This window comes from Nocardioides sp. (assembly GCF_035697785.1).
GTDB lineage: Bacteria > Actinomycetota > Actinomycetes > Propionibacteriales > Nocardioidaceae > Nocardioides_B.
In genome coordinates, this window is the sequence record NZ_DASSCL010000013.1 from 1 (window position 1) to 52,607 (window position 52,607).

At 69.6% G+C, this 52,607-nt stretch carries 45 protein-coding genes, 3 tRNA genes and 1 pseudogene; 27 read left to right on the forward strand and 22 right to left on the reverse strand.

Features of this window, described 5'->3' with window-relative positions; genetic code table 11:
* The 3 genes from VFH10_RS02055 (at position 1) to VFH10_RS02065 (ending at position 289) form a co-directional block, all read left to right on the forward strand.
* Positions 1-73, forward strand: a tRNA-Gly gene (locus tag VFH10_RS02055).
* A gap of 27 nt (positions 74-100) precedes the next feature.
* A tRNA-Cys gene (locus tag VFH10_RS02060) sits at positions 101-171 on the forward strand.
* Positions 172-214: 43 nt separating this feature from the next.
* A tRNA-Val gene (locus tag VFH10_RS02065) sits at positions 215-289 on the forward strand.
* A 337-nt stretch (positions 290-626) separates the two neighbouring features.
* Here the strand turns inward: VFH10_RS02065 and VFH10_RS02070 are convergent.
* The 3 genes from VFH10_RS02070 to VFH10_RS02080 all read right to left on the reverse strand — a co-directional run bounded on the left by VFH10_RS02070 (position 627) and on the right by VFH10_RS02080 (position 4,852).
* Positions 627-1,574 carry a YhjD/YihY/BrkB family envelope integrity protein gene (locus VFH10_RS02070; protein ID WP_325125434.1) on the reverse strand — a complete coding sequence of 316 codons (948 nt, stop codon included), beginning with the start codon at positions 1,572-1,574 and terminating at the stop codon, positions 627-629.
* Between the two features lie 337 nt (positions 1,575-1,911).
* Complete coding sequence (locus VFH10_RS02075; protein ID WP_325125436.1) at positions 1,912-2,370, reverse strand: DUF6325 family protein; 459 nt, start codon at positions 2,368-2,370, stop codon at positions 1,912-1,914.
* Between the two features lie 115 nt (positions 2,371-2,485).
* Positions 2,486-4,852, reverse strand: a complete 2,367-nt coding sequence (locus tag VFH10_RS02080) for an arylsulfatase (RefSeq protein WP_325125438.1) — start codon at positions 4,850-4,852, stop codon at positions 2,486-2,488.
* 245 nt (positions 4,853-5,097) lie between these two features.
* Here VFH10_RS02080 and VFH10_RS02085 point away from each other — a divergent pair, with 245 nt between their 5' ends.
* On the forward strand, positions 5,098-7,344 hold the full coding sequence (locus VFH10_RS02085; RefSeq protein WP_325125440.1) for a LuxR C-terminal-related transcriptional regulator: 2,247 nt from the start codon (positions 5,098-5,100) through the stop codon (positions 7,342-7,344).
* Positions 7,345-7,386: 42 nt separating this feature from the next.
* On the opposite strand, the gene VFH10_RS02090 is transcribed toward VFH10_RS02085, so the two are convergent.
* A complete protein-coding gene (locus tag VFH10_RS02090) occupies positions 7,387-7,737 on the reverse strand; it encodes a carboxymuconolactone decarboxylase family protein (RefSeq protein WP_325125442.1) in 351 nt (116 codons plus the stop codon).
* Between the two features lie 171 nt (positions 7,738-7,908).
* Between VFH10_RS02090 and VFH10_RS02095 the strand changes: the two genes are divergently transcribed.
* The 10 genes from VFH10_RS02095 to VFH10_RS02140 all read left to right on the forward strand — a co-directional run bounded on the left by VFH10_RS02095 (position 7,909) and on the right by VFH10_RS02140 (position 19,203).
* Entirely contained in the window at positions 7,909-8,094 is a 186-nt protein-coding gene (locus VFH10_RS02095; protein WP_325125444.1) for a hypothetical protein, read from the forward strand.
* A gap of 89 nt (positions 8,095-8,183) precedes the next feature.
* Positions 8,184-9,392: a cation:proton antiporter gene (locus VFH10_RS02100; RefSeq protein WP_325125445.1), complete on the forward strand. Its 1,209-nt coding sequence runs from the start codon at positions 8,184-8,186 to the stop codon at positions 9,390-9,392.
* 212 nt (positions 9,393-9,604) lie between these two features.
* Positions 9,605-10,945, forward strand: coding sequence for a hypothetical protein (locus VFH10_RS02105; protein ID WP_325125447.1), 1,341 nt, complete (start codon positions 9,605-9,607; stop codon positions 10,943-10,945).
* A gap of 197 nt (positions 10,946-11,142) precedes the next feature.
* Positions 11,143-12,483: a dipeptidase gene (locus VFH10_RS02110; protein ID WP_325125449.1), complete on the forward strand. Its 1,341-nt coding sequence runs from the start codon at positions 11,143-11,145 to the stop codon at positions 12,481-12,483.
* Positions 12,484-12,662: 179 nt separating this feature from the next.
* Positions 12,663-13,868 (forward strand): peptidoglycan-binding domain-containing protein, encoded by a 1,206-nt coding sequence (locus tag VFH10_RS02115; RefSeq protein WP_325125451.1) that lies wholly within the window; start codon positions 12,663-12,665, stop codon positions 13,866-13,868.
* 107 nt (positions 13,869-13,975) lie between these two features.
* Positions 13,976-15,244, forward strand: a complete 1,269-nt coding sequence (locus tag VFH10_RS02120; protein WP_325125453.1) for an extracellular solute-binding protein — start codon at positions 13,976-13,978, stop codon at positions 15,242-15,244.
* A complete protein-coding gene (locus VFH10_RS02125) occupies positions 15,241-16,197 on the forward strand; it encodes a sugar ABC transporter permease (protein ID WP_325125455.1) in 957 nt (318 codons plus the stop codon). Before VFH10_RS02120 ends, VFH10_RS02125 begins: the two co-directional genes overlap by 4 nt.
* On the forward strand, positions 16,197-17,030 hold the full coding sequence (locus VFH10_RS02130; RefSeq protein ID WP_325125456.1) for a carbohydrate ABC transporter permease: 834 nt from the start codon (positions 16,197-16,199) through the stop codon (positions 17,028-17,030). Before VFH10_RS02125 ends, VFH10_RS02130 begins: the two co-directional genes overlap by 1 nt.
* 4 nt (positions 17,031-17,034) lie before the next feature.
* Complete coding sequence (locus VFH10_RS02135) at positions 17,035-18,255, forward strand: sn-glycerol-3-phosphate ABC transporter ATP-binding protein UgpC (protein ID WP_325125458.1); 1,221 nt, start codon at positions 17,035-17,037, stop codon at positions 18,253-18,255.
* 120 nt (positions 18,256-18,375) lie between these two features.
* On the forward strand, positions 18,376-19,203 hold the full coding sequence (locus tag VFH10_RS02140; RefSeq protein WP_325125460.1) for a hypothetical protein: 828 nt from the start codon (positions 18,376-18,378) through the stop codon (positions 19,201-19,203).
* Between the two features lie 399 nt (positions 19,204-19,602).
* Here the strand turns inward: VFH10_RS02140 and VFH10_RS02145 are convergent, their stop codons facing one another.
* A complete protein-coding gene (locus tag VFH10_RS02145; RefSeq protein WP_325125462.1) occupies positions 19,603-20,313 on the reverse strand; it encodes a thermonuclease family protein in 711 nt (236 codons plus the stop codon).
* A gap of 184 nt (positions 20,314-20,497) precedes the next feature.
* Here VFH10_RS02145 and VFH10_RS02150 point away from each other — a divergent pair, with 184 nt between their 5' ends.
* Positions 20,498-21,478, forward strand: coding sequence for a formylglycine-generating enzyme family protein (locus VFH10_RS02150; RefSeq protein WP_325125463.1), 981 nt, complete (start codon positions 20,498-20,500; stop codon positions 21,476-21,478).
* Positions 21,479-21,548: 70 nt separating this feature from the next.
* On the opposite strand, the gene VFH10_RS02155 is transcribed toward VFH10_RS02150, so the two are convergent.
* The 3 genes from VFH10_RS02155 to VFH10_RS02165 all read right to left on the reverse strand — a co-directional run bounded on the left by VFH10_RS02155 (position 21,549) and on the right by VFH10_RS02165 (position 26,153).
* Positions 21,549-22,658, reverse strand: a complete 1,110-nt coding sequence (locus VFH10_RS02155) for a hypothetical protein (RefSeq protein WP_325125466.1) — start codon at positions 22,656-22,658, stop codon at positions 21,549-21,551.
* Between the two features lie 15 nt (positions 22,659-22,673).
* Positions 22,674-24,875: a multicopper oxidase family protein gene (locus VFH10_RS02160; protein ID WP_325125467.1), complete on the reverse strand. Its 2,202-nt coding sequence runs from the start codon at positions 24,873-24,875 to the stop codon at positions 22,674-22,676.
* Between the two features lie 303 nt (positions 24,876-25,178).
* Positions 25,179-26,153 carry an NAD-dependent epimerase/dehydratase family protein gene (locus tag VFH10_RS02165; RefSeq protein WP_325125469.1) on the reverse strand — a complete coding sequence of 325 codons (975 nt, stop codon included), beginning with the start codon at positions 26,151-26,153 and terminating at the stop codon, positions 25,179-25,181.
* A gap of 144 nt (positions 26,154-26,297) precedes the next feature.
* Between VFH10_RS02165 and VFH10_RS02170 the strand changes: the two genes are divergently transcribed.
* A complete protein-coding gene (locus VFH10_RS02170) occupies positions 26,298-26,939 on the forward strand; it encodes a hypothetical protein (protein WP_325125472.1) in 642 nt (213 codons plus the stop codon).
* Between the two features lie 10 nt (positions 26,940-26,949).
* Here VFH10_RS02170 and VFH10_RS02175 read toward each other — a convergent pair whose 3' ends face one another.
* The 5 genes from VFH10_RS02175 to VFH10_RS02195 form a co-directional block, all read right to left on the reverse strand.
* Positions 26,950-28,041, reverse strand: a complete 1,092-nt coding sequence (locus VFH10_RS02175) for a potassium channel family protein (RefSeq protein WP_325125474.1) — start codon at positions 28,039-28,041, stop codon at positions 26,950-26,952.
* 40 nt (positions 28,042-28,081) lie between these two features.
* Positions 28,082-28,444, reverse strand: coding sequence for a hypothetical protein (locus VFH10_RS02180; RefSeq protein ID WP_325125476.1), 363 nt, complete (start codon positions 28,442-28,444; stop codon positions 28,082-28,084).
* A gap of 34 nt (positions 28,445-28,478) precedes the next feature.
* A complete protein-coding gene (locus VFH10_RS02185) occupies positions 28,479-29,009 on the reverse strand; it encodes an N-acetyltransferase (RefSeq protein WP_325125478.1) in 531 nt (176 codons plus the stop codon).
* Entirely contained in the window at positions 29,006-30,076 is a 1,071-nt protein-coding gene (gene rsgA / locus VFH10_RS02190) for a ribosome small subunit-dependent GTPase A (RefSeq protein WP_325125480.1), read from the reverse strand. The genes VFH10_RS02185 and rsgA overlap by 4 nt, the downstream gene beginning before the upstream one ends.
* 63 nt (positions 30,077-30,139) lie before the next feature.
* The gene (locus VFH10_RS02195) at positions 30,140-31,225 is read right to left on the reverse strand and encodes a YihY/virulence factor BrkB family protein (protein WP_325125482.1); all 1,086 of its coding nucleotides are present in this window, start codon (positions 31,223-31,225) and stop codon (positions 30,140-30,142) included.
* Positions 31,226-31,241: 16 nt separating this feature from the next.
* On the opposite strand from VFH10_RS02195, the gene VFH10_RS02200 reads away from it, so the two are divergent.
* The gene (locus VFH10_RS02200; protein WP_325125484.1) at positions 31,242-32,879 is read left to right on the forward strand and encodes an acyl-CoA dehydrogenase family protein; all 1,638 of its coding nucleotides are present in this window, start codon (positions 31,242-31,244) and stop codon (positions 32,877-32,879) included.
* A gap of 53 nt (positions 32,880-32,932) precedes the next feature.
* Here the strand turns inward: VFH10_RS02200 and VFH10_RS02205 are convergent, their stop codons facing one another.
* A complete protein-coding gene (locus tag VFH10_RS02205; protein ID WP_325125486.1) occupies positions 32,933-34,417 on the reverse strand; it encodes a glycine hydroxymethyltransferase in 1,485 nt (494 codons plus the stop codon).
* A 343-nt stretch (positions 34,418-34,760) separates the two neighbouring features.
* Between VFH10_RS02205 and VFH10_RS02210 the strand changes: the two genes are divergently transcribed.
* From VFH10_RS02210 to lpdA, 5 genes are all read left to right on the forward strand, one after another.
* Positions 34,761-36,497 carry a nitrite/sulfite reductase gene (locus VFH10_RS02210; protein WP_325125488.1) on the forward strand — a complete coding sequence of 579 codons (1,737 nt, stop codon included), beginning with the start codon at positions 34,761-34,763 and terminating at the stop codon, positions 36,495-36,497.
* Positions 36,498-36,534: 37 nt separating this feature from the next.
* Positions 36,535-36,717: a hypothetical protein gene (locus VFH10_RS02215; RefSeq protein ID WP_325125490.1), complete on the forward strand. Its 183-nt coding sequence runs from the start codon at positions 36,535-36,537 to the stop codon at positions 36,715-36,717.
* Positions 36,714-37,460 (forward strand): phosphoadenylyl-sulfate reductase, encoded by a 747-nt coding sequence (locus tag VFH10_RS02220; protein ID WP_325125492.1) that lies wholly within the window; start codon positions 36,714-36,716, stop codon positions 37,458-37,460. The genes VFH10_RS02215 and VFH10_RS02220 overlap by 4 nt, the downstream gene beginning before the upstream one ends.
* Before the next feature lie 88 nt (positions 37,461-37,548).
* Complete coding sequence (locus VFH10_RS02225; protein ID WP_325125493.1) at positions 37,549-38,292, forward strand: sirohydrochlorin chelatase; 744 nt, start codon at positions 37,549-37,551, stop codon at positions 38,290-38,292.
* Between the two features lie 126 nt (positions 38,293-38,418).
* Positions 38,419-39,819, forward strand: coding sequence for a dihydrolipoyl dehydrogenase (gene lpdA, locus VFH10_RS02230; protein ID WP_325125495.1), 1,401 nt, complete (start codon positions 38,419-38,421; stop codon positions 39,817-39,819).
* A gap of 123 nt (positions 39,820-39,942) precedes the next feature.
* Here lpdA and VFH10_RS02235 read toward each other — a convergent pair whose 3' ends face one another.
* From VFH10_RS02235 to zapE, 4 genes are read right to left on the reverse strand one after another with little or no spacing between them, the layout of a single operon-like run.
* Entirely contained in the window at positions 39,943-40,326 is a 384-nt protein-coding gene (locus VFH10_RS02235) for a DUF3037 domain-containing protein (RefSeq protein WP_325125497.1), read from the reverse strand.
* A complete protein-coding gene (locus VFH10_RS02240; RefSeq protein ID WP_325125499.1) occupies positions 40,323-41,135 on the reverse strand; it encodes a HipA family kinase in 813 nt (270 codons plus the stop codon). Before VFH10_RS02240 ends, VFH10_RS02235 begins: the two co-directional genes overlap by 4 nt.
* A gap of 16 nt (positions 41,136-41,151) precedes the next feature.
* Entirely contained in the window at positions 41,152-41,991 is an 840-nt protein-coding gene (locus VFH10_RS02245) for a PPK2 family polyphosphate kinase (protein WP_325125501.1), read from the reverse strand.
* Positions 41,992-42,012: 21 nt separating this feature from the next.
* On the reverse strand, positions 42,013-43,041 hold the full coding sequence (gene zapE / locus VFH10_RS02250) for a cell division protein ZapE (protein WP_325125503.1): 1,029 nt from the start codon (positions 43,039-43,041) through the stop codon (positions 42,013-42,015).
* Between the two features lie 22 nt (positions 43,042-43,063).
* On the opposite strand from zapE, the gene VFH10_RS02255 reads away from it, so the two are divergent.
* Together VFH10_RS02255 and VFH10_RS02260 are read left to right on the forward strand one after the other, a co-directional pair.
* A complete protein-coding gene (locus VFH10_RS02255) occupies positions 43,064-44,158 on the forward strand; it encodes an ATP-dependent DNA ligase (protein ID WP_325125505.1) in 1,095 nt (364 codons plus the stop codon).
* Positions 44,159-44,167: 9 nt separating this feature from the next.
* A complete protein-coding gene (locus VFH10_RS02260; RefSeq protein WP_325125507.1) occupies positions 44,168-44,707 on the forward strand; it encodes a hypothetical protein in 540 nt (179 codons plus the stop codon).
* Between the two features lie 17 nt (positions 44,708-44,724).
* On the opposite strand, the gene VFH10_RS02265 is transcribed toward VFH10_RS02260, so the two are convergent.
* Positions 44,725-45,243 carry a DUF664 domain-containing protein gene (locus VFH10_RS02265; RefSeq protein WP_325125509.1) on the reverse strand — a complete coding sequence of 173 codons (519 nt, stop codon included), beginning with the start codon at positions 45,241-45,243 and terminating at the stop codon, positions 44,725-44,727.
* A 208-nt stretch (positions 45,244-45,451) separates the two neighbouring features.
* Here VFH10_RS02265 and VFH10_RS02270 point away from each other — a divergent pair, with 208 nt between their 5' ends.
* A complete protein-coding gene (locus VFH10_RS02270) occupies positions 45,452-47,839 on the forward strand; it encodes an immune inhibitor A domain-containing protein (RefSeq protein WP_325125510.1) in 2,388 nt (795 codons plus the stop codon).
* Between the two features lie 72 nt (positions 47,840-47,911).
* On the opposite strand, the gene VFH10_RS02275 is transcribed toward VFH10_RS02270, so the two are convergent.
* Positions 47,912-48,997: a DNA polymerase domain-containing protein gene (locus tag VFH10_RS02275; protein ID WP_325125513.1), complete on the reverse strand. Its 1,086-nt coding sequence runs from the start codon at positions 48,995-48,997 to the stop codon at positions 47,912-47,914.
* Between the two features lie 75 nt (positions 48,998-49,072).
* On the opposite strand from VFH10_RS02275, the gene msrB reads away from it, so the two are divergent.
* Together msrB and malQ are read left to right on the forward strand one after the other, a co-directional pair.
* Complete coding sequence (msrB, locus tag VFH10_RS02280) at positions 49,073-49,486, forward strand: peptide-methionine (R)-S-oxide reductase MsrB (RefSeq protein WP_325125516.1); 414 nt, start codon at positions 49,073-49,075, stop codon at positions 49,484-49,486.
* Between the two features lie 34 nt (positions 49,487-49,520).
* Positions 49,521-51,632 (forward strand): 4-alpha-glucanotransferase, encoded by a 2,112-nt coding sequence (gene malQ, locus VFH10_RS02285; RefSeq protein ID WP_325125518.1) that lies wholly within the window; start codon positions 49,521-49,523, stop codon positions 51,630-51,632.
* On the opposite strand, the gene hemQ is transcribed toward malQ, so the two are convergent.
* Together hemQ and VFH10_RS02295 are read right to left on the reverse strand one after the other, a co-directional pair.
* Positions 51,616-52,335: a hydrogen peroxide-dependent heme synthase gene (gene hemQ / locus VFH10_RS02290; protein WP_325125520.1), complete on the reverse strand. Its 720-nt coding sequence runs from the start codon at positions 52,333-52,335 to the stop codon at positions 51,616-51,618. The genes malQ and hemQ overlap by 17 nt on opposite strands.
* 4 nt (positions 52,336-52,339) lie before the next feature.
* Positions 52,340-52,607 (reverse strand): annotated as a pseudogene (locus VFH10_RS02295) (protoporphyrinogen oxidase); the annotation flags it as partial.

Below are 52,607 nucleotides of genomic sequence, written 5' to 3' on the forward strand. Positions count from 1 at the left end.
GCGGACGTAGCTCAGTTGGTAGAGCGCAACCTTGCCAAGGTTGAGGTCGCGAGTTCGAGCCTCGTCGTCCGCTCGGAGAAGGGTCGCAGGTCCCCTCCTTGGTGGAGTGGCCGAGAGGCGAGGCAACGGACTGCAAATCCGTCTACACGGGTTCAAATCCCGTCTCCACCTCGATTGCTCATTACCCGCGGAGTGTGGGAACTTGGGCCGTCACGGGCGATTGGCGCAGTGGTAGCGCGCTTCCTTGACACGGAAGAGGTCACTGGTTCAAACCCAGTATCGCCCACCATCAAGACCCGCAGGTCAGCACAACAAAGGAGCCCCCCAGCCAACAGGCGGAGGGGCTCTTCTCACGTCGCCGTCGGCTTACCTGTCGACTTATCCCTCGTCCGGTGACCCTTTCCGGTCCCGCGGGCAACTCGAACAGCGTCTCCATGACAGAAGTGTCCTCGGTGAGGACGGGCCGCAACTGCTTCGGGTAGACCAATTCGCCGGCGTGCCGCTCGAGGCCATGGCGCGGGTGGTCGGACACAGCAGCACGAAGGTGACCGCCTGGCTCGCTGTCGGTCCGTGTTGTGATCTCCTGACCGAGTACTTCGGGATTTGTGCGGAACGATCGCTGCGAGCTAGATCAGAGCGGACCGGCGATCGTAGAGCGAGGCGTTCATGGTCGCTCCGCCGATCACGAGTCGCCCGAGGAGGTAGAGCCAGAACAGCATGGTGCCGACGACACCGATGGCGCCATAGGTCTCGGTTGCACTGTCCAATTTTGGGGCGAGGAACAATGTCGTGAACAGATAGAACGCATGTACTCCGACCGCGACGACCAACGCACCTGGGAGTAGCCCGCGCAAGCCCGATCCGCGGTGCGGAAGCCACTGCGATGCGACGAGCCACAAGGCAAACGGGACAGCCACCGAGGCCAGCGTCGTGATCGCGCCGAGGATCTGGCTCTCGGACCGCACCCACCTCACGAGTGCCATCGACGCTCCGAAGGCCAGCATCGAGCCCGTGAATCCCAGCGACGCCGATAGCGGCTTGCGGATCGGAGTCGGAGGAATCCCCCATACGGTGGCGTGGACAAGCACCAGCGCCTTCCCTCCCGAATAGCCCGTCCATAGCACCAGCCACCCACCCACGAGCAGCAGCCACCACCGAGCGTGCTGTGACTGCTGCGAGACGTCGCTCATGATTGCAGCAATCACTGGGCCGACGCCCAGATCAAGAAGCACCTGTTCCGCGCGTTCGCCGTCCGCAAACCCCAGCGCACCAGTGGTGACCAGGGAGAATGAGAGGAGCCAGAAGAACAGCCGGTAGGCAACACCCCCAGCGAGCACGCTGGCCGCTACGCGCTTGTCGCGATGCGCAAGCCTGAACCCAACGTCTACTGATGGGTGCGTCTCGCGGGCCGCCATCGCCCAACTGGTAGCGCCGTCCGACATTGCCTTCGACCAGGCGAAAAGCCGCGCGCCGACCCCTGGCCGCGCGGCCGGGGTGGTGGCGAGGTGCTCGTGCGGACTCTCCCCGAGTGGCCCCGATCCGTCACGGGGGATCCGCGGCCTGCGGTCGTCCACCCGACGAGTGTGGCAGCCGCCACAGGTGGTCCGGCTCACCTACGTCGGGCGAGACTCACGGCTCTCCTGGACCAGTGACCCCCACCGTGCGCCGAAGCCAGCAAGCCCCTAACGACCGCGACGGATGAGTTGAAGCCGAGGCAGGAGGTCCGAGCATCGCTAGGCATCTGGCTAGATTCGCCGGCGACGGCGCCCGGGGGTGACGGCGGCAGCCACGACGGCGGTCTTCGCGACCGGTGATGGACCGGGTGTGACGGCCTTTGCGACGACTGCGGTCTTGGCCACCGGGTGGCCGATGACGCCGACGCGTCCCACGCGCGCTGCCCTGAGAGGCATATCAGTCTCCTTCGTTCGCAGTGTCGTCATCGGACTCGATTGAGGCGATGATCGCCTGGATGGGAATCCGGCCGTCGGCGATGAGCTGTCCACCCGAGCGCCGAGCAGCGGATGCGAACGGTGCCGCCCAGAGGTTTTCCCAGATGAGGACTCCGGCGGTGCTTCCGGGATCCATGGCGGCGGCGAGGTGGTCGACGTCGCTCGCGGCCAACAGCTCGGCCAGTTCGGTCTCGATCTGCTGGAGCGGGCCGAGGTCGGGGACGTCGGAGAGTTCCATGGCGTCGACCGAGCCGTCCTCGTCCTTGGTCAGGATCAGTACGTCGATCACCCTTATGGTTCCGGAGTCGACCAAGGCGACGAGTTCTTTCGCCATTTCGCCGGTGAAGTTGCGTGCTCCCGCGGGGAACTCGACGACGATGTAGTCGACGGGGCCTAGCTGGTCTAGCGATGTGTCTGTCATCGCTCGTTCTGCCTTCCTGTTGGAGGTCGGCCCGCTCATGGGTGAGGGGCCGTCAGACCGTTGATTTGGCTGGTGAGCTGCCGCCTGATGCATCAGGTTTGCGGACCCAGTCCGTCTACTGGCGGGCCATGGCGATGCGAAGCCGTTCCTCGGGGTCGATGAAGTGGTCGTTGTCGTCGTCGCCAAGGTCGATCTGCACCCACGTGATCCGGCCGGTGAACAGGCTGGTCGCTGGGGTGTAGTCGGGGGTGACGGTGGTTCCGGACTCGTAACCGATGTCGGTAGTCTCATCGGCGGAAAAGACCATGGGCTGGGTGATCCCCACGCGGCCGGCGGCGACGTTGTCGCCGTCGTAATAGAGGGTGACGTCGCCTCCCTGGGCCAGTCCCCCGCCGTCGTAAGCGAACTCCATTCGCACCTGGTGGGTGCCTTCGGGGATCGGCGCCTCAGCCTCGGTGGCGAACTCGTGGATGCCGAGGACGTTGTAGACGAACTTGGCCCGTCCGTCCTTTGCGTACAACGCCCACCCGCCGAACCGGCCGCCCTGGGCGATGATCACCCCGTCGACCCCACCGTCCGGGATCTCGACCTCAGCGGTCACGGAGAACGACTTGTTCTTGACGCTCAATACGCTGTTCTCCGAAAGGCGTCCCATCCCGGCGAAGAACTGCTGGGAGCTCCCGTGGATCAGGGTTGGGCGTCCGGCACTTTCGGCCACTGCCCGTTCCATGCTCCGGTCGTCCAGGGGCAACACGTTGTACTTGGTTGCCTCGATCAGCCAGAGCCGCTGCAGCTCGGCCAACTTCTCGGGGTTGTCGGCCGCCAGGTTGCGAGCCTGGCTGTAGTCGCTGCTCCCGTCGTAGAGCTCCCACACGTCGTCGTCAAACGCTGGCAGGACGCCACCGACCATGACCCAGGGTGTCTTGTGCTTGGTGACCGCGCTCCAGCCCTGGTGGTAGATGCCACGGTTGGCAAACATCTCGAAGTACTGGAGGTCGTGGCGCTCCGGGGCGTCGCTCTCGTTGAAGCTGTACAGCATGCTGGTGCCCTCCATCGGCGACTGCAGCACACCGTTGACCATTGTCGGCTCGGGCAGCCCGGCCGCCTCCAGGATGGTCGGTGCCAGGTCGATGACGTGCGTGAACTGGGAGCGCAGGCCGCCGGGCTGCTCGATCCCGTTCGGCCAGTGCACGATGGTCCCGTTTCGCGTGCCGCCCCAGTGGGAGGCCACCTGCTTGGTCCACTGGAACGGGGTGTCGTTCGCCCAGGCCCACCCGACCGAGTAGTGGTTGTAGGAGTCGGGCCCGCCGAAGGAATCCATCTTGCTGAGCATGAACTCGGGGGTCTCGAGTGCGGCCATGCCGTTGAAGTTGGCCAGCTCGTTAAAGGCGCCGTTCATCGTGCCCTCGGCAGAGGCGCCGTTGTCGCCAATGATGTAGTAGACGATCGTGTCGTCGAGGACGTCCAGGTCGGCAAGGGTGTCGATCAGACGGCCGACGTGGTGGTCGGTGTGCTCGAGGAACCCGGCGTAGACCTCCATCTGCCGGGCCAGCACCGGCTTGAGCTCCTGGGGCATGTCGTCCCAGGCGGGGATCTCTTCGTGCCGCGCGGTCAGCTCGGCGTCCTCCGGGATGACCCCCAGTTCCTTTTGCCGGGCGAAGGTGCGTTCGCGCAGGGCGTCCCATCCGTCGTCGAACTCGCCGTGGTAGCGGTCGGCCCACTCCTTTGGGACGTGGTGGGGGGCGTGGGTGGCACCGGGGGCGAAGTAGATGAAGAACGGCTTGTCGGGCATCAGCGCCTTCTGTTGACGAACCCAGTTGATGGCGTGGTCGGTGAGGTCCTCGGTCAGGTGGTAGCCCTCCTCGGCTGTGGCCGGTGGCTCGATGGGCGTGGTGCCGCTGTAGAGCGCGGGGTCCCACTGGTTGTTCTCGCCGCCGATGAAGCCGTAGAACGTCTCGAACCCGCCGCCACCCGAGGGCCACGCATCAAACGGGCCCATCGGGGATGACTGCCAGACCGGCACCTCGTGGCACTTGCCGAACTGGGCGGTCGAGTACCCGTTGAGCTTCAGCGTGGTCGCCAGGGGCGCCTTGGTGTTCGGCCGCACCGAGTTGTTGCCGGGTGACGATGTCGCGAGCTCGGTGATGCTCCCCATGCCGACCGAGTGGTGGTTACGGCCGGTGAGCAGCGCCTGCCGCGTCGGAGCGCAGAGTGCGGTGGTATGGAACCGGTTGTACCGCAGCCCAGCCGTCGCCAGCCGATCCGCCGTGGGTGTCCGGCACGGACCGCCGAACGCCGACGAGGCCCCGAAGCCGACGTCGTCCAGCAGCACAATCAGAACGTTCGGTGCCCCGGGAGGCGGAAGCAACGGCTCGATCGGCGGGAACGAGGTGTTCAGATCCTTGGCGTCGTACGTCGTCAGACCCGTCGCCGGGCGGTCAGGGATCGGCAGGATCGATCGCGCATGCCGGTCGGAACTCATACTGTCCTCCTGTTGATTGTTGGTTCACGACCAAGCGCAGCCGTACGACGCTCCTGATCGCCCGCTCGCTGCCCGCGACTCGGCTGGCCGATCCGCTCCGGAGCGAACGTATGGCCCCCAGCGGTTGCCGGTCATCGCGTAGATCGCGTGAAACCCAACGTCCATCGCCTGCCCCGCCGCGCCCGGGCGGGCCAGCGAGTGGGTGACGGTTGAGCCAGCCGGTGATTGATCCGTACGCTCAGACCGTGACCGACGATCTGCGTCACCCAACGCCGGCCAGGTTGGAGGTCGATCGGCTTCTTCTCGCCGCCAAGCTCTCGATTCCGCAGCCTCGCCGGGGTTCGGTGAGTCGCGCCGGGCTCATCGAGGCGGCCAAAGCGAGCGGTTGCCGTGTCGTCGGGATCACCGCTCCCGCGGGCTACGGAAAGTCGACTCTGCTGTCTCAATGGGCGCTAGCCGAGGATCGTCGTGTCGCCTGGGTGTCTCTCAACGGCTTCGACGACGACCCCGCAGGCCTGCTCACCTTGCTGGCCTCCGCCTACGCGCGCGTCTCGCCGGGCAACGACGACCTGGTCGCCGACATGGGGGGTCCGGGCGTGTCCGCGTTGGGACGCTCCGCTCCGCTCCTCGCCGCGGTGCTCAGCACAAGCAAAGCCCCATTCGTGATCATGTTGGACGACCTCCACGAACTCCGGTCACCGGCTTGTCACGATGTGCTGGGGGTCGTGATCTCGGGGATCCCTCGAGGGTCTCAACTCGCGGCAGCGAGTCGCTCAGAGCAACCCCACGTCGCGCGGCTACGAGCGGCTGATGACGCGTGGGAGCTCGGGGCTAGCGACCTAGCCTTGGGCGTGGAGGCGGCCGAGCAGATCTTCGCGCAAGCACACGTCAGCATCTCGCGCGGTGCGGCGGCCGCCGTCACGGAGCGGACTGAAGGGTGGCCGGCCGGCCTCCACCTCGCGGCCATGATCGCCCGAGCCAGCACCGACCATGATCTGACGGTTTCTGGTGACGATCGCTTCGTGGCCGACTACCTCTACCGTGAGTCCCTGAGCCAGCTCCCCGAGAGCACGCAGCGATTTCTACGACGCACCGCGGTGCTCGATCAACTCTGTGCGCCACTTTGCGACGCCCTCCTCGAAGATGTGAGCAGCCAAGATCGCCTCCGCGAGCTCGAGAGCTCAAACTCGTTCCTGATCCAGCTGGATCGTCGGCGAGAGTGGTACCGCTACCACGCATTGTTCCGAGAGTTCCTGCTCGGCGAGCTTCATCGCGCCGAGCCCGGCCTCATCATGAAGCTGCATCTGCGGGCCGCCGACTGGTATGAGGCAAACGGATCTCCCGCGCTTGCCCTCGAGCATCTGCTGACCACCACCACACAGCGAGACCGATGCGTCCAGCTGGTGACGCAACTCGCAATACCGACCTACAAGGCCGGCCACATGTCAACCGTGCAACGGTGGCTGACGGCGCTTGGTGATCCAGCGATCGAAGATTTCCCCCCGCTGGCCGTGCTTGCAGGCTGGTCCGCGGCGCTGACCGGCCAGACCGTCGAGGCGCAGCGATGGGCCGCGCTCCTCGACGTCGCTTCGTCTGATCCGGTGCCCGTGGAGGGCACGTCGTTTGACTCTGCGCGGAGAATGTTGCGGGCCGTCATGTGTGCCGCCGGTCCCGAGCAGATGATGAGCGAGACGAGCATCGCGATGGCCCAGGAACCGCCCTGGAGCCCGTGGCGCGATACCGCGCTCTACTTGCACGCCGAAGCGCATCTGCTCGCTGGGAACGTGGAACGGGCGTGTGTCCTGTTTGCGGAGGCCTCCTCGGTCGCAGCCACCAACTCCAACGCCGATTGTCTGGTGCTCAGCGAATCCGAGCTCGCACTAGTGGCGATGGATCATGGGCGATGGGACGAGGCGGCCTGGCGTCTCGAACGTGCCCTTGCCGTTGTCGATGAGCATCGAATGCACGACTACGCCACCAGCGTCCTCGTTGTCGCCGTGGCGGCGCGGCACGCAGTGCACCGTGGAGATCTGGAGGGGGCGGACCGCCTGATCGCGCGGGCGATGCGGGCACGTCCGTCTTGCACGTTCGTGCTGCCATTCATCGCGGTAGGTGCCCGCCTACAGCTCGCCAAGGTGCACCTGGCAAGGGGGGACGTCTCGGCCGCTCGTCACCTCCTGCGGGAGATCGACGACATCCTGCTCCATCGACCAGATCTTGGCGCCCTTGTCGAGGAGGTCTCCGCGCTGCGTGGCCTCCTCACCTCGAGCACGCAGGGTGGACGCGGTGGCGCGCCGCCGCTGACCGCTGCAGAGCTCCGGCTACTGCCGTACCTCCAGACGCATCTGACGTTGGCCGAAATCGGAGAGCGGCTGTTCGTCTCACGCAACACCGTGGGTTCGGAAGTCACCTCGATCTATCGGAAACTGGGCGTCTCCTCACGCACTGAGGCGGTGGGGCAGGCGACGGCGATCGGGCTGCTCGGCGGGTAGCCAGGGCTCGCCGTCCGGCGTTTCCCCGAGCTCCTGGATGGCCTACCCGAACTGATCCAAAGCCTCGTCGGAGTAGCCCAAGGCCAGCGCGAGCTTCGGGGCAGCCGCGACGACACACGGGATCCCGACGACGGGGACGACCCCGACCAACACGTCGACCATCTCCTCTGCACTTGCGCCGGAATCGAACGCGGCATCGGCCTGAGCTCCGTAGGACGAGACGGCGCCACCGACCGCGGCCAAGGCTGCCAGCCGGACCAGTGCGAGCGTCCTGGGATCCAGCGCACCGTGGGGCTGCGGGTCGTCCTCGTCGTCCGCTTCGGCGCGGAAGAGGTCATCGAGAACCCGTTGGTCGTTGATGGCAAGACGGCGCAAGATTTCTGTGTGGTCCAAGGCGCACCCATCCTTCCGTGCCGATGACAGCCGACGACACCACCACGACGCGGAGTGGCACGCCAGACGCGTTCCCGGGATCTCTACTCAACACACTGAGCGTCGAGGCAGGGACGCGCATCACGCACATCACGTGATTGGCCGCACCGACGTCAACTTCACGTGTTCTATGTGACGACACCCCCGGCTCCCGGCGCGATGATCGCCTGCAGCCGTGATCCCTTTTACGGCAGGAAACATGGAGGTTTCGGCAATGACCGAGCAACCAGCAACCCGTTCTGGGCGATGACGATCATCGCGCTGAACATCTTCGTCATCTGGACGCTGGCGGTCCACGGACGCGAGACCACGGCCTGACCCATCGGCACGCCCAGTCTGGTCGAGCCGGCGAGGCTCCGTCACCGAACTTGGCGTACAGGTCCCAAGTGTGATCGGAGACAAGACGGATGGACGTTCTCGCGCTGACGCTGGTCCTGGCCACCATCCTCGGCTGGTGCCTGCTCGCCGGCCGTCTACAGCGCGCCGGACTGACCGCTCCGATCGTTTTCGTCGCCGCCGGCTTTGTGCTCGCAGAGGGGCTGGAGATCCTGGACCTCGCTCTCGAACCGCACCTGGTCAAGGTGATCGCCGAGGTGACCCTGGTGTGGGTGCTGTTCGCCGATGCGTCACGGGTTCGACCGAGCCAGTTCCGGCGCGACCTCGGCCTGTACGGGCGGCTGCTCGGGGTCGGGCTGCCGTTGACGGTAGCGCTGGGAACGGCAGCCGCGCTGGTGGTGCTCGACGTCGACCTGTGGGCGGCTCTGCTGATCGGTGCCGCGCTCGCGCCGACCGACGCCGCCCTCGGCGCTACCGTGATGTCCGACCCTGCTGTTCCTGGCAAGGTTCGCCGCGCCCTCAACGTCGAAAGCGGGCTCAACGACGGCATCGCCACGCCCATCGTGTTGGTGGCGATCGCCGGGGTCGCCGCGAACGAAGGGATCGCCGGCGTCGAGAGCCCGAGCCGAGCTGTTCTCTCGCTGGTGGTAGGGGTGCTGGCCGGTGCCGCCGTCGGCGGGGCCGGCGGCGCGGCCACCCGCCTGGCCCGCCGTCGAGGCTGGCTCTCCGAGGAACTCTCCGGTCCTGCCGTCCTCGCCCTGGCGCTGCTCGCCTACACCGGGGCCCTGCTCGTCGACGGCAACGGATTCGTTGCCGCCTTCGCCGGCGGCCTGGTCTTCGGCGCGGTCGCGGGGCGCGGTGGCGAAAAGGAGGTGTACTTCGTGGAGCAGTCAGGCTCCATGGCCTCGATGATCAGCTGGCTGATCTTTGGCGCGCTGGCTGTTCCGGTGATCGGCGACTCTTGGACTCCGCGGCTGCTGGTGTACGCCGTCCTCAGTCTCACTGTGGTTCGGATGCTGCCTGTGGCGCTCGCCCTGGCTGGCGCCGGCTTCGACCGGTTCGCGGTGGCGTTTGTCGGCTGGTTCGGGCCCCGCGGCCTCGCCTCGGTGATCTTCGCGCTGCTGGCCATGGAAGACCTCCACGATGCAGGCAAGGACCTCGTCGCGGTGATCGCCTTCACCGTCCTGCTCAGCGTCATCGCGCATGGCTTCAGCGGCGGCCCGCTCGCAAAACAGTTCAAGGGATCACCAAACCGCAGCACGACACCCACTGAAGCCTGAGTGCTAGGGCGGTGCAACCGGAAGGCCCACAGGAACGGTCCCTCCCGGAGCGGACGGTTCGGATCGCGCATCGGCCTGCGTCAGAGTGCCGGTAGGCCCCTCGCCTTGTCGCGCTGCATTTCACGCGAACAACGTGATTCGACACCGGCGCTTTGGCGCTTGGCTGGGCTCCACCAGCCAGTCGATGAGGGTCGCGTCCAGAGGAGTTGAGCATGCCCGAAGAAGAACCCGCTGGGCCCAGCGACGCGCAGCCCACCGTGTCCCTCGGAGCCCCCGGGCCGGCCGCGACTCCCGGCCCTTCGCAATCGACGGTCCTGGAACGTCCTTCGAGGGCAAGATCGATCGCCGCGGTCATCTGCGTCGTGCTGGCGGGTCTGCTCACCACGCCGGCAGCTGTGGCGTATTGGGGGCAGCGCACCCTCAACGACACCCAGAGGTACGTCGACACCGTCGAGCCGCTGGTCAACTCGCCCGAGGTACAGGACGTGATCGCCACCAAGGTCACGGACGCGATCGAGCAGCAAGTCGACATCGAGGCGCTCGTCAACGACGTGTTCGCCGGGGTGATCACCGACAGGCCAAGGCTTGAGCAGCTGGTCGGACCCCTGTCGGCGGCGATCAATGGCCTTATCGACCGCGAAGTGCGCGCCTTCGTCGCCTCGGATGAGTTCGCCGACCTCTGGACCCGCGTAAACACCCGGGCCCAGCAGGCCCTCCAGCGCGTGCTGAAGGGTGAGTCGCAGGGCGCCGTCTCGCTCCAGGGCGACCAGGTCGTCCTCGACGTCGACGAGGTCATCAACCAGGTCAAGGAGCGACTGGTCGCACGTGGCCTCACGCTCGTGCAGAACGCGCCCGTTCCGGAGACCGACCGACAGATCGTGCTGATGGAAGCTCCCCAGGTGAAGCAGCTGCGCACGATCTACGCGTTCGGCAATCCGGTGGCGCGGTGGCTGCTCCCGATCGTCGGGCTGCTCTACCTGGTCGCCTTCGGGCTGGCTCGCCGCCGCCCGCGAATGACGGTGGCGATCGGGGCGCTCCTGGCGGCCAACGCATTGCTGGTAGCCCTGACGTTGTCGATCGGGCGCCAGCTGTTCGTCGACCAGCTCGCGGGCACGGCCTTCGCAGCGGCCGGCCGGGTCTTCTTCGACACTCTGCTTGCCTATCTCGAGCGTGGACAGCGGGTGCTCCTCGGGCTTGGCCTGGTCCTGGTTGTCGCCGGCTGGTTCGCCGGGTCGAACAGGTCCGGCACCGCCGTACGCACCAGCCTGACCGGCGGCCTGGAGGACACAGGTACACGGCTGGCCGACGGCCAGGTCGGTGGAGCCGGCCGCTGGGTGGCGGCCAATGTCGGGTGGTTGCGGGCAACCGTTGGCGTGCTCGGTGCCGTGGTTCTGATCTGGGGCAACACCGTGTCCCTGTCGCGGTTGTGGTGGTCGCTGGCGTTGGTGCTCGTCCTCCTGGCTCTGGTCCAGGTCCTGGTCGGCGCTGGCCGTGCCGCTGCGGCAGACGGTGTGACGCGTCCGAAGGAAGCCGCAGCACGCGTCGTGGGTTAGCGAGGACCCGCAGGTCAGCACAGCAACGGAACCCTTCAGCCAAAGGCGGAGGGGCTCTTCTCATGCCCCTGGTGCATCTAATGGGGCGCACCGCCAGGAACACGAACGCCCGCCACTGGCGCCGCGACGGGTGCCGGACCGTAGCGCCCTGATCGACAGCGTCGACGGCCGACCCGGCCCGATCTAGGGTGCGAAGCGTGAAGCCTGACCCGGCCACGCTCCGCGCCCACCTGCAAGCTGTGCTCCCCTCGGTCCGCGCTGACCTGGAAGCACTGGTAAGGATTCCCAGCGTCAGCCTGCTGCCCGAGCACGCCGAGGACGTGAGACGGTCCGCGACCGCGGTCGCCGACCTGTTCGCCCGGGAGGGGTTCGACGTGCGTCTCGTGGCGATCCACGACGCCGCTCCCGCGGTGCTCGCCAGCAGACCTGCCCCCGCGGGCCGTCCCACCGTGTTGCTGTACGCCCACCACGACGTCCAGCCGGCCGGGGCCGAGGACGACTGGGACAGCCCCCCGTTCATCCCGACCGAGCGCCAGGGCCGTCTGTACGGCCGCGGCGCGGCCGACGACAAGGCGGGGATCGCCGCCCACCTGGCGGCGATCCGCGCCCACGGCGACCAGCTTCCTGTTGGCGTGACCGTGTTCATCGAGGGCGAGGAGGAATCCGGGTCGGAGACGCTGGGCCAGCTGCTCGAGCGGCATCACGATGACCTGCGCGCCGACGTGATCGTGATCGCCGACAGCACCAACTGGGCTGTCGGCGCACCCGCGCTCACCACGTCGCTGCGCGGCGTGTTCGACTTCTACGTCGAGGTCCGCACTCTCGACCATGCGCTGCACTCAGGGATGTGGGGTGGCATCGCACCCGATGCTCTGATGGTGCTCACCCGGCTCCTGGCCAGCCTGCACGACGACCGCGGCAACGTCGCCGTCGACGGTCTGATCCGCGGACCGGCACCGGACGTGGCGTACGACGAGACCCGCCTCAGGCGCGACGGAGGCATCCTCGACGGCGTCGACCTGATCGGGGACGGGTCGACAGTCGAGCGACTGTGGACCCGGCCGGCCCTGACCGTGATCGGGCTGGACGCTGTCCGCACCGCCGAGGCGAGCAACACTCTCGCCCCGTCCGCCAAGGCGATGATCTCGGTGAGGCTGGCCCCCGGCGACGACCCCGAGCAGGCGTTCGCCGCCGTACGTGAGCACCTGGCGCGGCAGGTGCCGTGGGGCGCTCAGCTGACGATCAGCCCCGGGTACCCGCCCGGCCGCCCGGTGCAGATCGACCCGACCGGTCCCGCGTTCGACGCCGCCCGTGCCGCATTCAGCGAGGCCTGGGACGGCACCGACCTCCTGTTCGTCGGCACCGGCGGCTCCATCCCGATCGTCGACGACTTCGCCCGTGCGTTTCCCGACGCCGCCCTTCTCGTCACCGGCGTGGAGGATCCCGACACCCGCGCACACAGTCCCAACGAGGGACTTCACCTGGCCGAGTGGGAAAAGGTCTGCCTCGCCGAAACCCTGCTGCTGCACTACCTGTGACCGGTCTGTCGCGCGACAAACAGGGACAGACCCGGAGGAGCGGCCGCGGGCGTCCAAGTCCTCACCCTCGCCGGGCGATGCCGAAGCCCGGGAGCGCGAATATGTTCGTCCGCGGAGCATTCGTCGCAATCTGGTCGGGACCACACCGCGAAGAAGCACCGTGCGCGAGGAGGGTCCACGTGCTGGGAGACGCACGACGACGCCACGTTCTCCAGGACAGGGTGCCTGCCGGACTGGTGTCGGCCGGTGCCGCGCTGATACTCGCGCTGGCGGGGTGCGGCAGCGAAGGGGACGACAGCGGCGCGCTCGCGGTGGCCGAGGCCCGTGTCTCGGCGAAGGAGAAGGACCTCGCCGAGGCCAAGTCGGACCTAGCGGACAAGTCGGCGCAGTTCTGCCAGGCGAGCCAGACCTACATCAGGGCTCTGGACCGCTACGGCGACGTGCTCAGCGAGACCACCACGACCGTCGGCGACGTCGAGGATGCCGGCTCCGAGCTGGAGCAGCCTCGGGAGGACACCATGGACGGCGCCGAAGAGGCCGTCGCGGCGCAGCAGGTGGTGGTCGACGCGAAGGCGGAGCTGGCCGAGGCCGAGGCGGCGCTCGCGGCGGCGAAGCAGCCCGGTTCGGCGGTCCCGAGCACGCCGGCGGGCACGAGCAGCCCGAGAGCGCTGGCACCGGCGGCCACGGTCAGCAGGGTCCAGCGGGCCGAGACGGAGTTCAACGCTGTCACGGAAGGGTTCACCGATGAGACCCCGTTGTCGCAGGCCTCGCAGCAGTTCAACGCCGCCGCCGTGGCCCTGGAGATCTCCTGGCTGCGGCTGTTCGCGGACGCCGGCTGCCTCACCGACGAACAACGGGTGCAGGCCGAGGCGGCGATGCGCGACTACACAATGACCCTGCAGCAGTCGTTGCTCGACGCCGGCTACTACGACGACGAGGTCGACGGCGTGTACGGCCCGGCAACGGTCGACGCCGTCGAGGCTCTGCAGCGTGCCCACGGTCTGCCGGTCACGGGCACGGTGGACAACGCGTCCGCCGCCGCTCTCGAGCGCGACCTGGCAGCCAAGGGCGGGGCCACTGAACAGGAAGCGGCGGCGTCGACCGCCGCAGTGCAGCAGACGCTCAAACTCGCCGGATTCTGGGATGGCCCGGTGGATGGAGAGTGGACCGAGGCGCTCACCGGGGCTCTGAAGGACTTCCAGACCGAACTCGGCGTCGAACCGACGGGTGCCGTGGACGCGGCGACCATCGCTGCAGTCGAGCGAGCGATCGCCGAAACCGAGCAGGAAGCTTCTGCGCCCCCGACCAACGCCTCCCCCACGGCCTCGCCCGCACCGAGACAGAGCCCGACCAGCCCACCCACGCCGAGCCGATCCTCCCCTTGACAGGTGGGCTGTCGAGGGCCGCTCGCTCGAACTCGTCCGAACGGGGTGATCCCACCCGCCGGCAGGTGTGGGCTAGATGTGACCTAGGCCATTTGAGCGGAGGGCGCATGGATCGGGTAAGCCGCGGCCTCGCCGTGTGCGTGGCACTGGTGACGGCCTCGGGGCTGCTGGCCGCCTGCTCTGGCGGCGCCGGTTCCGAGGACACCCTGACCTGGTACATCAACCCCGATGCCGGAGGGCAGGCCAAGGTCGCGGAGAACTGCAGCACCGACGACTACACGATCGAGGTGCAGGTCCTGCCTCAGAGTGCCAGCGAGCAGCGCATCCAGCTCTCGCGGCGACTCGCGGCGGAGGACCCCGAGATCGACATCATGAGCATCGACCCGCCCTACACCGCGGAGTTCGCGAACGCCGGGTTCCTGGCACCGATCCCCGACGAGCTGCAGACCAAGCTGGAGCAACAGTCCTTCAAGGGCGCGGTGGACGCGGCCACGTGGGACGGCCAGCTGGTCGTGGCGCCGTTCTGGTCCAACACCCAGGTCCTCTGGTACCGCAAGTCGTTCGCCGAGAAGGCGGGCCTCGACATGAACCAGCCGGTCACCTGGGCCCAGATCATCGACGCTGCCGCGAGCAACGACGGCAGGGTCGCCGTCCAGGCGAACAAGTACGAGGGCTATGTCGTGTGGATCAACGCGCTGATCGCCGGCGCCGGCGGCGCGATCGCCACCAACACGGAGAAGGGCGTCGACCTCACCCTCGAGATCGACTCCCCCGCGGGTGAGACCGCCGCGCAGATCATCGAGGAGCTGGCGGGCTCCTCCGCCGCACCCCCGGATCTCTCGGTCTCGAACGAGGGCACGGCGGGCGGCACCTTCGGGTCGCCCCAGGGCGCGTTCATGGTCAACTGGACCTACATCTGGACGAACTACGACGCCACCCAACCCGAGGTGAAGGACGACCTCGGCTTCGCTCTGTACCCAGAGTCCACCGAGGGCGAGGGCGCGCGACCCCCGTACGGCGGCATCGGCGTCGGCGTGAGCGCGTACTCCGATCACGTCGACGAGGCGATGCAGGCGATCGATTGCATCACCTCACCCGACAACCAGGGCGTGAACGCCGAGCTCACCGGCAATATGCCGGCCAGCTCTGCCGGCTACGACTACCCGGCGTTGGCCGACATCTATCCGCAACCGCTGCTCGACCTGTTCCAGCAGAGCCTCGATGTGGCCGCCCCACGAACGGTCACGCCCTACTGGAGCGACATCTCGGGTGCCATTCAGGCCACCTGGCACCCGACGGACGCCGTCAGCAGCCAGACCCCGCCCGACTCGCAACGGTTCGTCGAGGACGTGCTTCACGGAGGGAGCCTGCTGTGAGCACCGTGACCGCCACCGCCGGGGCAAAGCGCGCTCGGAAGAACGACACCCCCCATCGCAGCGACCGAGCGCATGCCGAGAACAGGCTCGGCCAGCGCCTGGTCGCACCCGCCGTGATCGTGATGCTGGCCGTCACGGCGTGGCCCATGATCCAGGCTCTCTACCTCTCGACATTCCGGTACCGACTCACATCGCCGGACGACAAGGAGTTCATCGGCCTCAGCAACTACGGGACCGTGCTGACCGACCAGCTGTTCTGGCAAGACACGTGGAACACCGTGCTGATCATGGTGGTGACGGTCGCGGTGGAGCTGGTGATCGGCTTCGCGTTCGCGATGGTGATGCACCGCATCGTGTTCGCCCGCGGGGTCGTCCGTACGTCGATCCTGATTCCCTACGGCATCATCACCGTGGTCTCGGCGTACGCCTGGCAGTTCACGTTCAGCCTCAACAACGGCTGGGTGAACACGTGGTTCGCCTGGCTGCCCTGGCTCGAGGCGGACACCAACTGGTTCGGCAGTCACTGGCCGGCGATGTTCGCGATCATGGTCTCGGAGATCTGGAAGACGACACCGTTCATGGCGCTGCTCCTGCTCGCGGGGCTGGCCCAGATCTCGGAGGACATGCTCGAGGCCGCGAAGGTTGACGGCGCTACCTGGTGGCAGCGGCTCTGGAAGGTGATCCTCCCGAACATGAAGGCCGCGATCATGGTTGCGGTGCTTTTCAGAGCGCTCGATGCCTTCCGCATCTTCGACAACATCTACGTCATGACACGGGGAGCACAGGACACCGAGTCCTCGTCGTTCCTGACCTACCGACAGGTGATCGAGCAGATGCAGCTCGGACTCGGGTCCGCGCTCTCGGTGCTGCTGTTCCTGTCCGTGCTGTTCCTGGCCTTCCTGATCGTCAGGCTGTTCAAGGTCGACCTGGCACAGGCGAGGGGCGAGGGCTGATGAACGAGACACGGACGAAGTTCGGCACCTGGGTGGGCTTCCTGCTGATCCTCTTGTGGTGCCTTCTGCCGGTCGTCTGGATCATCTCGCTGTCCTTCAAGGGGCCGACGGAGACCGCCGCGGGCAGCCCACAGTTCCTGCCCAAGGAGCCGACGCTCCAGAACTACCGGGACATCATCGACAACCCCGACTTCGTCGACTCACTCATCAACTCGTTCGGCATCGCGGCGATCTCGACCTTCCTGTCCGTGATTCTGGCGACGCTCGCGGCGTACGCGATCGCACGTCTCGAATTCAAGGGCAAGCGGTTGGTGCTGTCGCTCGCGCTGGCGATCGCGATGTTCCCCGTGGTCGCGCTTGTGGGACCACTGTTCGACCTCTGGCGAACGCTCGGCCTCTTCAACACCTGGCCGGGCCTGATCATCCCGTACATGTCGTTCACGTTGCCGCTGGCGATCTGGACGTTGTCGGCGTTCTTCCGTGAGATCCCGTGGGAGATGGAGCAGGCCGCCCAGGTCGACGGCGCGACCTCGTGGCAGGCGTTCCGCAAGGTGATCGTGCCGCTCGCGGCGCCCGGGGTCTTCACCGCGGCGATCCTGACGTTCTTCTTCGCCTGGAACGAGTTCGTGCTTGCGCTCTCGCTGACATCGACCACTGCGGCGCGCACGGTTCCTGCGCAGCTGTCCTACTTCGTCGGGCCCGACCCGTTCAATCCGCCGTACGGACAGCTGGCCACGGCTTCCGTGGTGGTCACCGTCCCGATCATCCTCATCGTCCTGCTGTTCCAGCGAAAGATCGTCGCCGGACTCACGTCCGGCGCTGTGAAGGGGTGACCTGATGGCTGCCATCGATATCAAGAACATCGTCAAGGAGTACGGCGACGGGTTCGCGGCGGTGAACGACGTGAGCATCGACGTGCAGGACGGCGAGTTCATGATCCTGGTCGGACCGTCGGGCTGCGGGAAGTCCACCCTTCTGCGGATGATCGTCGGGCTCGAGGACATCACGTCGGGCGAGATGAGGATCGGCGACAAGCTGGTCAACGACCTCGCGCCGCGGGAGCGCAACCTCGCGATGGTCTTCCAGAACTACGCGCTCTACCCGCACCTGACCGTCTACGAGAACATCGCCTTTCCCCTGCGGCTGGCCCGCGCCTCCGACGAAGAGATCGACAGGAAGGTCCGTGCAGCGTCGAAGACCCTGGAGCTCGACGAGCACCTGGACCGCAAGCCGGGCAACCTCTCCGGCGGTCAGCGTCAGCGCGTGGCGATGGGCCGCGCGATCGTGCGCGAGGCCGATGCCTTCCTCTTCGACGAGCCGCTCTCGAACCTCGATGCCAAGCTCCGCGGGCAGATGCGTACCGAGATCACGCGGCTGCAGAAACGGCTCGGCATCACAACGGTCTACGTCACCCACGACCAGACCGAGGCGATGACGCTGGGCCACCGCGTCGCGGTCCTCAAGCGCGGCGTGCTGCAACAGCTCGCCACGCCGCGCGAGCTCTACGAGAACCCGGGCAACCTCTTCGTGGCCGGCTTCATCGGCTCGCCGCCGATGAACTTCCTGCCCGCCACGGTCGAGGGCACCTCCGTGAAACTGCCGTTCGGCACCGTGACCCTGCCGCCCGAGCGGGCGGAAAAGGCCGCCGGCAAGGGGCTGCTGATGGCCGGCATCCGCCCAGAGCACTTCGAGGACGCCTCGGTGCGGGCCGACCACGGCACCGGCTCGACGTTCCGGGCGCAGGTCGAGGTCGTCGAGTGGCTGGGCAACGAGACCTACGCCTACATCCCGTTCGAGGCGCCGCCCGAGGTCGAGGCGCAGCTGCGTCAGCTCGAGCACGACCTGGATGGAGAGTCCATGCACACCCAGCTGGTCGTCTCCCTCGACGGCAGCAGCCGGATTCGCGAGGGCGAGGAGGCCGAGATCTGGGTGGACGGGACGAAGATCCATCTCTTCGAACCAAGCACCGGCGAGAACCTCACCGTCGACCATGCCCACGCCGGCCGGATTCCCGCGTTGGGGAACGAGGCCGCGGAGCAGCCGAGCGCCGTGGGCTAGCGGCCCCGGTTCCTCCTGTGCTCAACCGGCACACGGGGGCGCCGGGTCGCGCGCTCGAGGTGAGGAACCTGCGACGCCCGTCGCCCCCTCAGTCGCCCCCGTCAGACAAGGAGGTGCGCCATGCTTCCGGTCGGCGCGGCCCGGGGCACTTGCGTCGCCTCGGCTCTCCTGGTGATGCTGCTGCTCGTCTCCTGTGGCGGTGCTGACGGGGGCAGCGGCGACCGACCCACGATCGCTCCCACTCGGACGCCGACCGTCACGCTTCCCAGCCCCGAGCCGCCCAGCCCCACCCGCTCCCCCGACCGGACCGAGCGCCCGGAGCTGCCCAGCCCCAGCCGCTCCCCCGAACGCACCGAGAGCCCGGACGAGCCCGCCGCCCAACCGAGCTCGGCGCCTCGGGCGCCGGAGCCCGCCCCGGAGACACCCACCCCAACGATCCGGGAGACGGAGGAGCCTGCCGAGGGACCTGCCGACGAGGCTGTCGGGGAGCCGGCGGCAGACGAGGGCGCCCCGACGTGGGTCTGGTGGTTGCTGGCTGCCCTCGTCGCCGGCGCCGTCGCCGTCCCGCTGGTGGTGCGGGCGCGGCGTCGTCGCACCTGGCGGCAGGCGGTGGTCGAGCAGGCGGGTGAGCTCGCATGGTTCGCGCGTGAGCTCTTGCCCGGGTTGCGGCGGACCGGTTCCCGCGAGCAGGTGGCCGGCGGCTGGGCCGTGGGTCGGGGACGCGTAGCCGCCGCCGAGGATCGGCTGACGGTGCTCGAGTCGACGGCCCCCGACGAGGCCGGCCGCCAGCGGGCGCGGTCGCTCCGGGACGCCTCGCGGCAGGCGCGGGCACACATGGAACGGCTCACCGGTCCCGTGCCGCAAGACACGTGGGCACTGGACCTGGACGCGATCATCGCCGACCTCGAGCGGGCGTTGCGGACGGCCACAGTCTCTGCACCCGAATGAGGCGAGGTAGACGACCCCCACGACGCCTGATGCTCGGTCGAGCAGCTAGTGGCGACTGGCTTCCTCGGCTCGGCTCATCCCGGCGGCGGCGTGCCCGGCCACGGCGCCCAGGATCGCCCCGCCGGCGGAGGTGGCAGCGAGCAGGCCGCCACCCACAGCCGCGAACGGGAAGAGTGCGACGACGAGCCCGGTGGCCAGACCCGCACCGCCACCCAGAACGCCACCGACACGGGTCGGGCGGAAGGCCTCATCCGCGTCGGGCGATCCGAGCTGGCCCGTGGAGATATGCGACGCGATGGCTTACCACCAGGAACAGGTCCTCCTGAGGGCTTCAGCTCATCCCCGGACACCAGTGCCCCGCTCGGCGTGCGAGCGGGGCACTGTCATTCGCCGAACGGTTCAGCAAGCGCTCCACATGCCTCGACGGGCGGCCTTGGCCACCTGGGCCGCCTTGCGATAGCTCGCCGTCCGGTTGAACGGGTTGTGGTCGTAGACGTAGACCGTCGCGTGGCCCAGGAACACCTGCTGGCGGTTCACGTCCTTGCCGCCCTTGTGCACGTATCGCAGCAGCCGGCCGTAGCGGTCCTTGTCGTCCTGACTGACGTCCGAGAGCAGGGTCACCCGGGTGTTCGGCGGCAGGATCCTCTTCAGCGACTCGGATGCCTCGGGTCCGCCGCACTCGGTGCCGCCGTAGACCTCAGGCGTGTCGATGCCGACCAGGCGGACGTCCTTCTTCGCGCCGGTCGACAGTCGCACCTCGACCGTGTCGCCGTCGATCACGCGGATGACGCGGGCGGACTGCCTGGTCTGCTGCTTCGCCTTGCTTCTTTCCTTGGGCAGGGTGGCCGGCTGCTCGCCACCCGCGGACCTCTCGTACAGGCACGGGCACGGGTTGGACTCGCAGGCGAGGCCGTCGCCCTCGGCGTCGAGCAGGTGCGGGTCCGAGCGGGGTCCGCCGTGGTTGAGGAAGAACAGCTGGGCGGCGCGCTGCGTCGGGAAGTCCGCGCAGTCACGGTCGTAGGCCTGCGCCGGTGCGGTGCCCAGCATGGTGAGCAGGCCGGTGATGAGCGCCAGGACAGGCGCGGCGAAGAGGGCGCGTGAACGCGTCATGGTGTGGTTCCCCCAGGGTGTCGATGGTGTGGCTTCGTCGCGGAGAGGCTAGGTAGGCAAGCGCTCTCCTTGGTGCAGAACGCGCGACCACTCACGAGAAGCAACCAAACGGTCAGCCCTGATGGTCCGCTCGGGCTAGCAGGGACTGCCTACCGCAAGCTGCGCGCATGGTTTGCTTTGGGACATGCCTTCGAGCTCGTCCCCTGGCCGCGCCACGTCCGGTGCGCCGAAGGGCATGAGATGGGTGCCCGGCGGCTCGTTCCTGATGGGCTCCGAAGGCTTCTATCCCGAGGAGCAGCCGGTGCATCGCGCAGCGGCGGACGGTTTCTGGATGGACGAGCACCCGGTGACGGTCGCCGAGTTCCAGAGGTTTGTGGACGCGACCGGGCATGTCACGACGGCCGAGCGTGCGCCCGAGGCGGTGGACTTCCCCGAGGCGTCCCCGGACCAGCTCGTGCCCGGCTCCCTCGTCTTCCGGCAGCCCGGCCGTCCCGTCCCGCTGCACGACTTCCGGGCGTGGTGGGCCTGGGAGCCCGGGGCTCAGTGGCGTCACCCCGAGGGACCGGACAGCAGCACGGACGGACGTGAGCTGCACCCCGTGACGCACGTGTCGCACGCGGACGCGCGGGCGTACGCCGCCTGGGCCGCCAAGGCACTGCCCACCGAGGTCGAGTGGGAGCTGGCCGCCCGCGGTGGGCTGGAGGGCGCCGTCTTCGCCTGGGGCGACGAGTTCGCGCCGGACGGCCAGATGATGGCCAACACCTGGCAGGGGGACTTCCCGCTCCACAACGAGACGCTGGACGGCTACGAGCGCACCTCACCTGTGGGGGAGTTCCCACCCAACGGCTACGGGTTGTACGACGTCGCCGGCAACGTGTGGGAGTGGACCGACACGCCGTACACGCCCGACCACCGAGCCGCCGCGGGACGGGCCGAGGCACCCCGCTCGGCCGGGGGGCGGGCGGCCTCCTGCTGCGGGCCGCAGCGCGAGCACGTACCGCGCCCCGTTGATCTCGATGTGGCAGCGGACACCCGGGTGATCAAGGGCGGGTCGCACTTGTGCGCGCCCAACTACTGCCTGCGCTACCGGCCGGCCGCGCGCCAGTCGCAGACGGTCGACACGTCCACCAGCCACCTCGGGATGCGCTGCGTCGTCCGACCCTGAACTTGACCAAGATTTGCGTGCAACTCCCAAGTAAAACCGGCTACGGTCGGAGACGACGTCCCCGTCCGCCCTACCGCTCCCCTTGCGCAACGGCTTCGGACGGGGACGTCGTCTTGTGGGGGGCCAGCTGGTGTTCGGAGCCCGGGCCGCCGTACAGGCCGAGGCCGCTGCCGAGGCCGATCACCGTCACGGCTGCCATCGCCAACGCGGTCACCCAGCCCGTGTGCGCCGACGCGGCGCCACGTCGAGCCGCCCCGGATCGGAGCAACGCCAGGGCGCCCAGCAGAGTGACGAGCTCGAGCACTCCGCCGGCGACATCGGCGAGCGCGTAGCTCCGCATTGCCCCTGAGAGCGCGAGCGGCACGGCCGACGCAACAACCGCGGTCACCCAGGCGAGCCGCCCGGGGCGGTTGACGACCCGATCCACGGCGAACAGCTGCACGACGGCCAGCAGGACGAAGGCCAGCCCGGCGGCGGGCTCCTCCAGCACCTGCCGCGGCACGACCGCGGCGTGCACGACGGCACTGCCGACCAGCCCGGTCGCGACCAGGATCCGCAGGTCGTCGAAGCCACTGCGCCGGCGACTAGGTCGTCCGGTGGTCCGCTCGACCGGGAGTCGGCCACCCATGAACGCCAGGGCCCAGCCGACGAAGACGATGTTGGAGGCGAGCAGGATCCCGCTCCCGTACGCGACGGACTTCGCCTGCAGGACGAGAGTGGCGTCGCGCTGCCCCTCGAGGCACTCGCCCACGCACCGCCCGCCCATGGTGCCCATGCGGTCGAGGCCGGCGAGCTGGAGCTCGTAGTCGAACCACGAGCTGACCGCCAGCTCGGCCACCCCGACCAGCGTCACGGCCGCCACGACCAGCACCGCCCCGACGACGAGGGACCGTCCCCGCAGCGCAGCGCCGTACCTCCTCCGGGCCAGGGTCAGGGCGGCGAGCACGGCGAGCGTGAACAGCGGCACCAGCAGCGTGGACTCGCGCAGCCAGGCGGAGAAGGGCCCGGAGGTCCGCTCGATGGACCCGACCGCCTCGCGAAGCGACGTGGTCCAGAAGCCGTCGGTGTAGGCCAGCAGTACGCCGAGGGACAGGACGGTCGGCCATGGAACGGACGCGCGAGTGGCCGTCGCCGAGGCAGGAGAGGCCACCGGTGAGCCGACGTGGACCTGGATGGTCATCGCAGTCACCCCCGGTCAGGGAGTGATCTCCCAGCCGAACATCATGGCGTGGTCCTCGTGCGCAAGGTTGTGGCAGTGCGCCACGTAGGGACCGACGAAGTCCCGGAACCCGCGGTACACGACCACCGACTCACCTGGATCGAGTGCGACCAGGTCCTCACGCGACATGTCGTCTGGGTGGCCGCGGTCGGCGCCACGGGACACGTCCCTGCCGTTGCGCATGACGGTGCGGTGCTCCTCCATGTGCAGGTGGAACGGGTGCACCCAGCCGCCCCCTCCGTTCTTGAGCTCCCAGAGGTTGAAGCTGCCCTTCTTCTGCTGCGCGAGCGGCGACCGGCCGGACGGGTTCTTCAACGAGGTGGCCACGGTCGTGGGGTGGAACTCGACGCCGTTGATCAGCCACTCGACCTCACCGCCGACACTGCCGCGCTTGACCTCGAAGATCAGCCGGTTGTTCATCATGCTCTGCCAGTTGCTCGGCAGCGGGGGCAGCGGACGCAGCGGCGTGGTCGGCGACGGAAGCACGCTGTCGTCCGGCGCGGTGTCGCCGATGACGAACTTCAGCACCGGGACCTTGTACCTCGGGTCGGGCGAGAAGCGCGACGAGTTGTCCCACATCCGGCCGTCGGGCATCTTCATCACGTTGGTCAGGTAGACGACGTCGCCCTTCGTGGTCGGCGTGCCGTCCTGGTACTTGGTGAAGTCGATGATCACCTCACGGCGCTTCGCCGGCCACAGCTCGAACGAGTCGCGGGTGATCGGGAACGGCAGCAACCCGCCGTCCGAGGCGATCTGCGTGAACCTCATGCACTGCTGGCCGTCCTCGATCCGGTACTGGCCGTCGAGCTCGTCCCCGCCGTACCCGAGCGACACGGCCGACCTCGGTCCCTTCGTCGAGGACATCAGCTTGAACTCGTAGATCCGGGCGACGGACGCGTCGAGGAAGCGGAAGCGGTACTTGCGCCGCTTGACCTCCATGACCGGGTACGCCGTCCCGTTGACCGTGAAGATGTCGCCGACGAACCCGTGGTTGGGGAAGTGCTTGAAGAACGTCTTGCCCCACCACTCCGGGTGTGTCTTCGGGTTCTTGGCCGCCGGGTACTCCCCCATCCCGTCGTGGATGTCCTTGTGCACGGTCACGCCGTCGTCGAGCCGGGTGTCGTAGAAGGCCAGCGGGATGTCGTAGGCGACGTCGAACGCGCCGTCCGAGCGGTTGGTGCGCACGCCCGGCAGCCGCAGCCCCTGCCGCTCGTCGCCCATGTCCATCCCGTTCTTCGGGTCGTAGATCGGGTACAGGCCGACCATGCCCTTGTAGACGTTGGCGCCGGTGTGGTCCATCCGGTGGTCGTGGAACCAGAAGAAGCTCTGCTTCTCGGAGTCGTCCCCGCCCGCCGGCCAGTTGAGGTAGAGGTTGTCGACGGACTGCCCGGGCTTGTAGCCGAAGCTCTTCGGGCCGTAGAGCGCGGAGTAGTGCGGGTTGCCATCGCTCTCGGGCGCCGTGTGCCCGTTGTGCAGGTGGGTGAGGAACGACCAGTCGGGAGCACCGAAGTCCTGACGGTCCAGACCGAGCGGATTCTCGTCCAGCCGGTTGATGAACCGGATGAGCACGGGCCTGCCGTACTCGGCGTTGATCATCGGGCCGGGGAACGTGCCGTTGAAGCCGTAGATGGTGCTGAGCGGCAGCGTGCGCTTCGTCCCGGCCGCGACCTGCCTGCCGGACGCGTCGAACGACACCGTGGGTCGGCCGTTGTGGTCGATCGGTAGCACCTGCGAGGTGGTGAACGAGTGCCCCCGGACGAGCAGGTCGAGCTCGTAGACGATCGGGTCCGGGTAGCCGATCTCGCTGGTCCAGATCTGGTGCCGGTCGTTGTGCAGGGAGTTCTGCCGGCCGTCTCCCGGGCCGGGCGGGTCCGTCCAGGTCAGGAAGTCGCTGGTCGGACACGGCGCCAGTGCCGTCGGGACGTTCAGCTGGTCCTTGAACGGCGTCAGGATCAACGGGCTGGTCGGGTACTCCTCGATGTAGAACAGCAGGTCCCCGAGCCCCATCGACGCGGCCCCGAAGGCCCCGTCCGGCGACAGCAGTCCGTTGCGGGCCAGATACGGCCCGCCGATCCCGCCGGCCGCGCTGAGCGCGACCCCGGTGGCGCTCACCGCCCCGACTCGTAGAAGCGTGCGCCGGGTAGGACCCGCCTCCTGGATGTTTTCGTGCTCTGACATGTGCCCCTCCTCCCCTGGGCGGAGCACCAGCCAGCCCGGAACCCCACCCTCCCCGGAACCCAGCCGGACGAGGCGCTGCCCCTACGCGTCGCACCGACCCACTGAGCGGCGACAGCCTGCCGCACCGGCCTTGGGAAAAGATTGGAAGTGGAAGGCGGCTGTCCCAGCTGCCCGGTCGATGGGTGTTTGACCGTCGCCGGACAGGTCACATACCTGCCGACAGGGAATCCGTAGCCCAAGTGACCCCGGAGCAGCCGGGTGCGGGAGTTCGGCTCTGCGCGTACGACGGCGAGGCGGGGCGCCTCACTGCCCACGGAGCAGCTGCTGCTCCTGCTCCTCGGTCACCCCGGTCCCCTCGGGCATCGACACGGTCCTCGTCCAGACGAGCGTGTCGCGGACGGTCTCCGAAAGAGCCCTGGGCGCCAGACCGGTGTCGAACGCCCGCCTCGGGTCGACCGCCATGATCCAGACGTCCGGGTCGTCCGCGCCCCACAACGGGAAGGCCCCTGGGTCGATGCCGGCCCGGGCGACCTCGTCGGCCTCCACCCAAGTGATCGCGGTGCCCGCCGGGGCCACGGCGCCGGCGATCGTCTCGATCTGCTCGCGCCAGGTGAACGGCGGTGCCGGGCTGGCCGCGTGGAACGCCCCCGACCGGCCGTCCTCGAGCAGCCGGACCATCCACGCCGCCATGTCACGCGCGTCGATGACCTGCGCAGGGGCGTCCGGCGGACCTGGTACGACGACGGTGCCGCCCCGGGCCAGCCGGTCCACCCACCACGGGAACCGCCACGTGTAGTCGTGCGGCCCGACCACGTAGGACGGCCTCACGAGCAGCGTCGTGGGGCCGTGCCGCTCCACCGCCGCTCGCTCGCAGAGCACCTTCAAGCCGCCGTAGGTCTCGGCGGTGACCTCCTCGGTCGAGGGGTCGGCCAGCTCGAGCAGCCGGGCGTCCTCGTCGATGCCGGGGCCCTCGGGGGCGGCGTACACCGAGACACTCGACACGAGCAGGTGGTGACCGCCGCGTCCGCCGAGCACCTCGGCGAGCGCGTGCACCTGCCCGGGTACGTACGCGCAGGTGTCGACGGTCGCGTCCCAGGTCCCGTCGGCGAGGGTGGAGAGGTCGGTGTTTCGGTCCCCGATCCGGTGCTCCAGCTCGGGGAACAGGTCGGTGCCGGTTCGCCCGCGGTGGAACAGGGTCACCTCGTGCCCACGAGCCACCGCCTGCTCCACGACATGCCGTCCGACGAACCGGGTGCCACCGATCACGAGGATGCGCATCCGGTCACCGTAGTAGTACCCGGTCACAGGATGGCTACCGGTCGAGTAGCCCAGATGTCTCCCGCGACTACCTCCCCGGTTCCACCCGGGTGGTCTTGACCGGAAAGGCTCGGAAGTCGCCTCACCGGTACTTACGTTGAACAGGTGCGACCAGATCTCATCGTGCTCTCGGCGGCCGCTCTCGTGGTCGGAGTGATGTGCCTCGTCTTCGGGACCGCCGTGAACCCCACCGGGGACGGCATGGGCATGGCCGCGACGGTGCGGCTCGCGAGCGAGCAGCCGGGACGGTGGCTGGCGATGTCCGTGCTGTACTTCTGCGCCTCCATCGGACTGACCTGCGGGATGCCGGCCGTGCTCTCCCTGTTCCGGGAGCGGGCGCACCGGCTCGGCCTGGTGTCCGTGGCCGTCCTTTCCGTCGGCGCCATCGGTACCAGCGGCTTCGCGATGTTGCTGGTCTTCATCAAGGCACTCGCACAGGAGAACGCGCTCAACGCCGGCAGTCTCGAGGCGGCCGCCTCCGACGCCGCCGTGACGACGTTCCTCTGGGGCTGGGCGGGCGGCTTCTACCTCGGCGCCCTGCTCGTCGCACTCGCGTTGCTGGTCTCCCGCGCGACGTCGCCGTGGGTGCCGGTCCTCCTGATGGTGTTCGTCTTCCTGCTCCCGGCCGCCGAGGTCACGGGCCAGGCCGGTCAGGTCATCAGCATGATGGCGCTGGCCCTGGCGTTCACCGGCATCGCGACCGCCGCAGTTGGCCAGAGCCAGGTCCCCGAGCCCGTCGCCCCGTGATCCGAGGCCGTCACCCCTCGTCGGAGGACGAGTCCTCTCCGTGTGTGCCCGGCCGGGGTGCCCATGGCAGCTCCTGTGCCGGACGTACGACGATCAACCGGTCGCCGCGGACCAGCTGGGTGACCGCGGGGTCGAAGTAGCGGTGCACCCGGCCGTCGCGGACCACCGCGATCACCTGGTCGGGCAGGCTCTGCGGCTGCTTGCCCACCTCGGGCACGAGCAGGTCGCGCTCGGCCACCTCCAGGCCCTCGCCGTAGGTGAGCAGGTCCTCCATCACCGAGCCGAGGGTCGGGCTCAGCGTGGACAGGCCGAGCAGTCGGCCAACGGCATCGGAGGAAGTGACCACCGAGTCGGCGCCGCTCTGCCGCACCAGCTCGATGTTGTCCTGCTCGCGGACCGCGGCCACGACGTAGGCGTCGGGGTTGAGCTGCCGCACGTTGAGCGTCGACAGCACGGTCGAGTCGTCGCGGTCGGTGGTGATGATCACCTGTGACGCGCGGGCCACGCCGGCGCGCCGGAGCACCTCCCGCCGGGTGGCGTCCCCCGTGACCACGGCGAGCCCGTCGGCGTGCGCTTCGCCGAGTGCGGTCGACGAGGGGTCGACGACGACGATCGACTCCTTGTCGAGCCCGTTGTTGACCAACGTGTCGACGGCGCTGCGGCCCTTGGTGCCGTAGCCGATCACGACGACGTGCTCGTCCATCTTCTTCCTCCATCGGGCCACCCGGAGCAGTTCGCGGCCCTGGGTGGCGAGGACCTCGATGGTGGTGCCGATCAGCAGGACCAGGAACGCGATGCGCAACGGCGTCACGAGGAAGGCGTTGATGAGACGTGCCCGGTCGGACACGGGCGCGATGTCGCCGTACCCGGTCGTGCTGAGGGTGACGGTCGTGTAGTAGATCGAGTCGACCAGGTCGACGCCGTAGAGCGGCGGGTCGTTCGCGTCGCGGTAGCCGGAGCGGTCGAAGTAGACCAGCGCCACCGTGAAGCCGAGCAGGGCGATCGCGAGGATCAGCCGACGACTCAGCTCCCACACCGGCGAGCGGACGATCGCGGGGAGCCGGACGCGGCCGCGGGCGTCGTCGTTCAGCTCGTCAGGCACGGGGAGAATCTACGGCAACGGCCCTCTGATCCAGCGCACGTCAGCGGAGTACGTCGCCGTAGATCACGGTCGCCGGGCTCTGCCCCTCCGGCCCGCTGGCGTCGCTGCCGCTGGTGCTCACCGAGACGAAGCGGAACTCGTCACCCTCCCGGGGCACCTGGTCGGAGCCCTGGGTGCGCCGCCAGGTCCCGCACAGCACCCCGTCGACGACCGTCCCCTCCTGCCCCTCGATGCCGTCCCCGGTCAGGCAGAGCCGGCTGGTGTCCCGGTCGTAGCTGGCCACGACCGCGGTGGTGCGGGTCGCGATGTCCGGTCCGGCGACGACCCCGAGAAGGTAGCCACCCAGCACGCAGATCGCAGCCGCGGCGAGCGCGACCGGCGTGGGGAGGTTGACGTTGGCCATGCGGACAAAATACGCGGCCGCCGTCCGCCGGGCCCTACGGGCGAAGCCCGACGCAGTCGTGCCGCCAGAACACGTCGGGGTACACCAGGGCTCCGGTGACTGCCTCGTCGTACGACGGGAGCCGTACCGCCTGGAAGGCGGCCTCCGGGATGCGCACCGACGGGGCGGTGAACCCCCAGTCGGACGCGGGGTGCCACCCGAGCCGGCGGTAGTAGCCGGGATCGCCCTCCAGGAAGACCAGCGGCTCGTCGCGCCCCTGGAGCAGCGCCAGGCTGTCGTGCACGAGCGTGGTCCCCACGCCGTGCCGCTGGTGGTCCGGCCGCACCGACAACGGGCTCAGCACGAGCACCTCGACGACCCGGTCCGGCGCGTCGACCCAGGCCCGGGTGTAGCTGACGTGGCCGAGGATCTCGCCGTCCTGCTCGGCCACGAACGAGAGCCCGAGCCACGCGACCGAGGTGCGGAGCGCGTCGAGCAGCCGTGGCACCTGGGCGCCGCCGAACGCGGCCTCGACCACCTCGTGGACGACGGGGACGTCGGCTGAGGTCTCCGGCCGGACCCTCACTCGCGCTCCTGCCGCTTGTGCTGCCGGTCCTGCTCGTACTGCCGGCTGCGGCGCACCTGCTCGGCCTTCTTGGTCCGGTCCCGCGTCTCGCGCCGAAGGCTCATCAGCGCCGCCTCACGCTGCAGCTGCCGCCAGCTCTCCCAGCGGCGCAGCGGCAGCGACCCGTCCTCGAGCGCGGCCTTGACCGCGCAGCCGGGCTCCGTGCCATGAGCGCAGTCGTCGAACCGGCACGCGGCCGCCAGCTCCTCGACGTCCGCGAAGGTGTGCGCCAGGCCGTCCTCGGCGTCGACCAGTCCCACCGACCGCAGCCCCGGAGTGTCGATCACCGCACCCCCGCCCGGCAGCATCACCAGCTCGCGGCGTACCGACGTGTGCCGGCCCCGACCGTCGTCGCGGATCGTCCTGGTGCTCAGCACCTCCGCGCCGACCAGCGCGTTGGTCAACGACGACTTGCCGTGTCCGGACGTGCCGACCAGCGCCATCGTGGCCCGTCCCCCGATCAGCTCGCGCACCCGTTCGATCCCCTGACCGGTCTCGACACTCACCAGGACCACCTCGACGTCGGGGGCGAGCCGGCGTACGTCCGCCGCGACGTCGTCACCGTCGTCGACCAGGTCCGCCTTCGTGAGCAGGACGACCGGGGTCGCTCCGCTCTGCCAGGCGAGTGCGAGCAGCCGCTCGATCTTGCCCTCCGCCGGCAGCGGGTGCAGCGCCACGACGAGCCCGACCAGGTCCACGTTGGCGCAGATCACCTGCCCCTCGGCGGACTTGCCCGCGGTCGCGCGCACGACGGCGGTACGACGAGGCAGCACCTGCTCGACCGTCGTGCGGTGGTCCGGCCACTCCCGGAGCACGCACCAGTCCCCCGTGCACGGCGCCTCGGTGGGGTCCTGCGCGACCCGGGCCAACACCGCGCCACCCCAGGAGGCGCGGACCGGGCCGGTCTCGGTGAGCACGCCGGCTACACCCTTGTCGACCCGCACGACGCGACCCAACGTCGCGTCAGCGGTGTCCCAGGGTGCGAAGGACGCAGCCGTGGCGGCGTCGTAGCCGATCCTCTCGAGCACATCGGGAATGTACGTCCCGTGCCCCCAACCGGCACCTGGTTTTCGCGCGCGGTCCTCGGTCCGTCAGTCCGCCGAGCTCTTGGTGGGCGACTCGAGCCCGGACGCCCGCTCGTCGACCTGCTGGAGCAGCACGGTCTCCTCCTCGGTGTCCGCGAACCGCTCCTGCTCCTCCTCCAGCCGGCGCAGCCGCGGCAGCATCGCGGTCAGCCGCAGCCGCCGCGCGACCTCCATGCGGGCCCGCGACGTCTCGCTCTCCGGCCAGACCCGGTCGAACGCCGCGTTGAGGGCGGCGCCGATGAGCACGGCGATGGACAGCAGGTAGAGCCAGAGCATGACCACGATGGGGGCGGCGAGCGGGCCGTAGATCGAGGTCGAGTTGCCGGCCGTCACGGTGAGCAGCCACCGGAGCAGGTAGGAGCCCAGGATCCAGAACACCATGGTCAGCGCGGCACCCGGGATGTTGTAGCGCCAGGAGGTCCGCACCGGAACGGATACGTGGTACAGCGTCGCGAGGAAGCAGACGCAGAGCACGATCACCGTCGGCCAGTACAGCTCGTTGAGGAAGTCGACGCGCTCGGGGAGCACGCGGTCGACCAGGCCCGGCCCGGCCACCACCAGCGGGATCGTGACCACGCCGGTGATCAGGCCCATGACGTAGAGCGAGAAGGACAGCACCCGCGTGCGCACGATCCCTCGATGCCCACCGAGGCCGTACATGATCGTGATGGTGTCGACGAAGACGTTGAGCGCGCGGGACCCGGACCACAGCGCGAGGATGAAGCCGATCGAGATGATGTCGAAGCGGCCCGGCCCGAGCACGTCGTCGAGGGTCGGCTTGATGACGGTCTCCACCGTCGGCTCGGTCAGCGCCCTGGACGCCAGCTCGAGGACCTGCTCGCGGACCCCCTCGACCTGGGTCTGGCTGAACCGGTCGAACACGAAGCCGATCGAGCCGGCCAGCCCGAAGACCAGCGGCGGCAGCGAGAGCAGGGCGAAGAAGGCCGCCTCGGCGGCCAGCCCGGTGACCCGGTTGCGGAAGCAGGTGCCCACCGTGGACACGACAAGGCGCCACGTCGCACCGCGGAGGTGCTCCCACCGGGTCACCCACACACCGGTCCGCACGTGGTGTGCCAGGCGTTCAGAGGCCACGCCCTAGGGTAACGACATGGCCGCTGACATCCGGGGAGCCACGAACCAGGCACCACCCCTCGTCGACCACAACACCGTCTCCTCCGACCTCGCGTTGGTCGAGGCCGTCACCCGGCACGCGTCCGCCGACATCGTCGACGACCTGGTCGCGCTCGGCGCCGAGGCGAGCTCGGCGGAGGCCCGTGAACACGGCCTGGAGGCCAACCGGCACGAGCCGGAGCTGACGCCGTACGACCGCTACGGCAACCGCGTCGACGAGGTCCGCTTCCACCCGTCGTGGCACTGGCTCATGGAGCGCGGGGTCGGACACGGCCTGCAGGCGGCGCCCTGGACGTCCGAGCGGCCGCACCCGCACGTGCGCCGCGCCGCCGGCTTCTTCGCCTGGTCGCAGACCGAGCCGGGGCACGGTTGCCCGATCTCCATGACGTACGCCGCGGTGCCCGCCCTCCGGGTCGACGACTCGATCGCCAAGGAGTGGATCCCGCACCTGGCCTCGACGAGCTACGACTTCGGGCTCCGGCCGGTCTCCGACAAGGCGGGCGCGCTCGCGGGCATGGGGATGACCGAGAAGCAGGGCGGCTCCGACGTGCGCGCCAACGTCACCCGCGCGACCCCGACGTCCGTCGACGGCGAGTACACCCTGGCCGGCCACAAGTGGTTCACCTCCGCCCCCATGAACGACGTGTTCCTCGTGTTGGCGCAGGCGCCGGGCGGCCTCACCTGCTTCCTCGTGCCGCGCGTGCTCGCCGACGGCACCCGCAACCAGCTCGACGTGGTGCGGCTCAAGGACAAGCTCGGCAACCGCTCCAACGCGTCGTCGGAGCTGGAGTTCCGCATGACCTGGGCCCGGCGGCTCGGCGACGAGGGTCGCGGGGTGCGCACGATCATCGAGATGGTCGCGGCCACCAGGCTCGACTGCGTGCTCGGGTCCGCCTCCCTCATGCGGCGCTCGCTCGCCGAGGCGTCCTGGCACGTCGCGCACCGGTCCGCGTTCGGGGGGCTGCTGGCCGACAAGCCGCTGATGCAGAACGTGATAGCCGACCTGGCCGTCGAGTCCGAGGCCGCGACCGCCCTCGCGATCCGCCTCGCGGCCGCCGTGGACGCGGCGCACGACCCCCATGAGGCCGCGCTGCGCCGGATCGCGTTGCCGCTCACAAAGTTCTGGGTCTGCAAGCGCACGCCGATGATGGTGGCCGAGGCGCTGGAGTGCCTCGGCGGCAACGGCTACGTCGAGGAGTCGGCGATGCCTCTGCTCTTCCGCGAGTCGCCCCTGAACTCCATCTGGGAAGGGTCCGGCAACGTCAACGCGCTCGACGTGCTGCGCGCCCTGACCCGGGAGCCCGAGGTGCTGGAGGCCTGGATCACCGAGGTCGGCCGCGCCCAGGGCGAGGACCCGCGGCTCGACCGGGCCGTGCACCACGTGCTCGAGTCGCTCGCCGACACCTCCGCGCTGGAGGTCGGCGCCCGCCGGCTCGCCGGCCAGATGGCCGCCTGCCTGCAGGGCGCCCTGCTCGTGCAGCACGGCCCGCCCGCGGTCGCCGACGCCTTCTGCGCGACCCGGCTGGGCACGGAGTACGGCGGCACGCTCGGCACGCTCCCCCGCGGCACCGACCTCGCCGGCATCGTCGAGCGCACCACACCAACCCCCCGCTGAGTTGTCAGAGCGTCAGCCGGTCATAACCGGTTGTCTCACTGACAACTCGGCGGTCAGGTGAGCTCCAAGCCGGGGTAGAGCGGGTGCTTGTCGAGCAGCTCGGCGCTGGCGGCCTTGGTGCGGTCGGCCACCCCGTCGCCGAGGACGTACGACGCCTTGGACGGTGCGCCCGCCTTCGTCGTACCGGGCTCCGTGTTGGCCAGCACGTCGACGATCAGCTCGGCGACCCGGTCGAACTCGTCGTGGCCGAAGCCGCGCGTGGTGAGCGCGGGGGTGCCGAGCCGGATGCCTGAGGTGTACCAGGCGCCGTTGGGGTCCGCCGGGACCGAGTTGCGGTTGGTGACGACGCCCGCGTCGAGCAGCGCCGTCTCGGCCTGACGACCGGTCAGCCCGAACGACGACACGTCGAGCAGCACCAGGTGGTTGTCCGTCCCGCCGGTGACGAGGTTCGCGCCGCGGCTGAGGAAGCCGTCGGCGAGGGACTTCGCGTTCGACGCGATCCGCTGGGCGTAGTCCTGGAAGGCCGGCTGGCGGGCCTCGGCCAACGCCACCGCCTTGGCCGCCATGACGTGCGAGAGCGGGCCGCCGAGCACCATCGGGCAGCCACGGTCGACCGAGGAGGCGAACTCCTCCTGCGCCAGCACCAGCCCGCCGCGCGGGCCGCGCAGCGACTTGTGGGTCGTCGTCGTGGTGACGTGCGCGAACGGGACGGGGTTCTCGTCACCGGTGAAGACCTTGCCCGCGACCAGCCCCGCGAAGTGCGCCATGTCGACCATCAGGGTGGCGCCCACCTCGTCGGCGATCTCGCGCATCTTCGCGAAGTCCACCCGCCGCGGGTACGCCGAGTAGCCCGCGATCAGCACCAGGGGGCGGAACTCGCGCGCCGCCGCGGCCACCCGGTCGTAGTCGAGCAGCCCGGTCTCGGGATCCGTGCCGTAGGACCGCTGGTGGAACATCTTGCCGCTGATGTTGGGCCGGAACCCGTGGGTCAGGTGGCCGCCCGCGTCGAGGGACATCCCGAGCATCCGCTGGTTGCCGAACTCGTGCCGCAGCGTCTCCCAGTCGCCCTCGGAGAGCTCGTTGACGTTCTTGACCGCGTGCTTCTCGAGCGCCGGCGACTCGACGCGGTGCGCCAGGATCGACCAGAACGCGACCAGGTTGGCGTCGATGCCCGAGTGCGGCTGAACATAGGCGTACGGCGCCCCGAACAGCTCACGTGCGTGCTCGGCAGCGAGCGCCTCGACGGTGTCGACGTTCTGGCACCCCGCGTAGAAGCGGTGGCCGACAGTGCCCTCGGCGTACTTGTCGGAGAACCACGTGCCCATCGCCAGCAGCACGGCCGGCGAGGCGTAGTTCTCCGACGCGATCAGCTTGAGGGACGCCCGCTGGTCGGCCAGCTCGGCGCGTGTGGCCTCGGCCACACGGGGCTCCACCGCGGCGATCACCTCCAGCGCGGCGTCGTAGGCGGAGCTGGCCCGGGCGTTGGACACCGGATCCCCGCCTGAGAAGGGGCTGTTCTGGTTGCTCGGCGCGGTCATGCGCCCCACCCTAGTGAGGCGGTCTCGGGACCGGCAGGGGACCGCACGCCGTACCAAATAGTGGATGCGCGTCTCACGTCATGAGATCGGGGTTTGTGGTCACGGCGTCCGCACCCTGAGACTTGCGGCCATGATCAGTGCTGCAACGACGACGTACCTCGTGGCCAGGCGCCACGTGGACCTCGGCCGTACCCGCAGCATGATGTGTATGCACTGGCACCGCTGACCCGCCCCCTGACCATCCCGTCAGCCGGGGCGCGCGGTCGCCGGCATGCACCTCGACAACGGCGTCGGGTGGAACCCAGCGATACGTGCGTCTCCCTCTCCTGAGGAACGTCTGCCAATGAGCACCCCCACCCAGCCGGCCGCCACCTCCGGTCCCGGCCGTCCGCAGCGGCCCGCGCGACCCCGCCCGAAACGCGGCGAGGGCCAGTGGGCGCTGGGCTACACCGAGCCACTGAACAAGAACGAGCAGGCCAAGAAGGACGACAACCCGCTCAACGTGCGGGCCCGGATCCTGGACATCTACTCCAAGCGCGGCTTCGCCTCCATCGACCCCGCCGACCTGCGCGGCAGGTTCCGGTGGATGGGGCTCTACACCCAGCGGCGCCCGGGGCTCGACGGCGGCAAGACAGCCGCGCTCGAGGAGCACGAGCTCGACGACGAGTTCTTCATGATGCGCGTGCGCACCGACGGTGCCCTGCTCTCGGCCGAGGCCGTACGTGCGCTCGGCAACGTCAGCACGTCGTACGCGCGCGACACCGCCGACATCACCGACCGCCAGAACATCCAGTACCACTGGATCCGCATCGAGGACGTCCCGGCCATCTGGGCGACGCTCGACAACGCCGGTCTCGACACCATCGAGGCGTGCGGCGACTCGCCGCGGGGGTTCCTCGGATCGCCGGTCGCCGGCATCGCGGCCGACGAGATCATCGACGGGACGTCCGCACTGCAGGAGATCAAGCGCCGCTACATCGGCGACCCCGAGTACTCCAACCTCCCACGCAAGTTCAAGACCGCCCTCACCGGCCACCCGAGCCACGACGTCGCTCCCGAGGTCAACGACGTGTCGTTCGTGGGCACGGTCCACCCCGAGCTGGGGCCCGGCTTCGACCTCTGGGTCGGAGGCGGGCTGTCGACCAACCCGATGCTCGCGCAGAAGCTCGGGGTCTGGGTGGCGCTCGACGACGTGCCAGACGTGTGGGAAGGCGTCATCTCCATCTTCCGCGACTACGGCTACCGCCGGCTGCGCTCGCGCGCCCGGCTGAAGTTCCTGGTCGCGGACTGGGGAGTCGAGAAGTTCCGCGACGTGCTCGAGAACGAGTACCTCCACCGCGCCCTGGTCAGCAACCCCTCCCCCGGCTCACCGGTGGACCAGGGCGACCACATCGGCGCGCACCTGCAGAAGGACGGCCGCTACTACGTTGGGCTCGCCCCCACGGTCGGTCGGGTCGCGGGGACCGTGCTCACCGGACTGGCCGACCTGGTCGAGCGGTACGGCGCGGCCGGGGTCCGGCTGACCGCTCACCAGAAGCTCGTGGTGCTGGGCCTCGACGGCGACCGCCTCGACGCGTTCCTCGACGACGCCGAGTCCATCGGCCTCAGCGGCCGACCGTCGAACTGGCGGCGATCAACCATGGCGTGCACCGGCATCGAGTTCTGCAAGCTCGCCATCGTCGACACCAAGCACCGTGCCGCCGCGCTGATCTCCGAGCTGGAGCGCCGGTTCCCCGACCTGGACACCCCGATCACCGTCAACGTCAACGGCTGCCCCAACGCCTGCGCGCGCACCCAGGTCGCCGACATCGGGCTCAAGGGCCAGCTGGTCCTGGACGCCGACGGCAACCAGGTCGAGGGCTTCCAGGTCCACCTCGGCGGCGCCCTCGGGCTCGAGCCGGCGCTGGGGAAGAAGCTGCGGGCCCACAAGGTCACCAGCGCGGGGCTCGACGACTACGTCACCAACGTCGTGCGCGCCTACCTCACAGAGCGTGAGGACGGCGAGCGGTTCGCGACCTGGGTGGCCCGGGCCGACGACGAGTCGCTGCGCGGCGACCGGGTCCTCGAGGTCGTGGCATGAACACCCGAGACCGCTTCCGCTTCCACGGGGACCCCGCATGAGCAGCCGCGGCGTGCCCTTCCACTGCCCCTACTGCGGTGACGAGAACCTTCGCCCGCACGAGCCGGCCGAGGGCGACGGCCGCGACGCCTGGGAGTGCCGCGCGTGCCTCCGGGCGTTCACGCTGAAGATGCTCGGGATGATCGCCCGGCCGGGCTCGGCGTCGGGGACACGGCCGTGAGCGCCGCGACCACGACGGCGGCCCGCGCCTTCCGCGGCACGCAGACCGAGGGACGCACGGAGGCAGAGCTCAAGGAGCTGGTCCGGCACGCCGGCGCCGACCTCGAGCTCGCCCCGGCCGAGGTCATCATCGAGTGGGCGGTCGCGACGTTCGGCGAGCGGTTCTGCATCACCTCGTCCATGGCCGACGGTGTGCTCTCGCACCTTGCCTCCACCGTGGCGCCCGGCATCGACGTGGTCTTCCTCGACACCGGCTACCACTTCGCCGAGACGCTCGGCACCCGCGACGCCGTCGAGGCGACGTTGCCGGTCAACCTGATCAGCATCACGCCCAAGCAGAGCGTCGAGGAGCAGGACGCGGCGTACGGCAAGGACCTGTTCGCCAGCGACCCCGACCTGTGCTGCGCGCTGCGCAAGGTCGCGCCGCTCAACGAGGCCCTCCACGGGTACGACGCCTGGGCGACCGGACTGCGCCGGGCCGAGACCCACGACCGGGTGATCGCGCCCGTGATCGGCTGGGACGAGAAGAAGCGCAAGGTCAAGGTCTCCCCGCTCGCACGCTGGTCGGACGACGACGTCGACCGCTACGTCGCCGAGCACGGCGTACTGGTCAACCCTCTGCAGTACGACGGCTACCCGTCGATCGGCTGCTGGCCGTGCACGCGCCGCGTCGCCCCAGGCGAGGACCCGCGCAGCGGGCGCTGGGCCGGCACCGGCAAGACCGAGTGCGGGATCCACCAGTGACCCCGAACCCGGCACCACCCGCCGGCTGGACGACAACGACGTCGGACGCCACCACTCACCAGCCCGAACCACGAAAGGGAGTCAGCTCATGACCGCTCCTGCACTGGTGGCCCTGGCCCACGGCAGCCGCGACCCGCGCTCGGCCGCCACGATCAAGGCACTCGTCGGCGAGGTCCGCGCGATGCGCCCGGACCTGCGCATCGAGCCTGCGTTCCTCGAGCTCTCGAAGCCGTCCTTCGGCACCGTCGTCGACAAGCTCGTCCGCGCCGGCTACGACGAGATCGTGGTCGTGCCGCTGCTGCTCTCGGAGGCCTACCACGCGAAGGTCGACGTGCCCGACGTGATCGCGGAGGCGACCGCCCGGCACGAGAACCTGCGGATCCGGGCCACGCGCGTGCTCGGGCTGGAGTCGGTCTTCCTCGAGGTCCTCGACCGCCGGCTGCGCTCCGCGCTGAAGGACGCCCGGGTCCGCGAGCTCGACGCGCTCGTGCTCGCGGCGGCCGGCTCGTCCGACGCCCTGGCCAACCAGGCCGTCGCCAGGCTGGCCCGACTCTGGGGCTCCCGGCACAAGCTGCCCACCGTCGCGGCGTACGCGTCGGCCGCTCCCCCGGCCACGGGTGAGGCGGTCCGGCAGTTCCGTGCCGAGGGTCGACGACACATCGCCGTCGGGTCGCTGTTCCTCGCCCCGGGCTTCCTGCCCGACCGGGCCGCGGAGCTCGCCCTCGAGGCCGGCGCGGTCGCGGTGTCCGACCCGCTGGGCGCCGACCCCGAGGTGGCCCGGACGATCCTGGCCCGCTACGCGGTCGGGGCCGTCGAGCTCGTTCCGGTCTGATCCGGGCGGGTTTCGGCGCCTACTCGTGCCGGCTCCGCCTTCATGCCGGATCGAGGGCGGGCAGCCGCGCCTGACCCGAACGGGACACGGTTCTGCACCCTCCGGACCACCCCCTAGGGTGGCTGCATGAGCCAAAACTTCGACGTCGTCGTCCTCGGTGCCGGCCCCGGTGGGTACGTCGCCGCCATCCGCGCGGCCCAGCTCGGCAAGAGCGTCGCCGTCATCGAGGAGAAGTACTGGGGCGGTGTCTGCCTCAACGTGGGCTGCATCCCGTCGAAGGCCCTGCTCCGCAACGCGGAGCTCGCGCACATCCTGACCCACGAGAAGGACAAGTTCGGGATCACCGGCGACGCGTCGATGGACTTCGGGCCCACGCACGCCCGCAGCCGCAAGGTGTCCGACGCCATCGTCAAGGGCGTCCACTTCCTGATGAAGAAGAACAAGATCACCGAGATCCACGGCTGGGGCACGTTCAAGGACGCGAAGACGATCGAAGTACAGGATGCTGACGGCAACACCTCGGACGTCACGGGCGAGCACGTGATCATCGCCAGCGGCGCGACCACCCGGCTCGTCCCAGGGACCTCGCTCTCCGAGCGCGTGGTGACCTACGAGGAGCAGATCCTCACCGACGAGCTGCCCGGCTCGATCCTGATCGCCGGCTCCGGCGCGATCGGCGTGGAGTTCGCCTACGTGATGAAGAACTTCGGCGTCGACGTCACGATCGTCGAGTTCCTCGACCGGATGGTCCCCACCGAGGACCCCGAGGTCTCCAAGGAGCTCCTCAGGCAGTACAAGAAGCTCGGCGTGAACGTGATGCTCTCCACCAAGGTCGAGTCGATCGACGACTCCGGCGACAAGGTCAAGGTCAAGGTCTCCCCCGCCGACGGCGGTGAGCAGAAGGTGATCGAGACCGACAAGGTGCTCCAGGCCATCGGCTTCGCCCCGCGGGTGGAGGGCTTCGGGCTCGAGAAGTCCGGCGTCGAGGTCAGCGACCGGGGCGCGATCGTCGTCGACGAGCGTGGCCGCACCAACGTCGACGGCGTCTACGCGATCGGCGACTGCACCGGCAAGCTCATGCTCGCGCACACCGCGGAGGCGATGGGCATCGTCGCCGCCGAGACGATCGCCGGCGCGGAGACGGTGGAGATCGCCTTCGACATGATCCCGCGCGCGACGTTCTGCCAGCCCCAGATCGCGTCCTTCGGCTACAGCGAGGAGCAGGCCAAGGACAAGGGGTACGACGTCAAGGTGGCGAAGTTCCCGTTCACCGCCAACGGCAAGGCCAAGGGCCTCGGCGACGAGGTCGGCTTCGTCAAGGTGGTCGCCGACGCCAAGTACAACGAGATCCTCGGCGCGCACATGATCGGCCCCGACGTGACCGAGCTGCTCCCAGCGCTGACCCTGGCCCAGCGCTGGGACCTCTCCGCCGACGAGGTGGCCCGCAACGTGTTCGCGCACCCGACGCTGTCCGAGGCGGTCAAGGAGGCCGTCGAGGGCATCGCGGGGCACATGATCAACCTGTAGGTGGGGGGTGGATTACCACGGTCCCGTGGTAATCCACCCCTTCCCGGGGCGAACTCACCACGGGAACCGGGAGATCTCCTGGGGAAGCTCGCGACCGCCACGCCCACGTCGCGCCGCCGCCGCTCAGCGGACGAGCCGGTCCAGCAGGTGGTCGAGCTGGCCGTCGGGGTCGTCGGTCGTGCCGCCATGCACCGGTCCGGGCTGTACGACGGTGGAGCGCGGAGCCTTGACGAACCCGAACCGCGTGCCCATGGGGGCACGTCCCGCCTCCCCGGCCGACTCGTCGCCGCGGCAGACCGCCTCGATGGCCCGCAGCGCGGAGCAGACGGCGTCGAGGTCGACGTCGGACGCCAGCGCCACCAGCCGGTCGCGGTCCACGTGCCAGCGGGCTTCCAGGAAGTCGGCCTGCTGGCAGTGCAGGACCACGCCGACGTTGACGAACTCCTCCCGATCGACACGCGGCACGCATCGCACCACGACGTATTGGAAGGGCAGCCGAGCCGTCATCGGGTCACCTGGTCTCGACGAGCTGGACCACCGGTAGCGGGTCGACCACCGGCCACGGGCAGCCAGCCACGCTCGCCACTCACCCGGGCGAGCAGGAAGTCGACGTAGGCGGCGCGCAGCGCGGCGGGTGTCTCCGCCCCCGGCACCGGCTCGAGCCAGACGTCCGGCACCAGCGCGACGACCTCCTCGAGCAGGCCTCGGTTCACCCGCTCCGCCAGCTCCCGGTCGACCTCGGGCAGACCGGCCCGGTAGCCGGCGAGGACGTGGTCGGAGGCGTCGTACGGTTGGGCGGCGAACCGGTCGGGCGATCCGACGCCGCCGGACCAGCCGTGGTGGAAGTACAGGCAGGCCCCGTGGTCGATCGCCCACAGGTCTCCGTGCCAGATCAGCAGGTTCGGGTTGCGCCAGGACCTGTCCACGTTGGCGGTCAGCGCGTCGAGCCAGAGCACCCGGGCGGCGACCTCGGGGTCGGGCGTGCAGCCGGCGTCGAAGCCGAACGAGCCGGGCAGGAAGTCGACCCCGAGGTTCGCCCCGATGCTTGCGGTGAGCAGGTCCTGCACCTCCTCGTCGGCCTCGTACCTCCCGATCGCGGCGTCGAGGTCGACCACGACCAGCTCCGGGGTGGCGATGCCCAGGCGCCGGGCGAGCTCGCCGACCACGACCTCCGCGACAAGCACCTTGGCGCCCTGGCCGGCGCCGCGGAACTTGCAGACGTAGGTGCCCAGGTCGTCGGCCTCGACGATGCCGGGCAGCGAACCGCCCTCGCGCAGCGGCGCGACGTAGCGGGTCGCCGACACGGTGCGGATCACGGCGCTCAACCCGGGCCTAGACCTCGAGCGCGAGCAGCCGCTTGCGCTCCGTCTCCACGTCGAAGTCGGCGGCGGGCCAGCCCAGGTCGAAACCGGCCAGGGTCTCGTGCAGCAGCGTCGCGACCGCCCAGTTGCGGTACCACTTGCGGTCCGCCGGTACGACGTGCCACGGCGCCGCCTCGGTGTTGCACCGCTCCAGGGCGATCTCGTAGGCGCGCTGGTAGTCGTGCCACAGGGCCCGCTCGTCGACGTCGCCGGGGTTGTACTTCCAGTGCTTCTCGGGGTTGTCCAGCCGTTCGAGCAGCCGGGCCTGCTGCTCGCCGGCGGAGATGTGCAACATGCACTTGACGACCGTCGTACCGCCGTCGACGACGCGCTGCTCGAAGTCGTTGATCGCCGCGTAGCGCCGCTCGATCTCGTCCTCGTCGGCCAGCCCGCGCACCCGCCCGATGAGCACGTCCTCGTAGTGCGAACGGTCGAAGATCCCGATCGTCCCGGCCTCGGGCAGCTCCCGCTCGATCCGCCAGAGGAAGTCGTGGGCGCGCTCCTCCTCGGTGGGGGCCTTGAACGCCTTGATCCGCACGCCCTGGGGGTCGAACAGGCCAACGGCGTGCCGCATCACGCCACCCTTGCCCGACGTGTCCATGCCCTGCAGCACCAGCAGCACGCGACGCTCGTCATCGCCCGCCCGGCCGGCCGCGAACAGCCGCTCCTGGAGATCCGACAACGGCTCGGCGAGGTCCGCCAGCGCCTGCTTCCCCTCGGACTTGCCGCCGTCGAAGCCGGGTGTGCCGGACGGGTCCAGGTCGGAGAGGGACACCGGCCCCGGGGGTACGCCGAGCAGCTGCGAGATCATGCGGCGATCATGCCAGCCGGCTCAGTCGGGCGCCTCGGACATGCCCGCGCCCTCACGCGCCAGCGCGACCAGGCGGCTCACCGCGCGGTAGTACTTCTTGCGGTAGCCGCCCTCGAGCAGGGCCGGCGCGAACAGCTCGTCGAACGTGACGCCGCTGGCCACCACCGGCAGGTCACGGTCGTACATCCGGTCCGCGAGCACCACGAGACGCAGCGCGACGCTCTGGTCGTCGACGGTGCGGACGTCCTCGAGGCAGACCAGCGACACGTCGTCGAGCAGCGCGCCGTACCTCGACGGGTGGACGTCGACGAGGTGCCGGTGCAGGTCGACGAAGTGGTCGTGGCTGGCACCCGGTCGCTCCGCGGCGGCCCGCACCTCGTCGTCGGTGCGGGCCGGCGGCGGGTCGGGCAGACCCCGGTGCCGGTAGTCCTCGCCGTCGATGCGCACCGACAGGAAGTGGTCGCTCAGACTCTGGATCTCGCGCAGGAAGTCGGCCGTCGCGAACCGGCCCTCCCCGAGCTTGCCGGGCAGCGTGTTGGAGGTGGCGGCCAGCCTCACCCCCTCGCCGCGGAGCTTGCCGAGCAGGGTGGACACGAGCACGGTGTCGCCCGGGTCGTCGAGCTCGAACTCGTCGACGCAGATCAGGCGGTACGACGAGAGCGCCGCGACGGCTTCGTGGAAGCCCAGCGCACCGACCAGGTGGGTCAGCTCCACGAAGGTGGCGAAGAGCTTGGGTCCCGGCGCGACGTGCCACAGCGACGCCAGCAGGTGCGTCTTGCCGACCCCGTACCCGCCGTCGAGGTAGACCCCGCCCGGCCCCTCGGGCTCGACCTTGCGGAACAGCCCCTTCTTCTTGGGGCGGGAGCCGATCGTTGCGGCGAACTCCCGCAGCACCCGCACCGCCTCGGCCTGCGACGGCTGCGCCGGGTCAGGCTCGTAGGACTCGAAGCTGACGTCGACGAACCTCGGGGGCGGCACCAGCTCGGCGAGCAGCCGGTCCCTGGGCACGGATGGGTTGCGTGCGCTCAGCTGGATCGGCCCGGTCGACATCGCTGCATCGTAGGCTTCGGGCGTGCGCCTGCCTGTGATGCCCCCGGTCCAGCCGATGCTCGCGAAGTCCGTGAAGGGGATCCCCGATCCCGCTAAGCACGGGGGGCTGTCGTTCGAGCCGAAGTGGGACGGCTTCCGCTGCATCGTGTTCCGCGACGGCGACGAGGTCGAGCTGGCCAGCCGCAACACCAAGCCACTCACCCGCTACTTCCCCGAGGTCGTCGACGCCGTGAAGGCGAACCTCCCCGATCGGTGCGTGCTCGACGGCGAGCTGTTCGTCGCCATCGGTGATCGCCTCGAGTTCGAGAAGCTGCAGGAGCGGATCCACCCCGCCGACTCCCGGGTGCGGATGCTCGCCGAGACCACACCGGCCGGCTACGTGGCCTTCGACCTGCTGGCCGTCGACGACGGGTCGCTGATGCGCGAACCGTTCTCGGCTCGACGCGAGCGCCTCGAGACCGAGCTCGCCGGCGTGCAGGCGCCGATCTTCCTCACCCGCACGACGACGGACGCGGCCGAGGCGGAGGACTGGTTCGAGCGCTTCGAGGGCGCGGGACTCGACGGGGTGGTCGCCAAGCCGCTCGACGCGCCGTACCAGCCCAACGCCCGCACCATGCTCAAGATCAAGCACGAGCGCACCGCCGACGTGGTCGTCGCCGGCTACCGGCTGCACAAGACGTCGACTCCGGAGCAGCCGCTGCTGGGGTCCCTGCTGCTCGGCCTGTACGACGACGAGGGCCGGCTCCAGCACATCGGCGTGTCCGCGTCGTTCACGGCGAAGCGTCGCGCCGAGCTGATCGAGGAGCTGCAGCCACTGGTGGCCGAGGACCTCAGCGAGCACCCGTGGGGTCAGTGGTCGGAGTGGGCGATCGCCAACCCCGACAGGGTTCCCGGCACCCAGAGCCGGTGGAGCGCGGGCAAGGACCTGTCGTTCGTGCCGCTGCGTCCCGAGCGCGTCCTGGAGGTCGGCTACGACCACATGGAGGGCTCGCGGTTCCGGCACACGGCGCAGTTCAAGAGGTGGCGCACCGACCGCGACCCCGAGTCGTGCGGCTACGAGCAGCTCGAGGAGCCGGTGTCCTACGACCTCGCCTCGGTTCTCGGAAAACAGGGCTAGGCTCCCTGCATGAGCGAGACGTACGACGTGGTGCTCCTCGTGGAGCAGCCTCTCTCCGCTGATGACGCCGTGCAGGTGCGTAGCCTGCACACGGACGTCGCTGACCCGGTCCGCTACCACGTCCTGCTGCCCGTCGAGGACGCCGCGGCTCGCGTCGAGTCCGCCCTCGGGTCGATCGCCGCGAGCGAGGTGCTGGCCACCCCCGCGATGGTGATGGACAGCGAGAACCTCGAGGCTATGCAGCGCGAGCTGCTCGACCAGGCCCGAGACGACGTCAGTGACTGCATCGACCGGCTCGGCACCGCCGGGTGCAACGTGGTCGGCGAGGTGGTGACCGCCGACCCGATCGAGGCCCTGCAGACCAAGGTCGAGGAGGTCGACGCCGCGGAGGTCATCATCTTGACCCGCCCGCACGTGGTGGCGGAGTTCTTCCACCTCGACTGGACCCACCGGGCGCGCCGCAAGCTGGGCGTGCCGATCCTGCACCTGCTCGAGCACGAGAACTTCGACGAGCAGGCCGGCGGCGGCGAGGGCGTCTCCGGCTTCTAGCAGCGGCCTTCGCCGGGCTACTCGCCCGTCGGACCTCCGGCGAGCTCGACGGCCACGTCGAGATGCCCCGCGTGCCGGGCGTACTCCTGGAGCACGTGGAAGCAGATCCAGCCGAGCGTCGCCGGCTCCCCGTCGCCGAACCGCGGTCCGGGCGGCGCCTGCCGGTCGAGCGGAGTCTCCCTCAGCACGACGCTCGTCCGCGCGCCCACCTCACGCAGCATCGCCGCGAGGTCCTCGAACGTCACGTCCTCCGGGACGTGCCAGCGCCCCTCGACCGCGTCGCCCCACGGGTCCGCCACATCCTCTCCCAGGAAGCCCCACACGAACCAACGTCGCTCCATGTGCGCGAGGTGGGTGAGCATCTCCAGCGGCGTCCAGCCCGACGGGAGCCGCGTCGTGCGCCGCTCGACCTCGTCGAGCACCGACACCTTGTGCAGCACCGTGGCGCGGTACCAGTCGAGGTACAGCGCAAAGAGCTCGGCGGCGTCGCCGGTGTGCACTTTCGGCTCGGGAAACGGCGGGTGCGGCTCGGTCACGCCCGCAGCCTAGGCCGAGCCGACCCCGGCGGGGCGACCTCCCCACCGGCGTGATAACGCAAACGGGACATTCGTTGCACATCTGTGCAATGCACAAACGTGCAGGGGTCTGCACCTTCTTTCTCCGGCCCACGTTTGTTGGCATACGCAAGTTGCCCCGACCTCGAGAACCGCGGGTCGGGCATTCCCCTGGAGATGGAGATCCCCCGTGAAACGACGCCACGTCAGCGTCTTCGGCGGGGTGGCCACGGCCGCCCTGCTCGCCACATCAGCACAGTTCCCCGCCGGTGCGGCGCCCACCCCGGGCGCCGGCGACGACAGCCTGGTCAGCGGCCCCGTGCACGCCGCCCCCAAGTCCGACGACCGGCCCGACCCCCTCGCCGCCGAACGGCGCGAGCAGAAGGCCGAGGCCGTCCGCCAGGTCGTCACCGGCAACGCCGAGGTCCAGCAGCGCGGCGGGTCCAAGGCCGTCAAGGTCGCGCCCGGCCAGTGGGTGGAGTACGGCACGCAGTCGAGCGACAAGCTGCTGTCCTTCCTCGTCGAGTTCGGCAACCAGCAGGACGAGCGCGCCGGCAAGACCGGCAACTGGGACGGGGTCGCCTCCACCCCGGACACCGTCTTCCCGGCCGGCGTGACGGGTCCGGCGAAGGGCCAGATCCCCGAGCCGGACCGCAGCAAGGACAACAGCACCTACTGGACGTCGAGCTTCGACCGCAAGCACTTCATGGACATGTTCTTCAACGGCATGCCCGACCAGAACGGCGAGTCGTTCCAGCAGGTCTACAAGGAGATGTCGAGCGGTCGCTACGAGGTGACCGGCGACGTGTCCGAGTGGGTACAGGTGCCCAACAGCACGTCAAGCTACGGCTACACCGAGAGCCACGTCGACATGACGCGCTTCATCGACGACACCGCCGAGGCGTGGTACGCCCAGCAGAAGGCGGCCGGCAAGACGGATGAGCAGATCTCGGCGTACCTGAAGACGTTCGACCAGTGGGACCGGTACGACGCCAACGGCAACGGCAACTTCAACGAGCCCGACGGCTACATCGACCACTTCCAGGCCATCCACGCCGGAGAGGGCGAGGAGGCCGGCGCGCCCGAGGAGGACATCTGGTCACACCGCTGGGCGGTCAACCAGAACGGCTTCTACAAGGACGGCATCGGCCCCAAGAACCACCCGAAGCTCGGCGGCATCAAGATCGGCAACACCGACTTCTGGATCCGCGACTACACGACCGAGCCGGAGAACGGCGGTCTCGGCGTGTTCGCCCACGAGTACGGCCACGACCTGGGCCTGCCCGACTTCTACGACACCAAGGGCGGCGAGAACAGCACCGCCTTCTGGACGCTCATGAGCTCCGGCTCGTGGCTCAACCACGGCGGCGAGGCCATCGGCACCACGCCCAACCACATGGGTCCGTGGGAGAAGCTCTTCCTCAACTGGCTGGACTACGAGACCGTCGAGGCCGGCCAGAGCGAGGAGGTCAAGCTCGGCCCGTCCCACCACGCCACGAAGCGCGCGCAGGCGGCGCTGGTGAAGCTGCCGACGGCGTTCGGCAACGTGAAGTCGCCCATCGCTTCGGGGGTGCAGGGGTCGAAGTACTTCTTCTCGGGCACCAACGACGCCAAGGTCACCTCGGTGACCAGCCCGGCGTTCACCGTGCCGGCGGGCGGGACGCTCAGCGCCCAGGTCAACTACGACACCGAGAAGAGCTTCGACTACAGCTACGTCGACGTGTCCGTCGACGGCGGGTCCTTCACGTCGATCCAGACCAGCCTGTCCGACCCGGACGACCCGAACGCTGTCAACGAGGGCGGCGGCATCAGCGGCAAGTCCAACGGCTGGAAGGGGCTCACCGCCGACCTCTCGGCCTACGCCGGCCAGTCGGTGAAGGTCCGCTTCCGGCAGACCAACGACGAGAACACCCACGGCTTCGGCTTCGCGGTCGACGCCATCTCGGTCGGCGACGCGCTGGTCGAGAACGTGGAGGACGACGCTCCGGACTGGACGTCCAACGGGTTCTACGTCGTCACCGGCGACAGCTACCCGGTGGAGTATGAGCACTTCTACCTGGCCGAGAACCGTCAGTACGGCGGCAACGACGCCACCCTGAAGCAGGGCCCGTACAACTTCGGCTGGGCTGCATCGAAGCCCGACTGGGTTGAGCGGTTCCCGTACCAGGACGGCATGCTCGTCTGGTACGTCAACGGCTTCCAGTCCGACAACAACACCAGCCAGCACCCCGGTGCCGGTGAGGCGCTGCCGGTCGACGCCCGGGGCGGCACGCTGCGGTGGTCGGACGGCACGGCGGCCCGCAACCGGATCCAGGCGTTCGACGCGACGTTCGGCCTGGAGAAGACCGACCCGCTGTCGCTGCACCGCGAGGTGGCCAAGGACGGCCAGGTCACGATGACCACGCTGAACGTCCCGTCGCAACCGGCGATCCCGACGTTCGACGACAGCAAGTGGAAGTCGTACTACGACGCCCAGGGCAACCCGGGTGGCAGCGTCAAGGTGCCGGACACCGGCACGAAGATCCAGGTGCTCAACTCCAACGTCCGCAACGGGCAGATGACCGTGCAGGTCAACTGACCCGCGCAGTACATCGGAACGGCGAGGGCCGGAGCGCGATGCTCCGGCCCTCGTCGCGTGCCCGGGGTCGGATCAGGTGCCTTCGACCCGGTTGCCGTGCTCGTCCCAGTGCGACGCGACCTTCTTGCTGGGCTGCACGCGCGGGGGCTCGCCCGGCATCTTGGGGTAGTCCGGCGGGTACGGCATCTCGACCGACCCCTGCTCCACGAACAGCTCCAGCAGCGGCTCGAGCGAGCAGGGGTGGTCGTCGATGGCGGCGTGCGGGTCCCCCTGGTCGCGCAGCCGGTCGGGCACGGTGAACAGGTTGAACACCCGGGGATCACGGACCTCGGGGAGCTCGTCCCAGTGCAGCGGGGTCGAGACCGGAGCGCCGGGCTTGGGCCGGAGGCTGTACGCCGACGCGATCGTGCGGTCCCGGGAGTTCTGGTTGAAGTCGACGAAGATCCGCTCCCCGCGCTCCTCCTTCCACCAGGCCGTGGTCACGCCGTCGGTGCGCTTCTCCAGCTCGCGGCCGAAGGCGATCGCCGCGTGGCGTACGTCGACGAACTCCCAGCGCGGCTCGATTCGCACGTAGATGTGCACGCCGCGGTTGCCGCTGGTCTTGGGGAAGCCGGTCATGCCGAGGTCGGTCAGCAGGTCGCGGGCCACCATCGCGACACGCGCCGCATCGGCGAAGTCGGTGCCGGGCTGGGGGTCCAGGTCGATGCGCAACTCGTCGGGGTGGTCGACGTCGTCGCGCCGGCACGGCCAGGGGTGGAAGGTGATCGCGCCCATCTGTGCGGCCCAGGCCGGCACCGCAACCTCCGTCGGGCACATCTCCTCCGCGGTGCGCCCGGACGGGAAGGTCACGGTCGCGGACTCGACGTACGACGGCGCGCCCTTCATCATCCGCTTCTGGTAGAACGCGTCGGCGTCGCGGTCCTGGTAGCCGGTCGCGAGCCGCATGCCCTCACGGACGCCCTTGGGCCAGCGCTCCAGGGCGGTGGGCCGCTCGCGAAGCGCGCGCATGATGCCGTCCTCGACGGCGACGTAGTACTCAACGACCTGGAGCTTGGTCACCTCGCCCGTCGTCGCGGTGGCTTCGTAGATGACCCGGTCGGGGCTGGACACGCGCAGGCTGCGTCCGCCTGCATCGACCTCGGTCGCGGGGCTGGGCATGCTCGGCACTGTAGTGGTCTCGACGAGCTCGACCACCGGGCCGCGGCCCGACCGCCCGATCCGTAGGCTGGGGGCATGGGCTACCAGGTCACCAAGTCCGACGAGGAGTGGCGCGAGCAGCTCTCGCGCGAGGAGTACGCCGTGCTGCGCAAGGCGAGCACCGAACGGCCGTACACCGGTGAGTACACCGACACCAAGACCGTCGGCGTCTACAAGTGCCGCGCCTGCGACACCGAGCTGTTCCGCTCGGAGACCAAGTTCGACTCCCACTGCGGGTGGCCGTCGTTCTACGCCCCGCTGGCCGAGGACCGCGTGGAGTACATCGAGGACCGCTCGATGGGCATGAAACGGGTCGAGGTGCGCTGCGCCAACTGCGGGTCGCACCTCGGGCACGTGTTCGAGGGCGAGGGCTACGGCACGCCGACGGACCAGAGGTACTGCATCAACTCGATCAGCCTGACGCTGCAACCCGCGGAGGGCACCGCCTGACCGGCACGCGAAGGCGATCCGCGATGATCGTCGGGTGACCCCTCCGAGCCCCGCCCTGGTCGAGCTGGCGCACGCGTACGGCGTCGCCACGGAGTACCACGACTGGAAGGGCCGGCACGTCCTGGTCGAGGACGAGGCCGTCGGCGAGGTGCTCGCCGCGCTCGGTGTGGACGCGACCGACCCCGCGGCGGCCCTGCAACGACGGCGCGACGAGCCGTGGCGGCGGATGCTGCCCGCCTGCGTGGTCGCGGTGGCCGGTGACGCCCGGCACGTCCCGGTGCACGTCGACCACGGCGACCCGGTCGAGGTCTGGGTCGAGCTCGAGCAGGGCGGTCGCCGTGAGGATCTGGCCCAGGTCGACCGGTGGGTGCCGCCGTACGACCTCGAGGGCCGCGTCGTCGGGGAGGCGACGTTCGCGCTGCCGGCGGACCTGCCGCTGGGCTACCACACGCTGCGGGCCCGGTCCGTCGGCAACGAGGCGGCGGCGCATCTGATCGTCACCCCGGCGTGGCTCGGACTGCCCGAGCGGCTCGGAGACGGAGCCGCCTGGGGCTTCGCCGCTCAGCTGTACAGCGTGCGGTCGCGCAGCTCCTGGGGCGTCGGCGACCTCGCCGACCTGGCCGACCTGGGCGTCTGGTCCGCCGGCCTCGGCGCCGACTACCTGCTGGTGAACCCGTTGCACGCCGCCGAGCCGAGCGCGCCGATGGAGCCGTCGCCGTACCTGCCGAGCTCGCGCCGGTTCTTCAACCCGCTCTACCTCCGGGTGGAGCGCATTCCGGAGTACGCCGACCTGCCTCCCGCGGACCGCGCCCGCGTCGACCGGCTGGCGGCCGACCTGCACACCGCCCTCGACGAGGCGGACGTGATCGACCGCGACACGGCCTGGACCGCCAAGCGGGAGGCGCTCGGCCTCATCCACGCCGTACGTCGGGCGCCGGGCCGTGAGGACGACCTGCAGGCGTTCCGGCGCCGCGAGGGGTCCGCCCTCCGGGACTACGCGACCTGGTGCGTGCTCGCCGAGCAGCACGGGCTCGACTACCGCGACTGGCCCGAACCCCTGCAGCAGGTCGACTCCCCCGAGGTCGCGGCGTTCGTCGCGGACCACGAGGACGACGTGGCCTTCGCCGAGTGGTTGCAGTGGCTGCTCGACGAGCAGCTCCAGCACGCGCAGACCCGGGCGGTGTCGGCCGGCATGAGGCTCGGCACCATGCACGACCTCGCGGTCGGCGTGCACCCCGGCGGCGCGGACGCCTGGCGGCTGCGGTCGACGTACGCCGAGGGGATCGGTGTCGGCGCTCCCCCGGACGCCTACAACCAGCAGGGCCAGGACTGGTCGCAGCCGCCGTGGCAGCCGACGGCGCTCGAGGCGGCGGGCTACGCGCCGTTCCGCGACCTGATCGGGGCGGTGCTGCGGCACGCCGGCGGTGTGCGCGTGGACCACGTCATCGGCCTGTTCCGGCTCTGGTGGGTGCCGAGCGGCCGCACTGCCGACCAGGGCACCTACGTCCGCTACGACCACGAGGCGCTGATCGGCGTGCTCGCCCTGGAGGCGGCGCGGGCCGGCGCCGTCGTGGTCGGCGAAGACCTCGGCGTGGTCGAGCCCTCGGCCCGCGACTACCTCCGGTCGCGCGGCATCCTCGGCACTTCGATCCTGTGGTTCGAACGCGACAGCAACGGCAACCCGCTGCCGGCCGAGAAATGGCGCGAGCTGTGCATGGCGTCGGTGACCACCCACGACCTCCCGCCCACCGCCGGCTTCCTCGCCGGCGACCACGTGCGGCTGCGGCACGACCTCGGGCTGCTGACCCGGTCCCTGGAGGAGGAGGTCGCCGCCGACGACGAGGAGCGCGAGACCTGGCTCGCGGAGGTGCGCAACCGGGGGCTGCTCGCCGACGGCGCGGACGTCGAGGAGACCGTGCTGGCACTGCACGAGTACCTCACCCTCACCCCGTCCCGGCTGCGCTGCGTGGCCCTCACCGACGCGGTCGGCGACCGGCGCACGCAGAACCAGCCCGGCACCGTCGACGAGTACCCGAACTGGCGGGTGCCGCTCTCCGGACCCGACCAGCGGCCGTTGCTGCTCGAGGACGTGCTCGGCTCCGAGCGCGCCGCGGCCCTCGCGGAGGCGGTCAGGGAAGGTCGTTGACCAGCTCGGTCGGCGTCCGCCGCCGGCCGGTGTAGAACGGGACCTCCTCACGCACGTGCCGCCGGGTGTCGGAGGCGCGCAGGTGCCGCATCAGGTCGACGATCCGGTGCAGCTCGTCGGCCTCGAACGCCAGCATCCACTCGTAGTCACCGAGCGCGAAGGACGCGACCGTGTTCGCCCGGACGTCGGGGTAGCCGCGGGCCATCATGCCGTGCTCGGCGAGCATCCGGCGGCGCTCCTCGTCCTCGAGGAGGTACCACTCGTAGGACCGCACGAAGGGGTAGACGCAGATGTACTGCCTCGGCTCCTCGTCGGCGAGGAAGGCCGGGATGTGGCTCTTGTTGAACTCCGCCGGGCGGTGCAGCGCCATCTGCGACCACACCGGGTCTAGCCGGCGGCCGAACGCCGTGCGGCGGAAGCGGTGGTAGGCCTGCTGGAGGTCGTCGGAGCTCTCCGCGTGCCACCAGATCATCAGCTCGGCGTCGGCGCGCAGACCCGACACGTCGTACAGGCCGCGGATGCGCACGTCGGAGGCCTCGAGCTCCTCGAAGAGCTTCTCGACCTCGTTGGCCTCGCTCGCCCGGTCGCCGTCGCCGATCACGTCGCGCAGGTGGAACACCGACCACATCGTGTAGCGGATGGTGTCGTTGAGGTCCTTGGCGACCTTGCCCTGGTTCGGACGCTTGCTTCCGGCTTCAGTCATGGCTTCATTCTCCCTGTCCGGCCAACGACTCGAGAATCTGGGTGGCAGCAGCCTCGGCGGAGGCGATGCAGGCGGGGATGCCGAGCCCGTCGTACGCCGCCCCGCAGATCGCGAGCGCGTCGACCTTGCCCACGGCGAGCCGGACCTGCCGCAACCGGTCGACGTGGCCGACGGCGTACTGCGGCAGGCCGCCTCCCCATCGCTGCACGTGCCAGTCGACGGGCCGCACCGACAGCCCGATCGCGTCGCAGAGGTCGTGCAGGGCCAGCTCG

What these genes read in the sequence shown, in the direction of transcription:
- VFH10_RS02075 (WP_325125436.1), bottom strand. Translation starts at nt 2,370, where the DNA reads ATGACAGACACATCGCTAGACCAGCTAGGCCCCGTCGACTACATCGTC.
- VFH10_RS02080 (WP_325125438.1), bottom strand. Translation starts at nt 4,852, where the DNA reads ATGAGTTCCGACCGGCATGCGCGATCGATCCTGCCGATCCCTGACCGC.
- VFH10_RS02100 (WP_325125445.1), top strand. Translation starts at nt 8,184, where the DNA reads ATGGACGTTCTCGCGCTGACGCTGGTCCTGGCCACCATCCTCGGCTGG.
- VFH10_RS02105 (WP_325125447.1), top strand. Translation starts at nt 9,605, where the DNA reads ATGCCCGAAGAAGAACCCGCTGGGCCCAGCGACGCGCAGCCCACCGTG.
- VFH10_RS02120 (WP_325125453.1), top strand. Translation starts at nt 13,976, where the DNA reads ATGGATCGGGTAAGCCGCGGCCTCGCCGTGTGCGTGGCACTGGTGACG.
- VFH10_RS02130 (WP_325125456.1), top strand. Translation starts at nt 16,197, where the DNA reads ATGAACGAGACACGGACGAAGTTCGGCACCTGGGTGGGCTTCCTGCTG.
- VFH10_RS02135 (WP_325125458.1), top strand. Translation starts at nt 17,035, where the DNA reads ATGGCTGCCATCGATATCAAGAACATCGTCAAGGAGTACGGCGACGGG.
- VFH10_RS02140 (WP_325125460.1), top strand. Translation starts at nt 18,376, where the DNA reads ATGCTTCCGGTCGGCGCGGCCCGGGGCACTTGCGTCGCCTCGGCTCTC.
- VFH10_RS02145 (WP_325125462.1), bottom strand. Translation starts at nt 20,313, where the DNA reads ATGACGCGTTCACGCGCCCTCTTCGCCGCGCCTGTCCTGGCGCTCATC.
- VFH10_RS02150 (WP_325125463.1), top strand. Translation starts at nt 20,498, where the DNA reads ATGCCTTCGAGCTCGTCCCCTGGCCGCGCCACGTCCGGTGCGCCGAAG.
- VFH10_RS02155 (WP_325125466.1), bottom strand. Translation starts at nt 22,658, where the DNA reads ATGACCATCCAGGTCCACGTCGGCTCACCGGTGGCCTCTCCTGCCTCG.
- VFH10_RS02160 (WP_325125467.1), bottom strand. Translation starts at nt 24,875, where the DNA reads ATGTCAGAGCACGAAAACATCCAGGAGGCGGGTCCTACCCGGCGCACG.
- VFH10_RS02165 (WP_325125469.1), bottom strand. Translation starts at nt 26,153, where the DNA reads ATGCGCATCCTCGTGATCGGTGGCACCCGGTTCGTCGGACGGCATGTC.
- VFH10_RS02180 (WP_325125476.1), bottom strand. Translation starts at nt 28,444, where the DNA reads ATGGCCAACGTCAACCTCCCCACGCCGGTCGCGCTCGCCGCGGCTGCG.
- VFH10_RS02200 (WP_325125484.1), top strand. Translation starts at nt 31,242, where the DNA reads ATGGCCGCTGACATCCGGGGAGCCACGAACCAGGCACCACCCCTCGTC.
- VFH10_RS02205 (WP_325125486.1), bottom strand. Translation starts at nt 34,417, where the DNA reads ATGACCGCGCCGAGCAACCAGAACAGCCCCTTCTCAGGCGGGGATCCG.
- VFH10_RS02210 (WP_325125488.1), top strand. Translation starts at nt 34,761, where the DNA reads ATGAGCACCCCCACCCAGCCGGCCGCCACCTCCGGTCCCGGCCGTCCG.
- VFH10_RS02215 (WP_325125490.1), top strand. Translation starts at nt 36,535, where the DNA reads ATGAGCAGCCGCGGCGTGCCCTTCCACTGCCCCTACTGCGGTGACGAG.
- VFH10_RS02225 (WP_325125493.1), top strand. Translation starts at nt 37,549, where the DNA reads ATGACCGCTCCTGCACTGGTGGCCCTGGCCCACGGCAGCCGCGACCCG.
- lpdA (WP_325125495.1), top strand. Translation starts at nt 38,419, where the DNA reads ATGAGCCAAAACTTCGACGTCGTCGTCCTCGGTGCCGGCCCCGGTGGG.
- VFH10_RS02235 (WP_325125497.1), bottom strand. Translation starts at nt 40,326, where the DNA reads ATGACGGCTCGGCTGCCCTTCCAATACGTCGTGGTGCGATGCGTGCCG.
- VFH10_RS02245 (WP_325125501.1), bottom strand. Translation starts at nt 41,991, where the DNA reads ATGATCTCGCAGCTGCTCGGCGTACCCCCGGGGCCGGTGTCCCTCTCC.
- zapE (WP_325125503.1), bottom strand. Translation starts at nt 43,041, where the DNA reads ATGTCGACCGGGCCGATCCAGCTGAGCGCACGCAACCCATCCGTGCCC.
- VFH10_RS02260 (WP_325125507.1), top strand. Translation starts at nt 44,168, where the DNA reads ATGAGCGAGACGTACGACGTGGTGCTCCTCGTGGAGCAGCCTCTCTCC.
- VFH10_RS02275 (WP_325125513.1), bottom strand. Translation starts at nt 48,997, where the DNA reads ATGCCCAGCCCCGCGACCGAGGTCGATGCAGGCGGACGCAGCCTGCGC.
- msrB (WP_325125516.1), top strand. Translation starts at nt 49,073, where the DNA reads ATGGGCTACCAGGTCACCAAGTCCGACGAGGAGTGGCGCGAGCAGCTC.
- hemQ (WP_325125520.1), bottom strand. Translation starts at nt 52,335, where the DNA reads ATGACTGAAGCCGGAAGCAAGCGTCCGAACCAGGGCAAGGTCGCCAAG.